Genomic DNA, 55651 nt, shown 5'->3' on the forward strand with positions numbered 1-55651 from the left:
TGCGGATCGACGTCGTTGAGCTTTGCCGTCATGATCAGCGTCACCATGAGGGCGGCCCGGTCGGCACCACGTTCGGAGCCGGCGAACAGCCAGGACTTGCGGCCGAGGGCAAAGCCGCGCAGCGCGCGCTCCGCCGCATTGCTTGTCAGGCAGATCCGTCCGTCATCGACGAAGCGAGCGAACCGGTCCCAGCGGCGCAGCATGTAAACCCGCACCCCGGCCGGCAACGGGATCATCGTGGCCGTCCATCGGTCAGCGCGGCCACGACTGCGCTCAGCGTCGCCGCGTCAACCGCGCCCGTGATCCGCATCCGAGCCCCGGCCGCGAACTCAATCTCGATCCCACCACAGCTTCCGGAGGGCGCCGTCAACGGTTGCCGGTCGGGCGCAATGGAGACTGCCGCAAAACCGACGTCGTCACCCCGCCGCGTCAGCGGCTCAGGCCCACAAGCGAGGACGCCTGCGCGGACCTGCCGGCGCCAAGCCGTAACCAGATTGCGGTGAACATCATGTCGTCGAGCAACCTCGACAACACTGGTCCCAGGCGCCAGACTCTCCTCCACGATCCGAAGCTTCTCGGCAGTCGTCCACCGCCGTCGCCTCTCTGGAGCGGATAGAACCGTAACCGTCGTCACGTTTGCTCATTTGCTTGCAAATCAATGAGCAAATCATCTCACGCTCGAACACGATCCGAGAAGACGGTCCCCACCGGAGGCTTACAGTGGCCTTTGGCTTTAGCAATTCACTGCGATCGATGCTGGCAGCTGCATGAGCGCATCCGCCCGTGTGCACTTCCCATTTCGTGTGCGCTACGTGTGCACTGAAAGATCAAGGCAGATACGAACGCCAGCAATTTCGGCTAATTTGGAGTGCTGTGTTGATGTTTCAATCCGCTAAGAAGATCCCGTAAATCCTTGAAATGGCGGGAGTCTTGCCTTTGTGTAGCTCCGATGATGGATTGGAGCGAGAGTTCAAGTTTTTCAATCGGTTAGAAGGCGGCGTGTGCACGACGTGTGCACCGGGAGATCGAGAAAGATCTTATGTCAACCAATGTGAGCAAGCCTTTTTGAAGTGGGACGGGAGCGCGCAGGTCCGATCAGGCAGGTCGCTTACGTGCTCGGCTTAGGGCAGAAAATCAGAAAATCCAAGCTGGGCCGCCTTCGGTCGTTCAATTCGATCCGCTAGCGCCGTGCGGGCGCACCAAATTGTCTGTCCAGGCGTCGGCAATGTGGGGCAGGGAGAGAGTTGGCCCTTGGTCGAGGAGGAGCTCGAGCACCCGCGGCGGAGTCAATGGCAGCTCGCGGGTCGGCTTTCCAATTGCGTTGGCGACGGCACATGCGACGGCGGCTGCGACATTCAGGATCGGAACTTCGCCGGCGCCCTTCGTCCCGAGTGGCCCGATCGAGGGCGCACCTTCGTACAGGTTGATCTCGACCGGAACGACATCGAGGGCCAGCGGGACGCGATAAGTTTCAAAGCCATTCTGGCAGACGCGGCCATTGCTGCCGATCGTGACTTCCTCGTGCAAGGCGTAACCCAATCCCTGAACCACGCCGCCCTGGATCTGACCGTGGACTGCGCGCGGATTGAGCGCGCGGCCGACGTCCTGAACAACCCGATAGTTCAACACTTCGACATGTCCGGTCTCCTCGTCGACGGCGACCTCGCAGTCATGGACGGCGAAGACGGGGATGTCGATCGCGTCTATGAAATGACCGGCAACGCATCCCGGCATCGCGGGCACGCCCGATCCCGTGAAAGCGCCGGTGCCGGACACCGGCCCAAACCGGGCCTGAGCTCGGGTCGCAACCTCGGAGATCGCACGTCCGGAGCCGGGGGCTCCGGCGATCTCGATGCGGCCGGAGCGCATGACGAGATCCTCGGGCGCGGCCTCGATCATCTCGGAGGCGACCTTCAGCAGTTTCGTGCGCACCTCTTGTGCCGCCGACAGGCTGGCCGAACCGAGAGAAACGGTGGTACGGCCACCTCCGACGCCGACATCGTAGCCGGCGGCATCTGTGTCGGCCGCGCGGACGATGACATCGTCGGGGTTAAGGCCAAGCGCACCGGCCACGATCTGGGGCAGAGCTTGCATCATGGAGCCTGACCCGATCTCGACTCCTGACGTCACCAGGGTAGCTGTGCCATCGGCATTCATGTTCACAGTCGCGGCCGAAGGACCGACAAAGACGAACCATGCGCCGACAACGGTCGCGCGTCCATAGAGCCGTCCGTCGGCACGCTCGGGCGGCGTTGCGGCGGCATCCCGCATTGTATCCATCCGGTCGAGCATCGGGCCAAGCACGTCGCCCTCGAAGGCCTGGCCGGTGGCGCCGAGATCGCTGTCGCCAAGCACGTTGCGGCGGCGGAAGGCGAGGGGATCCATGCCGATCCGCGCCGCGATTTCGTCGGTATGCCGCTCCAGCGCGAAAGTATTGTAGACGCCGTTGCAAGCGCGGAAAGCGCCGTTCGGGGCGGTGTTGGTGTAGACCGCGCGCGAGACAAGCCGCACCGCGCCGAGGGAATAGTTTCCGCCGAGCGTGTGAGCTGTCATCGTGGTCAGGAAGATCTGTTCGCCCCCGTACGCGCCACAATCCATCAGGACGACGGCTTCGCGTCCGACGATCTCGCCGTCGCGCGTCACCGCCGAGCGTATGCCGATTTCGGCGTTTTCGCGAAAGAGACAAGTGAGCATCTCCTCTTCGCGCGAATTGACAAGCCGGACCGGCCGTCCGCTCGCCCGAGCGAGCAGGGCCGCAAAGGGTTCGATCGCGAGATCGAATTTGAGGCCGAAGCCGCCGCCGACAGGCGGTACGGTGACCCGAACCTGAGAGGCTGGCACGCCCAGCAGCCGTGCTGTTGCGTTGCGGATGGTCCAGGGCACCTGGGTCGATGTCTCGATGTGAAAGCGCCCGTCTTCATAGATTGCGACCACCGCGCGCGGCTCGAAGGCGACATGGTTCTGGCGGCCGACCCGGAAGGAGCTGTCGATGATTTCGACATCGGGCCGGGCAAACGCGGCGTCGACGTCGCCGCGAACGACGGTCGCCTCCCAGGCGACGTTGCCGCCGCGGGCACCGCCTTCGAGCAGAACCTCGTAGTTTCGCCAGTCCGGATGGACCAGCGGAGCGTCTGGAGAAAGCGCATCCGCCATGGTGAGAACCATGGGCAGTGGTTCAATATCGACGTCAATTGCAGCCAGCGCGGCGTGAGCCTGCATCAGCGTGTCCGCCGCGATCGCGGCGATCGGCTCGCCGTCGTAGCGGATCACGTCGCGGGCAAAGAGCGGGTGGTCGGCGATGCCGATTCCGATCATGCCGGGCGCATCGGCTGCGGTCACGATGGCGCGTACGCCGGGCATACGTGCAGCCCTGGAGGTGTCGAGGCTGGCGATCCGGCCCGACGGCACACTGGCGCGCAATACGGCCGCGTGCAGCATGCCGGGCAGATAGCGATCGATCGTATAGCGCGTGCGGCCGCTCAGCTTGTCGGCCGCGTCGCGCCGCCGGAAGTTCATGGTTGCGGACGTGTCGGACACCTTTACGCCTCCCGTCATTTCGTCGCAAGCGCCAGCAGCGCGGCCTCGATGATGCGTTCGTATCCGGTGCAACGGCAGATGTTGCCCGTCAGCGCGGCACGAATGTCGTCGCGCGTTGCCTCGGGGCGGGTTGCTAGGAGGTGCGTCAGGCTCACCACCATGCCGGGAAAGCACATGCCGCATTGGACCGCGTCGCAGGCCTCGAGCGCGGCCTGCATCGGGTTCAACCCGCCATTTGCGGCAAGGCCCTCGACGGTGCAGATATCGTGGCCCTGGGCCAGCGCGACCGGCACTAGGCATGAGGGGGTGGGATTGCCGTTGACCAACACCATGCACGCGCCGCAAAAGCCCTCGCGACACACCGGCTTGGCGCCTGTCAGATAAAACTCCTCGCGCAGGACGTCGACGAGAGGCGTGATGGGATCGGCAGTGGAGGTGAGGTGATCGCCGTTGACGGTCAGGCTAAGGCCCATGTTCATCCCCAGGGTTCAAGAGCCAAGCGCGGCGATCGCACGGCGGACCAGGCCGGGTAGCACGCGCACCCGATACCAGCCGGGCACCTCGACACTATCGCGACCTGTAAATTCATCCGCCAGCCCGGCCGCTGCCTCCGCAGCCCACGCCGCGTTCAACGGATGTCCGACAAGTGTGGCCTCGAGACGTTCCCATCGGCGCGCAACCGGCTCGACTGATCCGACGGCGACACGTGCCGTCTGAACGTCCCCGACATCGTCAAGGCTCACGGCGAGACAGACGATGGCGGTCGGATAGTCACCGGCCTGTCGCAGCGGCAGGCGGGCGTGAACGGTTTTGCGCCCGCGCCGGGGCACGATGATCCGTTGAAGCAGCCGCCCGGGCGCAAGTGTCGATCTCATCGTCAGGAACTGCTCCAAGCCGGTTCGCTCCCGGCCGTTTCGGCTCGCGATCTCGACTTCGGCATCGAGGCAGAGCAGCGCGGGCACGCAGTCGGCCGCGGCGAACGCCGTCGTTGCGAGGTTGCCGCCGATGGTCGCCATCCCACGGATAGCCGGATTGGCGGAGCGGCTGGCCGCCGCAGTGAGCACGTCAAACTCCGGAAGCTCCGTCAGCGCGACGGCCAGCGCGGCGTGCGTGACCGCCGCACCGACCTCCACCACATCGGCTTCGACCTTGATCGCGTGGAGCTCCGGAATTTTCCCGATTGCGACGTAACGGGACTTGAGCGGCTCATGTCGGATGGGGGCGCGCATGATCCAGGTGCCGCCGGCGAAGGGCGCGGTTTCGGCGCCGCCTTCGTCGAGCGCATCGAGCGCCGCCATCAGCGACGGCGCGACGTAGACGGACCTCGAAGCAGGCGTATCCATGTCATCCGAGCTCCCGGTTCGATCGGTCAGCCTGTGCTCCACTTCGCCACCGAGCGCCGCTCGAATACCTCGCGAAACTGACTTGTGGATTTTGGAAGCAGGACGCCGGTGCCCCAGTCGAGGATCACGGCGTGCTGGCGGATCACGTCGAGCGCTCCGATCGCGCCGCTGCGGTAGCGTTCCGCCACAATGCTCGGATCGAGCCGGACGTCGGCAACGCGCCCGGCCTTGATGCTGGCGCGGAGCGCCTCTGTCGCGGACCTGTCGACCTCATATTCGCACAATTCAGCATCGATGGTGCGCACGACCACGCCATAGTCCTTGGCAGCGCGTTCGACCGAGACGTAGTCGTCTTTGATGTCCTCAATCACAAGATCTGGGTCGCGTTCGAGCGGATCGCCGAACCCGCCGCCGCCGGCTGTGGGGCGTGAGAAAATATCGCCTTCGCCGATCGGGACATCCGAGAAGATCGAGCCGAGCCGCTCTTCGCCGTTGCCGTCGGCGCGCGTCAACGTCAATCCGTGCGGCATGGACGGCAAGCCGCCTTCGGTGCCCCACACCACGGCACGTTCGCGGTCGCAAATGTAAGAAATCACAGTCTTCTCCGCCTGCAGCATGCGCGAGGTCTTGACCACCCCGGCGCCGCCGCGCCATTTGCCTGGACCGGCCGAGTCCTTAAGGATCTCGCATTCCGTAGTCAGGATCGGATTGGCGCGCTCCTGGCCTTCGACGGGCTGCGACATCAGACCGGTGCCGAAGCAAGCCGTTGTGACGTTGCTGCCGTCCTTGCCGTTGCGTCCGCCCCAGCCGCCTGGCAGCCAGTCGTAGAACATGAAGATGGGCTTGTCCGGGCTGCGGGCGTCGAGACCGCCCGTGAGCAAATATTCGAGATTGAAGGCGCAGGCGAGCGCCCGCTCCGGCATCAGCTTCGACCACATCTCATAGATCGAGTTCATGATCTTCTCGAACGGCATCAGGAAGCCGGTGACCGCGATCGGCCATTTGGCATCGACGATCGAGCCTTCCGGCGCGATGATTTCAAAGCAGCGGTAGAATCCGGAGTTGAGCGGGAGATCCGGGAAGAAGGTCTTCATACCGGCCGCGACGGCGGAGAAGGTCGTGCCGAAGGCCGAGTTGTAGATCGAGCTGATGGTTGGATGGCTGCCGGTGAAGTCATAAATCGCGCGGTCGCCCTGGATCGTCAGCTTGATGCGGATCGGGATCATGCCTTCGCCGCCGGCGGGATCGCGGTCGATGAAGTCGACTGTCTCCCATTCCCCGTCGGGCAGGGCCGCGATGCGTTGGCGGACCGAACGTTCGACATAGTCCTGCACGGCGGCAAGGCCGGTCTCGACCGTGTCGCGACCATATTTGTTGACGAGGCGGAGGATCTCGCGCTCGCAGACCTGCGTGGCCTGTGATTGCGCCTGGATGTCGCCGATGATCGAGACCGGGTCGCGGGTGTTCGAGGCGAGCAGATGCCCGACATCCTTGCAGAAGCGGCCCTTGTCGAACAGGCGGATCGGCGTGATGCGCAGCCCCTCGCGGAACATTTCGCGCGCGGCCACGTCGAACGATCCCGGCACGCTGCCGCCGACATCCGACCAATGGCCGTTCGACTGGCTGAAGGCGATGATCTTGCCGTCGGCGAAGATCGGGCGAATTAGGCGCACATCCGGGAAATGGGTGCCGCCGGCGTAGGGATCGTTGATGGCGAAGACGTCACCTTCATGCATATCCCCGTCGAAGAAGCGCATGACGTCCTTGCAGGTGAAATGCAGCGTGCCGACATGGACCGCGATGTCCTGATTGCCCTGTGCGGCGCATTCGCCGTGGGCGTCATGCAGGGCGCTGGAAAAATCGCGGTTGTAGATGACGAAGGAGTAGCAGGTCCGCAGCACCTGCTCGCCCATCTGGTCGACGCTGGTGATGAAGGAGTTCTTGAGGACCTCGAAGGTGACGGGATCGAGCGGGAGATCTCCGGCCATGGTTCACTCCTTCACGCGGATGATGATGTTGAGATATTTGTCGACCTCGGCGCTGGCGCCTGGCGGCACGACGGTCGTGGCGTCGACCTGCTCGACGATTGCGGGGCCTTGAAAGGAGAAGCCGCAGGGCAGGTCGTCGCGCTCGTAGACGGGCGTGTCCAACCCGTTGCCGTCGAACCACACCCTGCGGCGGCCAACCGGCTCAGGGATCACACCGGTCGGTTCATGGACGGCGAACTCCGCCTTGGGGACGACGCCCACCGCCTTGAGATTGAGACGGAAGAAACTAACCGGGGCGCTGTCGCGGCGGAAATTGTACTCACGCTTGTGCTCGGCGTGAAAGCTTTGGACGAGGTCCGCGATCGCGCCGATGGGGCTCGGCGCATGGACCGCGAGCGACCGCCATTGGCCGCGATACATCATGTCGATCGATCGCTGGAGCACGATATCCTGTGACGCGATGCCTTCGTGGGTGAGCCGGGCGAGTGCGTCCTTCTCCAGAGCGGCGAACTGTGCTTCGATGTCGGCGGCATCGGCCTCGTCGGCGCCGACCATGCAGCTCTGCGAGAAGTCGTGCTGCATGTCGACCAGGAGGCAGCCCAGCGCCGAGGTCACGCCGGGATTGGGCGGCACGATGACGACCGGGATCGCAAGCTCGCGGGCGACATCGACCCCATGCAGGGCGCCGGCGCCGCCGAAGGCAACCAGGGCGAAGTCGCGCGGATCGTAGCCGCGGCTGATCGAGATCAGCCGTACAGCATCCGACATGTTGGCGTTGGCGACCTTGACGATCGCGTCGGCTGCCTCGTGCAGGCCGAGGCCAAAGGGCTTTGCGACGCCATCCTCGACCGCCTGGCTTGCCAGCGTGGGGTCGAGCTTCACCTTGCCGCCGGCGAGATTTGTGCCGAGCCGGCCCAGCGTGACGTTGGCGTCGGTATTGGTCGGCTGTGTGTTGCCGTTGCTGTAGCAGGCAGGGCCCGGAAAGGCGCCGGCCGATTGCGGGCCGTTGCGCAGCGAGCCAGCCGAGTCGGTCCAGGCCAGCGATCCACCCCCGGCACCGATGGTGAGGACCTCGATGGACGCAAAGCGGATCGGATAGCCGAACTCGATATACCAGTCCTTGGTGATGCGCGATTGCCCTTCATAGGCCAGCGAAACGTCGGTCGAGGTGCCGCCCATGTCGAGGCCGATCGAATTTGGAAAGCCGCAGAGGCCGGCGATGTAGCGGCTGGCGATGGCGCCGGCAGCAATTCCGGAACCGGCAAGGCGTGCAGCGAAATCCTTGACGCTTGCCGGCGTCATGACGCCACCTCCGGTATGAAGCAACAGGAGATCGCGGGTATAGCCCTCATCGGCAAGACGCTCGCCGAGCCGGCTTGTGTAGCTGACCACGACCGGGCTGACGACGGCATTGGCGACCGTGGTCGAGAACCGCTCGTGCTCGAAGATTTCGGGAAGCACCTGCGAAGAGATCGAGACTGGAATGTCAGGCATTTCCTCGATGAGGATGTCGCGCATGGCGCGCTCATTCGTCCCGTTGAGATAGGCGTTCATGAAGCAGACCGCGATCGCGGCAACGCCGCGGCGCTTCAGAATGCGCGCGACGTTGCGTGCTGCCTCGACATCGAGGGGCTCGATCACGACGCCGCTCGCGTCGACCCGTTCCGGCACGGTCAGGCGGTCGCGTCGCGGGACGTAAGGCTTGACGACGTCCTTGTAGGTATCCCAGAGGTCTTCCTTGTTGGCGCGCCGGATCTCGATGACGTCGCGAAAACCCTTGGTCGTGACCACAGCGGTGCGGGGCAGGCGTCGCGTGATCAGCGCGTTGGTTGCAACGGTGGTGCCGTGGGAGAACAGCGCCACCTCGGAAAAATTGATGCCTGCCTTGGATACGCCGCCCATGATCCCCTCGATGGGATCGGGCGTCGACGACGTCTTTTCGATGCGGATGAGGCCGGTTGCTTCGTCCATGATGCAGATGTCGGTAAAGGTGCCGCCGACGTCGACGGCCACACGAAGGTTCTGCACCATGCGACTTCCTCATCGAATTCCGATCGCCGATCATATGCAGATCGGTGACGGCACTTCTTGACGCTGAGCGCAGGAAGATTTGTGCGAGAGAGCATCAACGACCGCCGCACCGGCGCCGGCTGCCTAAGGATCGGCCAGGCGCGCGAATGCGCCTTCAGGGAAGGGCGGTGCGCGCCGCGGCGCGGGCTTCGCTCGGGGTGCAGCCGAACCGGCTGCGGTAATTCCGGCTGAACTGCGCCTGGTCGCCGAAGCCCCATTGGTAGGCGATTTCCGAGATGCTCTTGCGGCAGCCGGGATCACGCAGCATCGCCTCGGACATTGACAGGCGCTGGTTCCTGATATGGGCGCAAACGGTGATGCCTTCGCCCTCGAAGATCTGATGCAGATATCGGAGCGAGATGCCACAGCCGTCCGCGACCATTTGCGGCGTAAGCCGCATGTCGTCGAGCCGCGTGCGAATGAACTGTTCGCAGCGATGGAGGTGTCCGTTGCGAACGGACGAGGAATGGCCCACTAGCACGCGATCGTCGGACTCGACCACCATCGCCAGGAGGTCGATCAGATGCTTGCCCATCACAGCGCGAGCCGCTTCGTCCATGTCCACGATGCGTTCGCCGGCAAGCCGCAGCGTGTCGACAAAGAGCGCGCCCACGCTGCGGCTGGCGTCGAATTGCAGGGTGGCAATGCGTTCGGGGCGGGATATCCGGGCACGCAGGACGGCGCTCGGCACCTTCAGCACCCACAGCGCCGCCGGATCATGGTGGCTGAATTCATATGGCAGATGGCTTCGCTCGATTACGAAGGTGCCCGGCCGGCAGCGCACGTCCTTGCCGTCCTGCTCGAAACGGATTTCGGCGAGTTCAGGAACCGTGATGAGGAAAGATTCCTCCCGCTCGTTCACGAGGTGCCGTTCGTGGCGCCTGTAGAGCAGGCCATTCGAGACATTGCGGGATACCGAGAGCAGGCCCATCGACCAGGCGCCCAGGCTCGCGTGGAAGTCGCGGCCGCCGGGAAAGACAAGATCAAGCGGGAAGTATGTCTTGGAGACAACGTCCTGCCAGAAATGCCGCCGATTTTGCGAGGGAACATTGCTGGTCGCATAAGTAGCCTGCATGCCGCACTCCGTCCCTGCCGCCGCTCGTCCGGGCCTTGTGCTCTTTCATCGCGCCGACCGCCGTGATCGCCCCAAGCTTGGCGAGGACGACCTGACGGCGTCAAATCGAATTAAACGGATGCCGATATCTCAGATTTCGATGGCCTCGTCCGATCGGTGTCGGTGGTCGATGCCGACCGGAGGACGTGCCGGACCAACGCCCGCCACGGCAAAGCGCATGAAGTCGCGATACGCCTTCGCGGCCTCGGAAAATTGGGTGTCGCGGCGCCAGGCCAGTCCGACGTCCATGCTGGGCACTTCGTTCTCGATGACGCGGGTCTCGATCCGTTGGCCCTCGAGCGACCAGGGCCGGTAGACGAGATCGGACAGGATGGTAATTCCCATTCCGCCCGCAACCATGGACCGGACGGCCTCGACGGAGGAGGTGCGGAAGATGGTTCTCGGTTCGAGCGACAAGGCGTTCCAGTAGCGCATCGACGTGTGCTTGGCCTCGTCGACGGTAAGCATGACGTAAGGGTAGGTCGCGATCTCAGCGAGATGGACCCGCTCGGCGCGCGTCAGCGGATGATCGGGAGCCAGCCACAGCCTGCGCGGCGACCGCAACAGCGTCTCGCTTGCAAGCATGGCGTTGTTGTGCAGGTTTGAGACCAGCATGACCGCGAGATCGAGTGCACCGTCCACGACGGCGCGTTCGAGCACGTCGCGCGGGGCCTCGTACAGCTCGACCGTGATCCCGGGAAAGCTTGCCTGGAAACGCATCTGATGGCGCGGGAGAAAATAGCCCGATACGGTATAGGTGACGCCAATGCGCACCGTTCCGAACAGCGGACCGGCCGATATATGCGTCCCGCGCACGGCTTCGGCGACTGAAGCAAGGATCTGGCGCCCCTGCGACAGGAACCGGCTGCCCTCCATGGTGACGGTCACGCCGGTCGGCGTGCGTTCCAGCAGGCGGGCGCAGACCGTCGCTTCGAGTTGCTGGATTGCGGCGGTAACCGCGGATTGTGAGACATTCAGGTCGATGGCTGCCTGGCTGATACGTCCAGTCTCGGCGGCGGCGACGAAATAGCGGATTTGTTTCAGAGAAACGGACATCGCGGTCGATCCGATATCTTGATTTTACCTAACTCACGAGCGGTTGAGCGCTGCTTCTCGGCGCAAGAGTTTTCCGTGCAACTCTCGTGCCCAACGGGCGCGCGGGTGACTGCGGGAACAAAATTAGTGGAACGGCGGGCGGTCAGAGCGACCAAGCGCCGTCGCATCGGCGCCTGGCAGCCGAGGTGCGGCCGGATACCGCACGGCCCTTTGCCGAAGCTGGCGGCTATGCCAAAGCGCTACGGAGCTTGCCCAACAACTCGGTCCGGCTCTTGCGCGCCGCAAGGGCCTCATCCATCGCGACCTTGACGAACTTCACCGGCGTATTGGGCTGGAGCTGGCCGATCAGATCCATGTCCGCTGCGATGACCGTGCCGACCATGAAATATCCGCCGCCTGAAACCGCGTCACGATGCAGCACGATTGGCTCGGTGCCGCCGGGCACCTGGATCGAACCGTAGGGGTAGCAGGCATCGGTGATGTTGGACGGATCGGAACCGGCTCCAAACGGCGGCTCGCGCGGCACGAACTCCAGCGGCTTGCCACCCTTGAAGCGGTAGCCGATCCGGTCAGCTTCCGGCGCGACCTTCCAGGTGTCGCCGAAAAACCCGATCCCGGCCGCCTCGGTGATGCGGTGCCAGTAAAGGCCAGGCATCACACGCAGTTCCATCGGCATCGCCGCCGGCAGGCCACGCAGATTCTTTGCGACGGTGCGGCCATCCTTGACTGCCGCGCTGGTTTTGCCGATGGGAAGTTCGTCACCGGCCTCGAGCTTGCGGCCCTTGAAGCCGCCGAGCGCGCCGAGCGCATAGGTGGAACGCGAGCCCAGGACAAGCGGCACGTCGATACCGCCAGCGATTGCAATATAGCCGCGCGCGCCCTGCTTGAGGAAATCGAAGGAGAGCTTTTGGCCGCGCTTCACCTTGAAGCTCGTCCAGGTCTCGCGCGGCTCGCCATCGAGCTTCGGCGGTAACTCGGCCCCGGTGATTGCGACCAAGGTGTCATCGGTGAATTCGAGCTCCGGTCCCATGAAGACGGCCTCGAGGACCGCAGCGCCTTCCTCGTTGCCCACGAGCAGGTTAGCAGCGGCAAGCGCGTGACGATCCATGCCGCCCGAAAGCGGGATGCCGATGTGATAGTAGCCGGGACGCCCAAGGTCCTGCACGGTGGTGGCAAGGCCGGGCTTCAAGACTTTAATGGCCATGGAGAACCCCCTCGAGCTTGCGATTATAGGCATCGATATCGTTGTTGAACTCGGTCAGCGAGAACGAGACATCGCGGATGATCGGCGCAAAACGGCCCGCATCGACATCGGCCACGGCAGCGTCATAGGCCGGTCGGTCGATCGGTTTCCATTTCACGATATCGCCCGGCTTGAACAGGCACATGAAGTCGCGCAAATAGCTGATCTTCTGGTTGGGATCGTAGATCGGCATCGGCGTGATGCCGAACATCTGATAGCCGCCGGCGCCGCGTACCGAGTAGATGCAGCTGAAGCATCCGCCGTGTCCGACGGTGAGCTTCGGCGTGTCCGTGCGTGGGCGCAGATATTTGGGAGCCTGGATCTGCCGCTGGCGCTCCACCATCTGGTAGAGGAACGGCAGGCCTGCGACGAAGCCGACCATCGAGACGAACCATGGCGCGCTGGAGTGCGCTTTGATGAAGGCGTCGACCCCATCGAGCCCGTTGATGCGCGCGGCGTATTCCAGATCGGTGCCGGTCGGATCCTGATGCCGCTCGCGGAAGCGCATCAGAGTCTCGTGGGTCCAGGGATCATTGTAAAGCACGGGAATTTCGATGATCCGTGTCTTGATGACCGGAGCGGATGTTTCAGATGCGGAATCCAGCTGTTTCAGCTCGGCAAGAAGGTCATCGGGCTTGATCTGATCCGGGTCGAACTTGACCTGATAGGATGCGTTGGCCGGGCAGATCTCTGTCACGCCCTTGATCCTGGCGTCACGCACCGCATTGGTGACAAAGAGGCCCTTGAAGAAGGCCTCCAGTGACATGGAATCAGCGACCTCGGCGAAGATGTGCTCGTCGCCGCCGTAGGAAAATCGGGTTTGCATGATTAGCGGCCTCCTGTTGCTGACGGGGCGGGGTCTCTCGCGGTCATTGCGCGACCTTGGTGGTCGGTGACGGCGCTGCGGTGCCGAGCGACGCCGCATGGGTTTCAAGCCATGGCTCGAGCCAGGCGGTATGAAAGCGCGCGGCCTGAACGTCGGGATCGCGTGCGAGCGCCTGATGCAGGGGCTTTGTCGTCGCCAGGCCCTCGACACGGAGCTCCGCAAGGGCACGCTCGAGCCGCCGGATCGCACTCCGTCTGTCGTCGTCATGCACGATCAGCTTGCCAAGCAGGCTGTCGTAGAACGGCGGTACCGTGTAGCCCTCATAGAGCATGCTGTCGAAGCGCACGCCTTCACCGTTGGGCACGCTGAGCGCGCTGATAGTGCCGGGGCTTGGGAAAAAGCCCTTCGCCGGATCCTCGGCATTGATGCGGACCTCGATCGAATGACCGCGGACGCGAACCTGATCCTGGCGGATGCGAAGCGGCTCACCGCCGGCAATCCGGATCATCTCGCACACGAGGTCGATGCCGGTGATCATCTCCGTCACGGGATGCTCGACCTGGATGCGCGTGTTCATCTCCAGGAAGTAGAATTCGTGGCTGCGGTCGTCGTAGAGGTATTCGAGCGTGCCGGCGCCGCGATAGTCGACGGCCTTGGCGAGCGCAACGGCAGATGAACACAGCTTGTCACGACCGGCCGGTGTCAGCGAAGGCGAGGGCGCCTCTTCCCAGACCTTCTGACGGCGTCGTTGCAGCGAGCACTCGCGCTCGAAACAATGGATGACGTCGCGCCCGTCGCCGAGGATCTGCACCTCGATGTGCCGCGCGCCTTCGATCAGCTTCTCGACATAGAGCCCGCCATCGCCGAAGGCAGCGAGTGCTTCCGCCTGCGCCTGTGGCATCAGATGATGGAATTCCTCGGCCGAACGCGCGATGCGGATGCCGCGTCCGCCACCGCCGGCCGCGGCCTTGATCATCACGGGAAAGCCGGTCTTCTCGACCAGCGCGAAGGCTGCGTCGGCAGACTCCAGCCGTCCGCGACTTCCTGGAACAGTCGGAACGCCGGCCGCGGCAGCAGCCTCGCGGGCCGCGACCTTGTCGCCCATCAGGCGGATCGATTGCGCCGTCGGGCCGACAAAGATCAGCCCCGCCGCCTCGACGGCGGCGGCGAATTCGGCGTTCTCGGCCAGGAATCCGTAGCCGGGATGGATGGCGTCGGCGCCGGTCGTCTTGGCGGCAGCGAGGATCGTCGCCTGATTGAGATATGACTTTGAAGCCTGCGGCGGGCCAATCTCGATCGACTCGTCGGCGAGCCGCACGGCAAGCGAGTCCTTGTCGGCCTTGCTGTAGACCTGGACGGTCGCAATGCCGAGTTCGCGCGCCGCACGAATGATGCGGACGGCGATCTCGCCGCGATTGGCTATGAGGAGCTTCCGGATCATCATGGACGCGCGAACCGTCTCAAACGTCAATCTCGGCAATCGGCTGGCCGGCCATAACTGCCTCTTCGTTCTCGGCCAGGAAACGCAAAATCTTGCCCGCCGCGCCGGCCTTCACTTCGTTGAATGATTTCATCACCTCGATGAGCCCGATCGTGTCGTTCTCCATGATCGTGTCTCCGTCGGACTTGTAGTCCGGCTTGTCGGGTGCGGGCTTGCGATAGAATATGCCCGGTAGCGGCGAGAATATCTGCTGAGTTGCCATGGGGTCCTCCTGGTGGATCGTCTCTTCCAGCCTTCCGCCTCACCGCGCGGTGAGATAGGGGCGGACTGCGTCGCGAACGGCGTGCGCGATCGCGACGGCATTGGGCGTGTCGGAGTGGATGCAGATCGAGTCGGCTCCGACCAGGACGTCGTTTCCGGCCACCGACCGGGTCTTGCCTTCATTCACGGCCCGCGTGCACCGCGTTGCCGCATCGGTCGGATCCTTGGCCTCGTGCTCGCGTGTGATGATCAGGCTGCCGTCGGCGTTGTAGTCGAGGTCGGCGTAGTATTCGGCGACGAAGGTGTGGCCTCGCCGCTCGTAGACCATCTGATGCAGCGTGCCCTTCATGCCGAGTAGTGGCACCTTGTAAACATCGGCGGCATCCGCGACGGCCTCCGCGATGTTCTCGTTGCGCGCGGCCATGCCATAGAGGGCGCCGTGCGGCTTGATGTGATTGAGCGGCAGGCCTTCGGCATCCAGGAAAGCCTTGAGCGCGCCGATCTGATAGAGCAGGCAGTTTGTCAGCTCTTCGCGGTCGATCTTCATCTCCCGCCGTCCGAAGCCCTGCAGGTCCGGCAGTGACGGATGGGCGCCGACCTTGACGCCGAATTGCTTGGCGAGCTGCACCGTCTTGCGCATGTGGTTGAAATCGGATGCATGGAAGCCGCAAGCCACGTTGGCGACATCGATGTGGGGCATCAGCCCCCTGTCGTCGCCCATTTTGTAGAGGCCATAGGCCTCGCCCATGTCGCAATTAATCACGACCATTCTCCTGTTTCCTCTCAACGGCTTGGGTTCGATCCAAGGGGGACGGCCGCCCGCGGGTGCAACAGGCACCGCGGGCGGCGCATTGCCGATTTACTTCGACACCAGATAGTCGACCGGGATCTTCTCCGAGATCGTCCACTGATCGACCATCTTCGGCTTGCCAACCTCGGTGTCGATGATCAGGTAGCGGCCCTGGTTCTGATGGTGGATGTCCTTGTTGAAGGTACGCGGCCCGAACAGCGTGGCCTCGTTGTTCATCTTTTCCAGCTCGGCGACGACGGGCGGGGCGTCGGTTGTCTTGGCGCGTTCGACCGCCTTGGCCCAGACTTCGATCAGGACATAGCCGGGATAGACGTACTGGCTGGACGGATCGCCGCCCGTCACGTCCTTGTACTTCTTGTTGAACTCGTTGACTTTCGGATTGGGATCGTCGCCGTAGATCGAGCCCTGCACCGGAACGTAGAAGTTCGATAGATCCGGAATGGCGTTCAGCCAGTAGCTGCCGTCCATGCTCGAGCCGTTGAGGATCATCGATTTGATGCCGGCGGCCCGGATCTGCTTGATGGCCGAAACCGCGCCCGGCATCATCGTGCAGACCATGATGGCGTCAGGCTCCTTTGGCAGGCTCTTGATACGCGTGATCTGGGATGCGATCGAAGCGTCATCATTCTTGAATGTGTCGCTTCCGGCCAGCTTCGCGTCCTTCAGCTTCGGCATCATCCAGTCGAAGCCGTCGCAGATACCCTTGTTATAGACGGTCCAGCTGTCGAGCAGCCGGTAGAAGGTGCGGGCATTCTTCTTGTTGTAGGCCCATTCCGCCATCGTCGCGCCCTGCACGGCCGCCAGAACGGAGCCGGAGAACGAGTAGGGACCGACGCCGGGGATGCCTGCCTTGATCGACTCGGCGCAGAGGAAGAACGAGACCTTGCCGGCCGCTTGCGCCTGAAGCGCCGCCGGCGCGCCGAAGTCGTAGTCGCAGGAGACGACCACAAGGTCGGCGCCCTGGTCGAGGACCGCGAGGCCGGCCTTGGCGCCTTCAGCCTGATCGGTCTTGGTGTCGGCGAAAACGGCCTTGATCTTCTTGCCAAGCAAGCCGCCCGCCTTGTTGATCTCGTCGATGCGGATCATTGCCGCATCTTGCGCCGGCTTATCATAGGCCTGCATAAAGCCTGAAGCTGCGGTCGCAAATCCGATGACGATCTCGTCGGCCGCTTTGGCCGGTGCGAACCAGAGTGCGGACACTCCAACCAGGACGCCCAGTATTCTCGCAAGACGCATAACCATTCCTCCAGTTGTGCAGTTGAATTCAGTTCAGTTCCTTCGCCGTCCGCACGGGGCGTGACCATCGTCGCAGCATCGGCCATCCGCGCCAGGAGAACTCCTGGTTGCGGGTGAGGCCGGTCGGCAGGTACATCAGGATGACGATGGTGATGATGCCGATCGCGATCTCCTGGACCCCGTTCGGCAGCGCGATCTTGAGTGCGCCAAGGCTGATGCCTTTTTCAAGGTTGCGGAACAATTCGATCAGCACCGAGATCGCGACGACCCCGGTGACCGCCCCGCTGAGGCTGTACATCCCGCCGACGACCAGCATCGACAGGGTGATGAAGGTCGTCCGCAGATAAAAGGCACCGGGGTTGACGATGCTCAGGAAGTGCGCGTAGAGCGCGCCGGCGATGCCGATGATGAAGGCGCTGACCACGAATGCGATCAGCCGTTCGCGGACAATGTCGATTCCGGAGGCGCTGGCGGCGACGGGCTCGTCGCGGGTCGCGCGAAGCGCGAGCCCGGATCGGGAAATCGCGTAAAGATAGGCGATCACGATTGCAACCGCCGCACCCAGCCAGCCAATCCATACATTCATGGTCGGCGGTATGCCGACGATCGAACCTTGACCGCCCGTGACCGAATCCCAGTTTGAATAGACGTTGTTAACGACGCCGAGCAGTCCGAAGGTCGCGATCGAGGCGGCAATCCCCGACAGGCGCATGATGACGCGCCCGACGGCGAGCGCGAACAAGGCCGCGAACACGCCCGAAATCGGCGTGGCCACCCACATCGGCAGCTGCGTGTGCAGCAGCCATGCCGGCAGTCCCTTGAGCGTAATCGATTTCATCACGGGCGGTATCGCGAGCCAGGCGGTCATATAGGCGCCGAGGCACATGAAGCTGATGTGCCCGAACGACAGCAGGCCGGAATTGCCGACAAAGACGTAGAGGCCGACGACAACCATGATGTTGATGAACATCTCGACCGCAGTTCGGTTGAACGCGCGGCTGCCGAATTGATAGCTCAGCGTGGCCATGACGAGCAGCACGACGATCAGGACGATCGGTGTCAGCATCGTTTGCCGGACGACAGACGCCCGCTGCGACATCGATCAGACCCTCTGCTTGGCGGATTTCGGGGCAAACAGGCCTTGCGGCCGCACCAGCAGGACAACGATCACCGCGCCATAGACGAAGGCATCGCGGAAGACGCGCGCGTCGTGCGGCAATGTTGCCTGGAAGATGACGCTGGCCGCGCCAATAATGAAGCCGCCGGCCACAGCGCCGGGCACGCTGCCGAGACCGCCAATCACGGTGGCGATGAAGGCGATCAGCATGACGTTGGCGCCCATGTTGATATCGGCGGTGCCGGAGATGGTGGCCAGGATCAATCCGATCGCCGCGGCCAGCATGCCGCTGATGGCAAAGGCCAGCAGGATGACGCCGTTGGCGCGGACTCCGAGCATGCGCGCCATGGTGAAGTTTTCGGCGGCAGCGCGCATCTCGAGACCATAGCGCGTGCGCTTGAGGAACAGCACGAGCACGGCGAGCGTGACCAGCGTGATGACGATGGTCACGACTTGCAGCATCGGAATGTGGGCGCCGAGAAAATCGACCGGCAGGCCGAGGCTCGGCCACAGCGTGATCGATTTCGGGCGACTGGAATAGAACATCAGCAGGATGTGGCGGATGACGAATCCGAGGGCGAAGGACGCGATCATCATCGTCGCCGGATTGGTGTTGCGGAAACGACGGAATACGATGATCTCCGATAGGATCGACAGTGCCGCGCCGATGATCAGCAACAGCGGAATCAGGAGATAGAACGGCAGCATGCCGGCGAAGACGACCGCTGTTGCATCGATCGACGGCCACAGCATCGCGAACACGCAGAAGGCTATGAAGTCGCCATGGGCGAAGTTGACGAGGCGCATGACGCCGAAGATCAGCGCGATGCCGAGCGCGCCCAGGGCATAGAGACTGCCGAGGCTCAGTGCGTCGAAGATGATCTGCAGAACCGCCGTCATTCTCAGTGGTCTCCGAAGCCGAAATAGGCCTGCTTCAGACGCTCGTCCTCGATCATGTCGGCGGCCGCGCCCTCGAGGACGATGCGTCCGCCGCGGATCAAAATCATGCGTCCGCCGGTCATCATGGCTCGCGTCGAGCTCTGCTCGACGATCAGCAGCGTCAGCTTGCGCTGCGCCCGTAGCCGCACAAGGATTTCGTAGACCTGATCGATGATCTTGGGTGCAAGTCCCAGCGAAGGCTCGTCGATGGCCATGATGCGTGGAGCCGTCATCAACGCACGGCCGATGACGAGCATCTGCTGCTGGCCGCCGGAGAGCATGCCGGCCGCAGTGTGGCGGCGATCGGCCAGCATCGGGAATTCGGCGTAGACGGATTCCAGGTCGCCGGCGATCTTGTGCCTGTCGGCCCGCATACCCGTGCCGACCTTCAGATTTTCCTCGATGCTCAGTGCGCCGAAGACGTTGCGACCCTCCGGCACCAGCGAAAATCCCCGCCGGGCGATGTCCTCCGGCGAGGCACCCGTCACTTTCGCACCGTCCATGGTGATGGAGCCCGAGCCCGCCGGCACGACGCCGGCGATCGCGTTCAGAAGGGTCGACTTGCCTGCGCCGTTGGGGCCTGTCACGAACAGAACCTCACCCTCGGCGATCTTCAGCGTGACGCCGCGCAAGGCCGTGAGGCGCCCGTAGCTTACGGTGATGTCGTCGACGGCGAGCAACGTCATGATGCGGCGCCCATCTCAGCCGCGATCGCCGGAATCACTTCGTCGCGCTGCGTGCCCATATAGGCGTGCCGGACCGCGTCGCTGTTGCGGATCTGCGCAGGAGCCCCGACTTCGATGATCTCGCCGGAATCGAGCACGAAGATTCGCTTGCAGAGTTCTAGCACGAGGCCGATGTTGTGCTCGATCAGCAGCACGCCGACGCCGAGCTCGGCGGCGATCCGCCTGATGATGACGGCCAGATCGTGGCTTTCATGCTCGGACATGCCGGCCGCGGGCTCGTCCAGGAGCAGATAGCGCGGCGTGCACATGATGGCGCGGCCGATGGCGACACGGCGTTCGTCGGTGTAGGGCAGGGCGCCTGCGATCGTGCTGCCGAGGTGCGATATGCCGAGCCAGGTCATCACGCGCTCGGCCTCCGTGATCGCCTCGCGCCGCGCCTGACCGAGACCCACGCCGGTGACTTCGAGATTGTCCACGACCGGGAGGTCGCGGAAAAGTCGGCCAGACTGAAACGTGCGCGCGACGCCCTTGCGTCGAAGCTTGTGGGCCACGACGCCGTTGAGCACTTCGCCTTCCAGCGAAACGGTCCCTGTGCCGATCGGCTGGAACCCCGTCAGCACGTTGATAAGTGTCGTCTTTCCGGCGCCGTTGGGGCCGATCAGTCCGGTGATGCGTCCCCGCGGAACCGAGAGCGTAACTTTCGACAGCGCTTTCAAGCCTTCGAATTGGACGCTGACGTCGTGAGCGCCCAACTCCAAGCCACCGGAAGTCATCTCAACGCCTTCTCACTCGCCGCCAATCACAGGCGGAGTTTTGCGTTGCGGGAGACGCTTGTAAAATTCGAAATATCGTTCGCCGATATCGGAAATTATGATGAAGCTGACGTTCCGGGGATTCTTCCCGGCTGGACAGCACCGGTCGTGGCGCTCTGGAGCCGCGGAACAGCAAGACTGGCGCGAGGGCAAGACTGGAACGTAGGAGAGACTGGAACGAAATGAAAACAAGCGACGACTCTGTCTCGTCACGGGCGACCATCAAAGCGCTTGCAGGAATCGCTCCCCCATCGCGGCGGTTCCATCGGTGTAGTCCGTTCCCAGCCGTCGTGCGGTCTCGGTGTCCGAATGCGACGCGATCCATGCAGTCAGCAACATGCGCCGGAGCATCACGGCAAAGTCGTAGAAGAACCAGGAGAAGCCCGCAATCGTCGAAGTCGATCACGCCGAGACGCGCGCCGTCGACGAGAAGATTGGCCAGTCGCAGATTGGCGTGAACGAGGCCGAACCGGTCGTTTGTGTTTCCGTAGGTATCGAGACGCTGCCTGAGTGTGTCGGCGACCCTCTGCAGCAATTTTCGACCATCTTCGCGAAGACCGAGGCCGGCGTGCCAATCGCCCCACAACGGTCGAGTCCCCAACATTGCATCAAAATCCCAGACCTTGCGCTGAAAGTCCGGCGGCTGCTTCCATCGGCGGCTATGCGCGTGAAGCCTGGCGCTGATCGCGCCGAGTTTTCCGAACCAGGCGATGAGATGGTCCGATGGATCGGGCTCCTTGCCGCTGAGATACTCGAGTGCCGCAATCTGTCGCGGCGAGCCATTCAGGACGATCGGACATAGCGACCGGCCCTCACCGTCGGTTGACCGGGCGAGGCGTGACGACAATATCCTCCGTTATCAGCGCATCGATCCAGGCGAGCGCGGACCTGATCTCGGCGGACGTATGGTAGCCGACCCGCTGCACGCGCAGCACCAGCCTCCGTCCAGACGCCGGGTCCTGCGCCAGAAACGTTGTGTTCTCGGAATGGCTGAGGCAGGAGACCGTCGATTGTGACGAAAGATCCCAGAGCGGCAAGGCTGCGCCGAGCTCGGTCTGCATGCTCTCGATCAACGTCGGAGTCATCATGAGAGCGGGCCGGCCCTCTTGGAAGCGGCATCGAGGAGATCGAGAAGGCTCGACACGACACGATCAGGGACGACCCCCGTGGCCGCATTGAACGGGACGTCGCTGGCGAGCAGGATGGAGCGTAGGCCGGCGGCGTTGCCGGCCGCGATATCGGTCGCGAGCTGGTCGCCGAACATGATCGTTTCGCGCTTTGCGGTAACGAGATGCTCGAGCGCCTGTTCGATCAGGAAGGGATGCGGCTTGCCGACGACGATCGGCATCACACTCGGTACCGCGGCGACCACCGCCGCGGTCATCACGCCGACGCAAGGGTCATATCCATCGTGCACCGGCGTGAGGACATCGGGATTGGTCGCAATGATCGCCGCTTCCGCCAGGGCGGCCCGTATCGCCGTCCGCAGCTTGGGCGTAGTCGAGTGTCGAATCGAATCCGAGCACCACGACCTCCGGGTCCTCGGAGGCCAGATCGTATCCGGCTGCCTCAATGGCTGCGAGCAGCGGCTGTTCGCCGATCGCAAAGACCGGCGTGCCTTGCAGCCAGCACCTTGCGAGCAGGGCCGTCGTGCGGTGTCGTGCCGCTCGTTCCAAAGCCGCCACTATCATTTGTAATTCAAGGTTTCCCGGCGGCGAGACGAAAGTGGACGCGAAGAGACGGGGTCACCGAGCAATTCCGAGAGCAGGCTTGTCAAAGTTGCAGCATCTGATGCGCCCAGCCTGTCCAGGATGTCCCGCTCGATGGACGAGATCAGGGGAGCAATGTCATCGAAATGTGCTGCTCCTATGCGCGAGACGAAGATCAGAACCCTGCGTCGGTCGTTCGGATCAGGGCCACGATAGACCTCGGCCGATTCAACCATCCTGTCGATAATCTTTGTGAGTGTCGGGCCATCGACAAAGAGGCGAATGGCCAGATCCGACACTCAACATCGAGGCGGCGGACGAACTCGAGCGACGTTTCCCCGGTGTCCGAGCTCATTCTGCTCGAAAGCGGCGGCGACAATCTCGCCTCGACCTTTTCGCGTGATCTGACGGATTTCTGGATGTTCGTCATTGATGTCGCTGGTGGCGACGATATCCCGCGTAAGCGAGGCCCAGGCGTCATTCGTGCCGACCTTCTTGTCATCAACAAGGGTGATCTGGCAATAGGTCAGGCTCGATCAGCGACTCTTGATTAAATTTCACCCATCGAAATCGTCGCCGACCTGCCCAGAGTTGGCGAGAACCAGGACCATTTGGAAGCCAGCGTTCAGTGCGAGATCAAGCATCCGATCTCGATGTTCGGGGAGGAGAGCGGCCTGCGCGCTGCGTCGCACATGCCGCAATATCTGCTGACAAAGACGGGATTGCTGACTTCCACGGTCGTCGAGTCCGGCGGCTTCGTCGACGCCGCCGGGGAGGAAGGACGAGAAGGCGACATGCGAGACAAAACGGTCCACTTGTTTTGTCGCTATGCGGTCCTGAGGTTGGGTTGATGGTGAACCTGATCGATCGGTGGTCGCGCGCACCACTCTGTGCGGGCAATTTTTGACCCGCCGCCGTGCCGGCCGCCTTGGTAGGCCCGTTCCGCGGGCATGAACCACCTTGCACAGTTTTGCTACAGGCCGGCACGAATTGCGGCAACTTCCGCTGCAACAACGCGCTTGACATAATATCCGATCTCAACGACCGTAGCCTGCAAGCGTTGGGCAAGACGGCCCATCAACGCGGCGAGTTCAACCATTTCCAACGCCACGCTTTCATCGCGTGTTCGGTTGGCGGCGAGGGCGCCCTCGGCTTCACAGCCGGCGGGCGTTTTTTTTGTTTTGGATCGAGTGATGACGCAGAAGCGGTATCGAATTGGCGTGATGTTCTCGACAACGGGCTCCTACAGCGTCGTCGCGCGCTCGATCCTCAATGGCGCATTGCTGGCCTTCCAGGAGATCAATGCGAGTGGCGGCGACATCGTGTTGGAGCCGGTCGTGGTCAATCCGTCCGGCGACCTCGCGCGCTATCGTTCGCTCAGCCTCGAGCTGCTCGGTTCCGGCATCCACCAGGTAGTCGGTTGCTACACCTCGTCGAGCCGCAAGGAGGTGATCCCGTGCTTCGAGAAGTTCGACGGGCTGTTGTGGTACCCCTCGCATTACGAGGGGTTCGAGAGCTCCGATAACGTCATCTACACCGGCGCCGCGCCCAACCAGCACGTGCTGCCGCTGGTCGACTATCTGGCCTCCCGGGTCGGCACGCGCGCCTTCTGCATCGGCTCCAACTACATCTGGGCCTGGGAGAACAACCGCATTTTCCGCGAGGCGTTGATTGCACGCGGCGGCACCGTGCTCGCCGAACGTTATCTTTCGGTCGGCGATACCGAGGTCGACCAGGTCATTGCCGCGATCATCGACCAGCGCCCGGACTTCGTCTTCAACAATCTGATCGGCACCAGCGCCTATGCCTTCTTCCGCGCATTCCGGGCCGCTTGCCGCGCGCGTGGCATCGATCAGGCTGCGGAAATTCCCGTCGCCAGCTGCACGCTGTCCGAACCGGAGCTGCCGGAGATCGGGCCCGATGCGATCGACGGACATCTATCGTCGAGCGTCTATTTCTCGTCGCTGAATTCACCGGAGAATGCCGCCTTCATCGATGTCTATACGAAGTCCTTTCCGGACGGACCGGTCTCGTCGGCCGATGCAGAGTCGTCCTACATCGCCGTCAAGCTGCTCGCAGCGGCATTGTCGCAGGCCGGCACCGACGACGCGCGCACGGTGCGCGCCGCCGTGGCGGATCAACGGCTGCGTGCGCCGCAAGGCGAGGTCCGTATCGACCGGCAGACCTTTCACGCCTGGCTCACGCCGCGGATCGGCCGCTCGGCCGCGAACGGGCAATTCGAGGTGCTGCTGGAATCCCGCGAGCCGATCGCGCCCGATCCCTATCTCGTCCAGTCGTCGCCGCGCTTTGCCAGCGCGATGCGCTCTCCGCTGTTGAAGGTGGTGTAATCATGAGCTCTCGACTGCTACAAAATTTCAAGGGTGGCCGCGCCATCGTCGTGACACGGCGAGGCGGATGGGAGAGCACGCTCGAAACGACGCTCGCCAAGCTCGGTGTTTCCACCGAATATCCTGAAATCATCGACGGCCGTGCGCAGATCGACGTTGCGAGCCTCCAGGCCGACCGCGACATCCTTTTCGTCGACGGCGATCTCGAAGGCGCTGTCGCCATCGAGGTCGATCCCGCGTCGCGGCTGCCGCCGGTGCCGGTGATCGGCCTCGTCGGCGTCGAGGCGCCGAGCCGTCTGAAGGCGCTCGTCAATCTCGGTGCGACCTCGTTCCTGCGCAAGCCGGTGCATGGCGGTGCGGTCTACACATCTCTGTTCATGGGCATCAACCAGTTTCTGCTGCGCGCCGAAATGAGTGAGCGCTTGCGGGATCTCGAAGAGCGCCGCCGCGGCCGGCGGGCGGTGATCCGGGCCGTGATCCTGCTGATGCAGCAAGGCGGCCTCGATGAGGAGGGTGCCTATTCCCAGCTCCGTCGCGAAAGCATGCGCGCGCGGCAGAACATGGAACTCTACTGCGAGGAGTTTCTGAGCAAGCGGGCGAAGCCGCCCGACACGACCGGCCGCACGACCGGCATCATGCTGCAAGGCGGCAACAAGCAAGCCATCTAGGAGAAGCAAAATGAGCACGTCTGTATTGCGGGGGCTGCGCGCCGCAGCCCTCACGGGGACGCTTGTCCTCGCGTCAAACCTGGCGCTCGCCGCGGAAAACCCGATCAAGCTCGGCGTGCTGGAGGATCAGTCCGGCGACTTCGCCGCCGCCACCATCGGCAAGGTCCACGCCATCCAGCTCGCCGCGGATGAGATCAACAAGGCCGGCGGCATCATGGGCCGGCCGCTCGAGCTCGCGCCCTACGACACCCAGTCCGACAACACCCGCTATCAGGAATTCATGCGGCGCGTGCTTCAGCGTGACAAGGTCGATGTGGTGTTTGCGGGCTTTTCTTCGGCCTCGCGCGAGGCCTACCGGCCGATCGTCGATCAGTTCAACGGCTTCGCCTTCTACAACAACCAGTATGAAGGCGGCGTCTGCGACGGCCACATGATCGTGACCGGCGCAGTGCCGGAGCAGCAGTTCTCCACGCTCATTCCCTACATGATGGAGAAGTACGGCAAGAACGTCTACACGCTCGCCGCCGACTACAATTTCGGCCAGATCTCGGCGGAATGGGTGCGCAAGATCGTCAAGGAGAACGGCGGCAAGATGGCCGGCGAGGAATTCATCCCGCTTGGCGTCTCGCAATTCTCGCAGAGCATCCAGAACATCCAGAAGGCCAAGCCCGACTTCGTGGTCACGCTGCTGGTCGGCACCGCGCAGGCGTCCTACTACGAGCAGGCCGCATCCGCCAACGTCAACCTGCCGATGGCGTCCTCGGTCAATGTCGGGCAGGGCTACGAGCACAAGCGCTTCAAGCCGCCGAGCCTGAAGGACATGTACGTCACCACCAACTACATCGAGGAGATCGACTCACCGAAGAGCAAGGAATTCTACGCCAAGTTCAAGGCGAAATTCCCGAGCGAGCCCTACGTGAACCAGGAGGCGGAGAACTCCTATCTCGCCGTCTACCTCTATAAGCAGATGGTGGAGCGGGCGAAGTCGACCAAGCGCGATGAGATCCGCAAGGTGATCGCGATGGGCGACGTCTGCATGGACGCGCCTGAGGGCAAGGTCTGCATCGACCCGAAAAGCCAGCACATGTCGCACACGATCTATCTCGCCAAGGTCGGCGCCGATCACTCGATCTCCTTCCCGAAGATCTGGGAGGACATCAAGCCGTACTGGCTGGGTGAGGCCGGCTGCGATCTCACCAAGAAAGATCCGATGGCCCAGTACACGCCATCGAATCCCCCGCCGAAACCCTGACCGGCGGCGGATCGCTCCGGCCTCGCGGCGGGCCGGGGCGATCACGGACACCTGCAGCGGCAACGCCGCGTCTTCTCATAGTCTGGTTGGTTCATGGATATCGCGACCCACGTCTTCTCGGCGCTCTATCAATTCGGCGACGCTTTTGCGTTCCTGGTGCTCTCGGCCTGCGGGCTCGCGGTGATCTTCGGCATGATGGGGGTGATCAATCTCGCCCATGGCGAGTTCATCATGTGCGGTGCCTATGTCACCGCGGCGACCGTGCATGCCGGCCTGCCGTTGCCGCTGGGAATCCTGGCGGGTACAGTCGTGTCGGCGCTGGTCGGCGTGCTGGTGGAGCTCGCGGTGATCCGCCATCTCTACGACCGGCCGCTCGACACCATCGTCGCCACCTGGGGGCTCAGCCTGATCGCCACGCAGGGCACGCTGATCATGGTCGGATCGACCATGGCGGGGGTCGGCACGCCGTTCGGCAGCTTCCAGGTCGGTGACTACTCCTATTCGATCTATCGCATCGTGCTGTTCTGCTCCGCGCTCGGCGTGCTCGCCGCACTCTATGCGCTGTTCAACTGGACCCGCTTCGGCGTGCTGGTGCGCGCCACCATCCAGGTGCCGCACATGGCGGCGGCGCTCGGGGTCGATACGCGCCTGATCTACAGCCTCACCTTCGCCTGCGGCGCAGGGCTTGCCGGACTTGCCGGCGGGCTCTACGCGCCGACCATGACGCTGGTGCCGACCATGGGCGCGACCTTCATCATGGAGGCCTTCGTCACCGTGGTGATCGGCGGCGCCGACGTCTTTCTCGGCACGGCGCCGGCGGGTGGCGTGCTCGCGGTGGTGAAATCGGTGATGACGTCGTGGCAGGGGCAGTTGTTCGGCCAGATCGGCCTGCTGGTCGCCGTCATCATCGTGGTCCGGGTCCTGCCGAAGGGCATCTCCGGCTTCGTGCTGCGCGAGCGCACCTGACGGAGTGATGGGTCGTGACAGGGTTGGTTTCATTCTTTCGTCGCCTCGAAGGCCCGCAGACCGTCGGCCGGGGGCCGGCCTTCTGGAGTCTCTTTGCCGTCGTGCTCGCGGCCGCGCTCGCGTATCCGCTGTTCAGTGACGGTTACACGGTCGGCAACACCGTCTATTTCTTCGTCTGGGTCTTCATCGCGCTCAGCCTTTGCGTGATCTGGGGCTATGGCGGCTCGCTGTCCTTTGGCCAGACGGCGTTCTTCGGGATCGCGGGTTACGGCTATGGCGTCCTCACCCTCAATTTCGGCTCGGCTTACGGCTTCACGCTGGTCGCGCTGGTGGCTGCGGTCGCGATAGCCGCGCTGTTCGCGGTCCTGCTCGGCTATTTCATGTTCTTCGGCCGCATCGCCGGCGTCTTTCTCGGCATCGTCACGCTCGCCGTGACGCTGATGCTGGAACGCTTCATGGCGCAGACAGCGGGACCGGAATGGCACATCGGCAGCGCGCGGCTCAACGGCTTCAACGGCATGAGTGCGATGCCTCCCCTGACCATCCCGTGGCCGGGCGAGCCGATCGTGCTGTTCGCCGATGTCGGGCTCTATTACCTCGTGCTCGGCCTGCTGGTCCTCGTCTATCTGGCGCTTCGCATTCTGATGAACTCGTCGTTTGGCAACGTCATCGTCGCGATCCGCGAAAATCCGGAGCGGGCGGAGATGCTCGGCTACGACATCCGCAAATACCAGCTCATCACCTTCGTCATCGGCGCCGCGCTCGCCGGGCTCTCCGGCGTGCTCTATACGGTGTGGGGGCAGTACATCACGCCGTCAAGCATGAGCATGACGGCGGCGGCGCTGCCGCTGATCTGGGTTGCGGTCGGCGGCCGTAGCGACCTGACCTCGACAGTGATCGGCACGCTGGTGGTGCTCGCCGCGTTCCAGGCACTTACGATCTACGGCAGCCAGTATGCGCTCGTCTTCATGGGCGTGTTGCTGGTGCTCACGGTGCTGATCGCGCCGAACGGCCTCGTGCTCGGGGTGATGAATTGGCTCGGCCGCCTCGCCACCCGCTTCACGCAGAAGGCCGGCTGATGTCGCTGCTCGAGCTGCGCGAACTGAACAAGCATTTTGGCGGGCTGCACGTCACCAACGGCGTGAACCTCACCCTCGAGCCTGGCGAAATTCATTGCCTGATCGGCCCGAACGGTGCCGGCAAGAGCACGCTGTTCCGCTTGATCCTGGGTGAGCATCATCCCGGCAGCGGCGACATTCTGTTCGCTGGTGAGAACATCACCGCGCTGAAGTCCTTTGCGCGAATTCACCGCGGCCTGTCGGTCAAGTTCCAGGTGCCCGGCGTTTTCAAGGGCTTGTCCGTGCGGCAGAACCTCGAGATTGCACTCCAGAGCCGACATCGCGGTGCCGGGCTTGAAGCCGAGATCGGCCGGCTGCTAACCTTCCTCGGGCTGGAGTCCGAACAGACGCAGACGGCCGGCAATCTCAGTCATGGCCAGAAGCAGTGGCTGGAGATCGGCATGGCGATCAGCCTGAAGCCGCGCCTCCTGCTGCTGGACGAGCCGACCGCCGGCATGTCGCCCGAAGAAACCCACATGACCGGCGAAATGGTCCAGCGGCTCAACGCCGACGGCATGACCGTGCTGGCGATCGAGCACGACATGGCGTTCGTGCGCCAGGTTGCCCGGCGCGTCACCGTGCTGCATCTCGGCCAGGTCTTCGCGCAAGGCTCGATCGAGGAGATCGTGGCCAATGAGCGCGTCGCGGCGATCTATCTGGGGCAGGCCCATGCTTGATGTGCCGCGCAAGGAAGTGATCCTCTCGACGCTGGCTCTGCGCGCCGGTTATGGCGGCAAGCCGGTGCTCCAGGGCCTCGAGATCGAGGTGCGGGAAGGCGAGATCGTCGCCGTCATCGGACGCAACGGCGTCGGCAAGTCAACGCTGATGAAGAGCCTGATCGGGCTCGTGCCGGCGATGAGCGGCTCGATCGTCTATCGCGGCGAAGCGGTGGAAACACTGCCGGCGCACAAGCGGGCGCGTCTCGGCATGGGTTACGTGCCGCAGGGGCGGGACGTGTTTCCGCGCCTGACCGTCGGCGAGAACGTCGCGGTCGGCGCTGCGATCAAGCGCGGCGGCATTCCCGAGGCGGGCCGGCGCAGGATCGTCGAAGCGTTTCCGATCCTCGAAGAGCGCTGGAATCAGCGCGCCGGCACGATGTCCGGAGGACAGCAGCAGCAGCTCGCGATCGGACGCGTCCTGATCGCCGATCCCAATCTGATCCTGCTCGACGAACCCTCGGAGGGCATTCAGCCCAACATCGTCCAGGACATCGCGCGCAACATGGTCGAGCTCAACCGCAGGACCGGCGTGACCATCATCCTGGTCGAGCAGAATCTCGACATGATCCGCGCCATGGCGCAGCGCTGCTACGTCATGGTCAAGGGCCGCATCGTCGCAAGTCTCGACCGCTCCGCGCTCGACGACGTGGCGGAGATGCGCCGCCATCTGGCAGTTTGAAAAAAAGCGACGCCCAACCAAGGAGAATATCAATGGCCTGGCAAAGCGATTCCATCATGGCACGCAAAGGCGTCGCCAAGGGCGAGCGTGGCAAGCAGCACACGATCACGGAGAGCGAGCAGGGCAAGTATCACTATGTCTACGGCCCTTACGTAGGGCCGGTTCTGACCGTCGATCCCGGTGCGGTCGTCTCCGCCGAGACGCACGACGCGTTCGAAGGCGCGATCAAGCACGAGACCGACAGCCCGTCGAAGATCCTCAACTTTCCGTTCCTCAATCCGCAGAATGGGCCCGTCCACGTCAACGGCGCAGAGAAGGGCGACGTGCTCGCGATCTACATCGAGAGCATCGTGCCGCGCGGGCCGCAGCCGTGCGGCACCACCGTGGTCATGCCGGATTTCGGCGGCCTGGTCTCGACCGGCCAGACCGCGCTGCTCAATCCGGCGCTGCCCGAGCGCGTGAAGAAGCTCGTGATCGACGCCAAGACCGGGACCAAGTGGAACGACAAGATCACGCTGCCCTATGAACCCTTCATCGGCACCATCGGCACCTCGCCGGAGATCGAGGCGATCTCCTCGCTGGTCCCGGACTATTACGGCGGCAACATGGACCTGCCGGATGTCGGCGTCGGCGCCGTCATCTACCTGCCGGTCAACACCAAGGGTGCGTTGCTCTATCTCGGCGACTGTCATGCCGCGCAGGGCGACGGCGAGCTCTGCGGCGTCGCCATCGAGCATCCGACCGTGACCACGGTGCAGATCGACCTGATCAAGAACTGGACCATTGCCTGGCCGCGGCTCGAGACCAAGGACTTCATCATGACCATCGGGTCGGCGCGGCCGATGGAGGATGCAGCCCGCATCGCCTATCGCGAGCTCTGCCGCTGGATGGCAGCCGATTACGGCTTCGACGAGATCGACGCCTACATGCTCCTGACCCAGGCCGGACGCGTCCGCGTCGGCAACATGGTCGATCCCAAATATACGCTCGGCGCCTCCATCAAGAAATCCTACCTCGTTTGAAGCTGGCCGGATCATGTCCACCATCCACAAGGTCGCCGCCGTCCAGTTCGAGCCGACCATGTTCGAGAAGGAGCGCAACATCGCGCGCCTGCTCGAACTCTGCGAGCAGGCGGCGGCGGCCGGTGCCAAGCTCATCGTCACGCCGGAAATGGGAACGACCGGCTATTGCTGGTTCGACCGCGCCGAGGTCGCCCCTTTCGTCGAGACGATCCCGGGCCCGACCACGAATCGCTTTGCGGCGCTGGCGCGCAGGCACGGCTGCTACATCGTGGTCGGCATGCCGGAGGTCGACGAGGACGGCATCTACTTCAACTCGGCGGTACTGATCGGGCCCGACGGCATCGTCGGCCGTCACCGCAAGACGCATCCGTATATCTCGGAGCCGAAATGGGCGGCGGCGGGCGACCTGCACAATCAGGTGTTCGAGACGCCGATCGGGCGAATCGCGCTGCTGATCTGCATGGACATCCATTTCGTGGAAACCGCACGGCTGATGGCGCTGGGCGGCGCGGACGTTATCTGCCACATCTCGAACTGGCTGGCAGAGCGCACGCCGGCGCCGTACTGGATCAGCCGGGCCTTCGAGAACGGCTGCTACGTCATCGAGAGCAATCGATGGGGGCTGGAACGCACGGTGCAGTTCAGCGGCGGCAGCTGCGTGATCGCACCGGACGGGCAGATCACGGCCGTGCTCGACAAGGGCGATGGGGTGCTGTTGTCGGAGATCGATCTCGATGCCGCACGCGCGCGCCGCGTGCTCGGCGAGACCGTGTTCGCGCAGCGACGGCCGGAACTCTATCCGGAACTGCTCACCGACACCTTCAGCTGGAATCCGCGCGACTTCTTCGGCCTCTACGGCCACGAGCCGTGGCCGGCCGGAAAAACGTCTTGGGTCAGCGTTGCGCAATTTGCACCTGGTGATGACGCCGCTCAAAATTTGAAGGAGATCGAGGCGTACGCGCGCGCGGCAAAAGCAGAGGGGGCGGAGCTTGTCGTCTTTCCGGAGCTGGCTGTGACAGGCCTGACCGATCCCGCGAAGTCGGCACAGCCGATACCGGGGCCGGCGACTGCTAGCCTCGGCGAGCTTGCGGGGGAGCTTGGCGTCTATCTCGTCTGCGGCCTCGCCGAGCGCAACGACGATCTGGTCTACAACAGCGCTTGCCTGGTCGCGCCCGATGGAAGCATCTTCGTCTATCGCAAGACGCATCTGGCGGCCGACGAGCGAAGCTGGGCCACCGCCGGTGACGGCTGGACCGTCGTCGACACGCCGATCGGCCGTATTGGGCTGTTGATCGGTCACGATGCGTCTTTCCCAGAAGCGGGCCGGGTGCTGGCGCTGCGCGGCTGCGATCTCATCGCGTGTGCCGCCGCGATCAAGGGACGCTTCAGTTCGTCGCATGCCGGAACTGAGGTGTTGCAGTCAAAGCCGATTCCGACCGGCCCGGATCCGCATCACTGGCATCATTTCCGCGTTCGCGCCGGCGAAAACAACCTGTTCTTCGCCTTCGCCAATATCGTCGATCCCGAGCGTGGCTATCCCGGGCTGAGCGGCGTGTTCGGTCCTGACACGTTCTCCTTTCCGCGCCGGGAGGCGATCGCGGCCAGCGGCACGGGCCTTGCAACCGCGCTGGTCGACACCACCAATCTCGACAGCATCTATCCGACCAACGTGGTGCGGCGAAAGGATCTGGTGTCGATGCGCATGCCGCACAGCTATCGTGGATTGGTCAAGGCGGCTGCGACCAACTACTGAGCCAAGAAAAGGAATTTGGCCATGGATCTGGGACTCAAGGGAGCCAAGGTACTCGTCACGGGAAGCACCAAGGGAATCGGCCGCGCGATCGCCGAGACATTCGCCACTGAAGGTGCCGATGTCGGGGTATGCTCCCGCAATCTGGCTGAGGTCGAGAGCACGGTCGCCGCACTCAAGACCAAGGGCGTCGCGGCCTATGGCGGCGCCGTCGACGTTGCTGACGCGGCCGTGTTGAAGGCCTGGATCGGGGATATGGCGGCAAAGCTCGGCGGCATCGATATCGTCGTCGCCAATGTCAGCGCGCTTGCCATCGGGCAGGACGACGAAAGCTGGGAGAAGGAATTTTCGACCGACATGATGGGTACGGTTCGGCTAGTGAATGCGGCCATGCCCTATCTAGAGAAGAGTGCCGCCGGCGCGATTGTCACCATTTCTAGCGTCTCAGGGCGCGAGGTCGATTTCGCAGCGGGTCCCTACGGCACCTTCAAAGCGGCGATCATCCACTACACGCAGGGACTAGCCAATCAGCTCGCGGGAAAAGGCATTCGCGCCAACTCGGTCTCCCCAGGCAATACCTATTTCGACGGCGGGGTCTGGAACATGATCAAGGACAACAATCCCGAGCTCTATAAGACGGCGCTGGCGCTCAATCCGACGGGGCGGATGGGAACGCCGCAGGAAATGGCCAACGCCGTGGTGTTTCTCGCCAGCCGCGCGGCCAGCTTCATCACGGGCACAAATCTCGTCGTCGACGGCGCACTTACACGTGGGGTGCAGTTGTAGGAACGTATCGGCGTTTGCCTCGCGTTGAACCTCGCTAGCTCAAATTTGCCCATGATGGATTGGAGCGAGAGGTTAAGTTTTTTAGTTGGTTAGATGCCGGCGTGTGCACGACCTGTGCACCGGAAGATCAAGAAAAATCCTATGACAACCAACATTGGAATCCGCTCTGGGACGAGCTGAACATCGAGCTTGAGATGAGACGATGAGCGGTCCCCTTCCGGTGCAGAAGGCCGCCGCGATCACGCGTACCAACGCTGAGTACTGCCGAAATCGACCGTCAGTCGATCGCGATCAGAGCGCGTCGGATGGCGGAAAAGATCGCTTCGATCTGGTCTTCCGTGATGATCAAGGGCGGAGAGATCAGCAGCGTGTCGCCGCTGCTGCGGATCAGGATGTCGTCATCATAGCAGCGGTTGGCGCATTCCGCACCGCGCGCGCCCGTCGCCCCGTCGCGCGACTTCAGGTCGATTGCGGCCAGCAGACCGATGTTGCGGATGTCCGCGACATGGGGCGCGCCCTTGAGTGCATGTGCGGCGTCTTCCCAGAGCGGCGCGATGCGACGCGCACGTTCGAACAAGCCGAGATCCTGGTACACGTCGAGCGCAGCAAGGCCTGCCGCGCAAGCGAGCGGATGGGCCGAATAGGTGTAGCCGTGGAACAGCTCGATCGTATTGTCCGGCCCCTGCATCAGCGCGTCATAGACCTTGCCGCTGACGATGACGCCGCCCATCGGCACGGCAGCGTTGGTCATGCCTTTAGCGCAGGTAATGAGGTCGGGCGTAACACCGAAGGCGTTCGCACCAAAGGCCGCGCCGAGGCGTCCGAAGCCCGTGATCACTTCGTCGAAGATCAGGAGGATGCCGTGCTGGTCGCAGATCTGGCGCAGCCGCTCGAGATAGCCGATCGGGGGTGGCAACACGCCGCCGGAGCCGGTCACGGGCTCGACGATGACGGCGGCAATCGTCGAGGGATCGTGCACCTGCAGCAGCTTTGCAAGCTCGTCGGCGAGATGCGCGCCCCATTGCGGTTGCCCGCGGGAGAACGCCGCGTGCTCCGGATCATGCGTATGCGGGAGGTGATCGACCTCCGGGAGCAGCGGACCGAAATCCCTGCGATGGCGGACAATGCCGCTGACCGACAGGCCGCCCCAGCCCATGCCGTGATAGGCCTTCGCGCGGGAGATGAAGCGGATGCGGCTGGCCTCGCCGCGGGCGCGGTGATAGCCGCGCGCGATCTTCAGCGCGGTGTCGACCGATTCCGAGCCGGAGTTGGTGAAGAAGACGTGGTCGAGGCCATCGGGCGCGATCTCGGTGATGCGGCGGGCGAGCTCGAACGCGGCCGGATGGCTCATCTGGAACGATGAGACGAAGTCGAGCTTCGCCGCCTGCGTCTGGATCGCCTCGACGATGCGCCGCTGCGCGTGTCCCGCGTTCACGCACCACAGCCCCGCCATTCCGTCGAGAATGCGCCTGTTGTCATCGGTTATGTAATGCATGCCTTCGGCGCCGACGAAGATGCGCGGCTTCGACTTGAATTGCCGGTTCGGCGTCATCGGCAGCCAGAAGGGCTCCATGGCCTCGGCGGTAAGGGGGCGGTTGGTCGAGGCGAACGCATTCATGGTCATGGCAACTCTTGCAAATCGTCAGGTGGTCTTCGATGAGGCGTTGGAATTGGCCGGGTTGCGCTTGAGCCTGGAGGCGCCTTCGAGATGCCGGCGCAGCAGCGCAGCAGCAGCCTCGTTCTGGCCGGCTTCGAGCTGGTCGAGGATGGCGAGATGCTCGCGGCAGTTCACGATCACGCGCTCATGGCCGAAGGTCCAGTCGTAGTTGCCGAAGCGCCGCAGGCGGTTCTGCTGCTGAACCGCGACCAGCAGATAGCGGTTGCCTGATGCGGCTGCGAGGCCTTCGTGAAAGGCCGCGTTCATCTCGTAGAGGGCGATGCTGGCCGTGTCGCTCCACGGCATCGCCAGCATCTCCTGGTGACGGCGGCGCATCTCCGCGGCCCATGCCGGATCGAGCTGGAAGCCGGGCTCTAGCAGGCCGGCCGGCTCGATCAGCAGGCGGTAGCGATAGCTTTCGTCGCGCGCCTGCGTATCAGCGAGCGTCGGCTGGAAGCGCCAACCGTGCCCCGGCTTGCGCTGGACCGCGGCAACTTCGGCAAGCTTGGTGAGGACGCGCTGCACGATTGGGCGCGTCGCATCGTAGCGCTGCATCAGGTCGCGCTCGGACACCTCGTCGGGCAGCCGGCCGGCGCGGCGATCGCGCGCGATCGCGAGGAACAGCCGGTCGGTATCGTCTGGGCTCGGCTTTGATGGCGCCTTGTGCAGGGCAGGAGCGATGTCGGTGACGAAATAGCCGCGGCTTGCGCCGGCGTGCACGAGCTTGCGCCGCGCCAAAAGCTTCAGCGCGGCGCGTACCGGCGTGCGCGACACCTGAAGGCGCTCGGCGAGCGCGACTTCGGCAAGACGGGTTCCGGGCGCAAGCCCCTCGCTCCGGATCAGGTCGATGATCCCGGCGGACAATTCGCGCTGAAGCCGGCTTGGGGGCGTCTTTTCCAAGGCAGACTTTGAGGCTGAAGATTTTTGTTTCATGTCATCACAAAGTACATTAGGCTCCCTGGGAAAGCAAAAGGAACTTTGCGTCCCATGGTCGAACCCTTTCCCCTGATCGAGATCTCCGGTCCGCCGCGCGAGCGTGGACGTCAATATGGGCAGAAGGCTGTGAGCCGCATCAAGAAGGGGACATCGCACTACTTCGAGCAGCTGCGGGAGCTCTCGCTCGATGCGAAGGGTGTGGCTGAACTGGTGCGGGACTATCTGCCCGTCATCGAGTCGTTCGATCCGACCTACATCGAGGAGATGCGCGGCATCGCCGAGGGCGCCGATGTCCCGTTCGAGGATGTCGTCCTGATCAACGCCCGCACCGAGATCATCAAGCTTGCCAACCCGGCGATCCGCGCGCGGCGGAAGACGCCGGAGGACCCGGATGGCTGCACCGGCGTCGTCGTGCTGCCGCAGGCGGCCGGCAGCGGTCGCCTGATCCATGCCCAGAACTGGGACTGGAAGCGCGAATGCGCGGAGACGGCTGTGGTGCTGAAGGTGCGGCGCGACGACGGCCCTGACGTCATGACCTTCACCGAGGCGGGTGCGCTCGGCCGCTGCGGCTTCAATTCCGTGGGCATCGCTATCACGGCCAACTATCTCGAGAGCGATCGGGACTATCGCCAGGTCGGCGTGCCGCTCGCGTTGATCCGCCGCAAGGTTCTGGAGAACGAGCACCTTGCGCTCGCGATGCGCGCGGTCTATTGCACCAAGAAGTCGGCGGCCAACAACATGATCGTCAGCCATCGCGAGGGCGTCGCGATTGACTTCGAGTGTGCCCCCGACGAGACCTTCCAGGTGCACCCGCAGAACGGTCTGCTGGTTCACGCCAATCATTTCGTCAGCCCCGTCGCGCTCGGCAAGCTCAAGGACAGCGGCATCTTCAATACGCCGGACAGCCTTTACCGCGACATCCGCGTTCGCGATCTGCTCCAGCCGCACATCGGCAGCATCACCTTCGACACGGTCAAGAGCGCACTGTTCGACGAGTTCGCCTATCCCTGGTCGGTGTGTCGCCCGCCGCGCCGTAATCTCAGCAACAATCTCAGCGCCACCGTCGCGATGATCCTGATGGAGCCGGCGAGCGGACTGATGCAGGTGGCGCCGCTGCCGGCGCTCAATCGCGAGTTCACGACCTACCGGCTCGAGATCGACGAGATCGGACGTGCCGCGTTCGAGCGGTCGGCTGCGGCGGGGGCGGCGTGATGCGCCGGCGTCGGCCATCGGCGGCATGGGCGCTTGGTCTGGCCGCATTGGCCCTGCTGGCGATGCTGGAGAAGGCCGGCGCCGAGACCTTATTGCGGACACGGCTCAACGCCGACATCCGCTCGACCGATCCCGGCACCAATCGCGACGCCAACACGGATGCGGTGGTTGCCCATATCGTCGAAGGGCTGGTCGCCTTCCGCGAAGATACCTCGATTGGCCCGATGCTGGCCGAGAGCTGGGCGGTTTCGAACGAAGGCAAAACCTACACGTTCCACCTGAGGCAAGGCGTCAAGTTCCACAACGGTGCCACCATGACCGCGGATGACGTGGTTTGGTCGCTGAAGCGCTGGCTCGACCCGGCGGCGCAATGGCGCTGCCTCTCCGAATTCAGCGCCACCGGTATTGCGCGCATCGAGAAGATCGAGGCGCCTGATGCGCAGACCGTCGCAATTACGCTCGACCAGCCGTCCGCCTTGTTTCTCCCGACGCTGGCGCGGCCCGATTGCGGCCAGACCGCAATCATTCACCGCGATTCCGTCGGCCCTGACGGCAAGTGGATCGCCCCGATCGGCACCGGCCCATTCAAGCTCGGCGAGTGGAAGCGGGGACAGTATGTGGATATCGTCCGCTTCGACGGCTATGTCTCCCGCAGCGAGCTGCGTACCGGTTACACCGGCGCCAAGGACGTCAAGGTCGATCGCGTGCGCTTCAACGTGATCCCGGACAGCTCGGCTGCGAAGGCGGGGCTGCTCAGCGGTTCGCTCGACGTCATCATGAGCCTGTCGATTCCGGATCTCGAAGAGCTCAAGTCGCGCCCCGAGGTGCAGCTCAGTATCACGCCTGCGCTCGGTCTCACCGGCATCCTGTTCCAGACAAAAGACCCGCTGCTGAAGGATGTGCGGATCCGCCGCGCCATTGCGCTGTCCATCGATACCGCGCAGATCGTCGATGCCGTGATGATGGGCACGGCGCGGGCGAACAATTCCGCGTTGCCGCTCGGCAGCCCCTTCTACAGCGAGGCGCAGTCGCACGGCTACGTGCAGAACATCGCGGAGGCCAAGAAGCTGCTGCTGGAGGCCGGCTATCGCGGCCAGCCGATCAAGATGATCACCAACAAGCGTTACAGCTTCGTGTTCGATTCCTCCGTGCTGGTGCAGGCCATGGCGCAGACCGTCGGGATCAATATCGAGCTCGAGGTGATGGACTGGGCGGCGCAGCTCGACCGCTACAACCGCGGTGACTACCAGTCGATGGCCTTCGTCTATTCGGCGCGGCTCGATCCCTCCCTCAGTTTCGAGATGCTGACCGGGCCGAAGGCGACGCAGCCGCGCAAGGTCTGGGACAATCCGGACGGGCAGGAGATGCTGCGCCAGTCGATGACGATCGGCGATGCCGCGAAGCGGCAGGCGCTGTTCGACGAGATGCACAAGCGCTTCATCGCCGACGTGCCGATGATCGCGCTGTTCAACGGCGCCGAGCTGACGGCGCTGCGCAAGAGCATCAAGGGCTATGCCGGCTGGCTTTATCCAGAGCCGCGGTTCTGGGGCGTCACGGTTCAGTAGGCAAGGGCGCGCCATGTTGGGTTACCTCGCAAGACGGCTGGCCATGACGGTCCCGACCTTGCTGCTGGTCGCGATCGGGGTGTTTGCGCTGGTCCGGCTCATCCCCGGAGATCCCGTGCAGGTGATGCTGGGCGATGCCGCCGATCCCGCGCAGGCGGCGCAGCTCCGCGCCCAGCTTGGCCTCGACCAGCCGATCCCCGTCCAGTTCATGCACTGGATCGCAAAGCTTGCGACCGGCGATTTCGGGCACTCCATCACCAATAATCTCGCGGTGTTGCCGCTGATCATCGACCGCTTTCAGGTCAGCGCCGTCATCGTGCTGGTGGCGGTTGCTGCGGCCGCCTCGATCGCCGTCCCGGCTGGCCTCGTCGCGGCCTGGAGACAGAACAGCCTGCTCGATCTCTCCGTCGTCGGCGGCGCCACGCTGCTGTTGTCGATCCCGAGCTTCTGGCTCGGGCTCCTGCTGTTGCTGCTGTTCGGGCTCAAGCTGAAATGGCTGCCGGTGATCGGCTATGTGCCCTTTACGGAAAATTTCTGGCAGGCGGCAACCTTCATCGTGCTGCCGATCGTGACGCTGACGATGGTCGAGATCGGCGTGCTCACGCGCATGGCACGTGCCGCCTCGATCGAGGTGCTCAGGCTCGAATATGTCACGCATGCGCGCGCCAAGGGCGTGCCGGAATGGCGCGTGCTCGCCCGGCACGTCCTGCCCAACGCATTCGCGCCGACCTGGACGCTGATCGGCCTCGTGCTCGGCCATCTCCTCGGCGGCATCGCCGTGATCGAGACCGTGTTCACGCTGCCCGGCCTCGGCCGCCTTCTGGTCGATTCCATCTTTGCGCGTGACTATCCGGTGGTGCAGGGCTGTCTGTTGTTTACGGCCGTCATCTATGTCGTGGTGAACTTGATCGTCGACCTCTGCTATCCGCTATTCGATCCCAGGGTGACGGTGGCATGAGGATACGCGCCAACACCGCGATCGGCGGCGCCTTGATGGCGCTCTTGCTCGGCGCGGCCCTCACCGGAGCCTTCTGGACGCCGTTCGATCCGCTCCGCATCAATCTGCGCGCCCGCCTTCAGGCGCCGTCATCTCTGCATTGGCTCGGCACGGATGAATTCGGCCGCGACGTGCTGAGCCGCATCATGGTGGGCGCAGGCGCCAGCGTGGTCATCGCTTTGGTTACGGTGCTTCTGGCCGTTGCGGCGGGCATGGTGGTCGGCTGCACGGCCGGTTACATCCGCGGCTGGGCCGACCGCATCATCATGGCGGTCAACGATGCGCTGCTCGCTTTCCCCGGCATCCTGCTGGCGCTGGCCGTGATGATCGTGGTCGGCACCAACAAGGTTGGGCTCATTCTGGCACTCGGTCTCGCCTACATCCCGTCGGTCGTCCGCGTGGTGCGCGGCACCGTGCTGTCGATCCGCGAGAAGGAGTATGTCGAGGCCTCGCGTGTCATCGGCAACTCCGAAGCCTATTCGATGATCCGCCACGTGATGCCGAATGCGATCGCGCCGGTCGCGGTGCTCGCGACCAGCATGTTCGGCTGGGTGCTGCTGGCCGAGAGCGCGCTGAGCTTCCTCGGCCTCGGCGTGCCGCCGCCGGCGCCGACCTGGGGCAACATGCTGGCGGCGAGCCGGCCGTTCATGGAGACGGCGGCGTGGCTCTCGATCGCGCCGGGCCTCTGCATTGCGCTGACGCTGCTCGGCATCAATCTGCTCGGCGATTCCTTGCGCGATCGCCTCGACCCCAGGATGGCGCACGGATGACGCTGCTGTCGGTCGAAAATCTGCGTATCGAAGCGTCCGCCAGCAAGGCCGTGGTTGTGGAGGACATCTCCTTCGCCGTCGATCGCGGCGAGTTCCTCGCCGTCGTCGGCGAATCCGGCAGCGGCAAGACGGCGGCTGCGCGCGCCGTGCTCGGCCTGCTGCCGCCGGGGCTGCGCAAGGCCGGCGGGCGCATCGTGCTCGATGGCGTCGATCTCGCAAATGTCTCTGCGCGCCAGATGCGGGCGCTGCGCGGGCCTGTTGTCGGCATGGTGTTCCAGGAGCCGATGGTCTCGCTCAATCCCGCCATCAGCGTCGGTGCCCAGATGGCGGAGGGGCTCGGCCTGCACGAGCGGCTTGGCAAGCGTGAGATCAAGCGCCGCTGCCTCGACATGCTCGCGCGGGTGCAGATCCGCGATCCCGAGCGGACCTTTGACGCCTATCCGCATGAATTCTCCGGCGGCATGCGCCAGCGCATCATGCTGGCGTCGGTGATGCTGCTGAAGCCGAAGTTGCTGATCGCGGACGAGCCGACGACGGCGTTGGATACGCTGACCCAGCGCGAGGTGCTTGATTTGATGGTCGGGCTCGCCCGCGACCACGGCACATCGGTGATGCTGATCACCCACAATCTTGGCTTGGTGTCGCGCTATGCACAGCGCGCGCTGGTGCTGCGCCAGGGCAAGATGGTCGAGACCGGCACGAGCCAGCAAATCCTGTTCTCGCCGCGCGAGGCCTATACCAAACGTCTGGTCGAGGCCTTGCCGCGCCGCGGCGCCACGACCAAGGCGCGACAGGGCGGCGAGCCTCTCGTCAGCGTGCGCGGCCTCAAGGTCGGCTTCGCCGGGCGGCAGCGATTATTTCGCCGAGATACCGGCGTCTCCGCCGTCAACGGTGTCGATCTCGAGATCGCCGCGGGCGAAACGGTGGCTGTGGTCGGCGGCTCTGGCTCGGGCAAGACCACGCTTGGCCGCGCCATGCTGCGGCTGATCCCGACGTCGGGCGGTGAGATCAGATTCCGGGGCAGGGACGTGACGGCGACCTTCGATCGCGACTTCCGTCTTGCCTCGCAACTCGTCTTCCAGGATCCTTACTCCTCGCTCGACCCGCGCATGCGCGTCGGCGAGATCGTCGCCGAGCCGCTGCGTCATGTGACGAACTTAGCGACCAGCGAGCGTGACAGGCGGGTGGAGGCGATGCTCGACGAGGTCGGGCTTGCCGGTCTCGGCAAGCGCTGGCCGCACGAATTGTCCGGCGGTCAGCGTCAGCGAATCGCGATCGCGCGTGCCATCGTGCGCCAGCCGGCCTTCGTCGTCGCCGACGAGCCGGTTTCTGCGCTCGACATGACCATCCAGGCGCAGGTGCTTAAACTGTTGGAACGGCTCCAGGCACAATACGGCTTTGCCTGCCTGTTCATCAGCCACGACCTTGCCGCCGTCGAGCAGGTCGCCGACCGCGTCGTGGTGATGCAGGACGGCAAAATCGTCGAGCGGGGCTTGCGTGACGACGTCTTCGATCACCCCCAGCATGAATACACCAAGGCGCTGCTCGCGGCCGCGCCTGCGCTGGACTTCGCGGGTGCCGCGGCGGAGCGTGCCTCGGGCTGAACAGGATTTGCGTATGAATCGGTTTGCCGTTGCGTTGTGTCTGATGCTTGTGTCGCCATTCGCGGCTCGCGCCGAGAGCGTACTGCGCAGCATGGTCACGACCGACATTCGCGGCCTGATGCCGGGCAACAGTCCTGACGACAACACCGGTCTCGTGCTTCAGCAGATCTACGAAGGCCTCGTCGCCTGGCGCAGCGACGGCACCGTTGCCCCGATGCTGGCGAAGGCGATCGAGACCTCGGCGGATGGGCGCACCTACACCTTCACGCTGCGCGAGGACGTGACCTTCCACAACGGCGCGCCGTTGACCTCGCGCGAGGTGGCGTGGACCTGGGAGCGCTTCCTCGATCCGAAATCCGGCTGGCCGTGCCGGACCAATTTCGACGGCACCCGCAAAATCAGGATCATCGAGATCACGGCACCGTCTCCGGCGCAGGTCGTCTTCCGGCTGGCCGAGCCGAGCGGCGCCTTCCTCAGCACGATGGCGCGGGCCGATTGCGATGGCATCGGCATCGCGCATCCGGATTCGGTGGGCGCCGACGGTACCTGGCAGAAGGCGATCGGCACGGGTCCGTTCAAGCTCGCCGAATGGCGGCGTGGCCAGTTCATCGAGCTGGCCCGCAACGAGGCCTATGCCGCGCGTAGCGAGCCGACGGATGGGCTCGCCGGAGCCAAGCTTGCCAAGATTGACCGTGTCAGGCTGTCGATCGTGCCAGATCCGGCGGCGGCGAAGGCTGCGATCCAATCCGGCAACCTCGATCTCTGGCCCTCGGCCGATCCGAAATTCGCGGGCGAACTGAAATCGGCCGGGCTCGTGATCGCGTCGGCACCGGTCGCCTCGCTCAATGCGATCGTGATGCAGACCAATGATCCGCTGCTGAAGGACAAGCGCATCCGCGCGGCGATTGCGGCCTCGCTCGATTATGCCAGCATGAGCGACAGCCTGACGGACGGATATGCCAAGCCCAGCACCTCGCTGGTTCCGCTTTCGAGCCGCTACTACGGCGCGACCGAGCAGGGGGGTTACAGTCTCGACATCACGCGTGCGAAAAAGCTGCTGACTGAAGCCGGCTACAAGGGCGAGCCGATCAGGATCACCACCAATTCGCGCTTTCCCGTCATGAACGACGTCGCCGTGCTGGCACAGGCGATGGCGCAGCAGGCCGGCCTCAATCTCACCGTGGAGGTCGTCGAGTTCGCGACCCAGCTCAGCCGCTACAACAAGGGCGACTATCAGCTGATGGTATGGAACTACACACCCTATCTAGACCCCGCCTTCGGCCTCGATCGCTTCATCGGCGACAAGACCGCGCAGCCGGATCGCGTCTGGGGCAACGCTGATGCAATCGAGCTGCTCGGGAAGCTGATGGAAACGTCCACGCCCGAGGTGCGTCAGCCGCTGTTCGACGCGCTCCACAAGCTGTTCGTCGATGACGCGCCGATGATCGTGTGGAGCTCCAGCGTCAACGTTTCCGCGGTCTCGCCCGCGGTGCGCGGCTATGCGCCATGGGCCGGCCGGAAACCCCGCTTCTGGAATGTCGAGGTTGTCAGATGATCTCTCTTGCCCAGCGCAGGCAACACGCCTGGCCGGACGGTGCGCGCTGCGTCGTCGGTCTCACGCTCGATTTCGACGGCACCTCGCTGGAGCGTGGCCGCGGGCAATTACCGCTCGGCGCCCGCTCGCATGGCCGCTACTCCGCCAAATGCGGCATCCCGCGCTTCGTCGACATGTTTACGCGACACAACGTGCCCTGGACGTTCTATGTCTCCGGCTACGACGCCGAGGAGAGCCCCGATCTCGTCCGCGACATCTCGCGTTCCGGCATCGAGATCGGCTCGCACGGCTATTTTCACGAGGGTGTGGATCCCGGCGATGCCGAGCCGGAGCTGCTGGAGCGGACGCACCGTCTGCTGACGAAGATCACCGGCGTCGCGCCGAGAGGATGGCGCTCGCCGTCCGGGCACAAGACCGCGCGGACGCTGCGCAAGCTCCGCGAGCTCGGCTATGTCTACGATTCCAGCGACAAGGATTTCGACCTGCCGTATCTCGCGCGCTATGACGGTGAGAAGCGGAGCGACTATGTTTGCCTGCCCAACAACACCTCGAGCCTCGACGACTTTCCGTTCTACCGCGTCAGCTATACGCCGCCGTCGGAAGTTCTGACACACTGGAAGCAGGAGTTCGACGCCATCTACGCCGAGGGCGGTTATTACAACCTGACCTTCCATCCGCGCGTCGGCTATGGCTCCGGTTCGCCCGCGCGCGTCGCGGCGGTCGAAGGGCTCATCAACTACGCCAAGCGCCACGAAGGCGTGCGCTTCGTCGGCATGCTGGAGTTGGCGGAATGGTGCCTGAAGCATCCGTCCGACTGGCGACGGGACTGGAGCGGACAATGAGCAAGCCGATGATTCCAGTTGTCGTGACCGTCAACCTTCAGGGCAAGACAGTCGAGCTAACCCAGCTCGGCGAGGACGCCTTGTTCGGCCGCGCCTCCTACGGGAAATACGCCTATGCGGTCGGCTGCGAGCGGCTGTTCGGATTGCTCGATCGCCACGGTATCAAGTCCACGGTGTTCGTTCCCGGCGCGGAAGCGGAGGCCAATCCCGCCTATGTCGCTGCGCTCGCCGGCCGTGGGCATGAGATCGCCGCGCACGGCTGGGCGATGGAGGAGATGGACGCGGCAGGCATCGACGAGCGGGCGCTGCTGGAGCGCACGCATGCGACGCTGGCGCGGATCGTGGGACGAGCGCCGCGCGGTTTTCGGGCGCCGCACGGCCGTCTTTCGGAACGCACGCTCAGTCATCTCGTGGACCTCAGCTATCGCTATGATTCGAGCTTCCAGGACGACGATCATCCCTACCGGCTCGATGCCGATGGCGGCCGCGGCATGGTCGAGGTGCCGCATGCGGAGATCCTGATCGACGCGACTCTCTACGGCCAGCGCCAGACGCATGACCGCGTCATGAAGATGTGGCGCGAGGAGATCGAGGCGATGCATCGCGAGCGCTGCCTGATCACGCTGACGCTGCATCCGCGCAGCGACTACGGCAGCGCGCGGGCGAGCCGCATCGCGGCCTTGGACGGGCTGCTATCATGGCTGCGCGATCTTGACGGTGTCTCGTTCCTGACCTGCGAAGAGGTCGGGGACCAATTCGGCTGTTGAGTGCCGCTCTTGGCGCCAAGTGGACAATTCTCGATCGTGCTGCCTCTCGCTAGCTGCAGCTAGCTCAAATTGGTCCATGATGGATTGGAGCGAGAGCTTAAGCATTTCAATTGGCTAGAAGGCGGCGTGTGCACGACGTGTGCACCGGGAGATCAAGAAAAACTTGCGTCGGCTAATCTAAGCAGACCGGAATTGGGGCCGCATCCGATCCGCGAATGCACGGAGAAGTTAAGGACACGCGACGGCGGCGAGCAGACGCCTCTTTTTTCTGTGCCAAGGCTTGCATCCGCGGCGCTAGACGTGCGCGGAAAGTGGGACCACGCCGCGATGCAGCTTCACGCGGCAGTTTCTCCGGTTGCCGGTCGCTTCAATCTCTGCTGTGAGGTAGCGGTCCCGCCCGAGCCTTAAAGCATCGGCTCGAACTGGCAGTGCACCAGCATCTCGGAGACCGATGCGTTGTTCGGCAGCATGAGGGCGGTCTCCGCCAACCGCGCGATGTCGCCCGGCTGGCTCATCTCATGGCGAGGAATCTCGTCGTCATTCAGCGTCATGTCGGTGGCAACATAGCCCGGGCAGATCACTGTCGCCCGAATCCCCGCCCAACCGGGATCGCCTATCGCCTTAACCTGGAAAAATTAGGGATGAGCACCGCATCGTCTGCCATCCATTTGTGCTATCCATGCCCATGTGATTGTCGTTGATCGACGTGCGTTTCCGCAGCTGCGAATAGTCCCATTCTGGTCATTGAATGCTTTGCGGATTGGGTTCGGTTATGGACGTTACATCGGAGCGGAATTCGGCAGAAGAGCCTGAGGTGCCTGGGGGAGCCGGTCACGAGCCGGCATTCTCCAGCCAGGTTCGGACCATCAACCTGGCTCTCCAGGGGGGCGGAGCGCATGGTGCCTTTACCTGGGGTGTACTCGACCGACGCCTAGAGGAGAAAGACCTCGCGGCACTGGACGAAGCACTCAACGGCGGCTGAACGGACGCACACGACAGGTCAGCCGCCCGCTTGGTTCGGGGGGCCTTGCAGCCGGCGCGAGCGCTGCGGCGAGATGCAATTCAACAACAGGTCGCTGGTCAAAACTCCAGCGTTTAGGAGACAGAGATGACCTCAGATTCCCACAAAACCGAAACAGGCTCCCACGGTCACATCGATATCGAAGAGCGCGGGGCAGTCCTCGTCGCACGCATCGACGGAGGCCCGCATGCCCTGTTCGATGCTGCGCTTACCAAGCAACTAAAAAGTCTCTCGGGGCGATCAAGCGATCCATCTACTTTGGCAGTTCGCTCCCGCTCGAAGAGGGCTTGCAGCTCGAGCACGCCGAGTTTCTCGTGCGAGACCAGTCAAAGGAAGCGCAGCAACTCATGCTCAAGTACATCGCCGCCACTAAAGCTACCGGCGAGCTGCCGCTTCTGAACCGGAAGACCTATGCCCGCGCGCTGAGTGCGGGGCGTCTGGGCGATTGATCAAACGAATGGATCGGACGGCTCAAGCACCCGGTCGCGGCCGACGAGGCAATCCCCAAAGTGAGGTGCACAAGGCAACACACCAGCTGGGCTAACTAGTTGACTGTTGATCAAGCCCTGCATTGATCCAGGCGCGCGTCTCCTCCAGGACCTCATCGGAGAGCGCGGGATCGTCGATGGCCCGGGCCAGCATGAGCGCGGTCTCCGCCAGCCGCGCGATGTCTCCCGGCTGGCTCATCTCATGGCGAGGAATCTCGTCGTCATTCAGCGTCATGTCGGTGGCAACATAGCCCGGGCAGATCACTGTCGCCCGAATACCTGCCGCGCGTCCTTCCCGGCGAATACCGTGGGTGAGGGCGACCACGGCGAACTTGGTCATGGCGTAGCCGACATTGCCTCCCACGCGTTTTCCGGCGAGCGATCCCAGATTGATGACCCGCCCATGACTATAGTGAAGGAGGGGAGCTCGGGGCATCGGGGCTTTCCGCTCGACAAATATTTCGTCGGAGCATGACGGGCTCGGTGCTCGTATTTCTAGTTTAGCGATTCAAAGCGATAAATCGAGCACCTTGCCTCCGAACAGGCGGTCGTACGAGCCCTTGATGTGGCGGCGCATGGCGTCGCGGGCGTCTTCCTTCTTGCGGTCGCGAATGGCTGCGAAGATCGCGTCATGCTCGTCCAACACGCCGACCAACCCACCGGCCGGGCCGAGCAACGATAGCCCATGCAGCTTCATGCCCACGTTGATATGGTCCTTGAGTGCGTGCATCGACGATAGAAAGAAATAATTATTCGCGGCTTCCGCAATCGCAATGTGGAAGGCGTAGTCGGCATCCTCGCGATGGCCGTGGGCCCGCGTCGTGTCCCGCATAAGTTCCAGGGCTCTTTCGATCGCCCGCAGTGCTGCTTCGTTGCGCCGCATGGCCGCGTAGAAGGCGTTCGCCGGCTCGACCTCGAGGCGGAACTCATAGCAGCGCTGCACATCGGCGATCGTGCCGGCCGGGGCGAAAGCAAGTGTCTTGCCCTGTTCCGTCTCAACGCCTCGCACGAAGGTGCCCGCGCCCTGTCGCGAGAACACCAGCCCGTCATCGCGTAAGCGCCGCAGCGCCTCGCGGATGACTGGCCGGGAGGCGCCATAAAGCGCCGAAAGATCGTGCTCGCCGGGCAAGCGCGTGTTCGCAGCGTATTCGCCCGAAGCGATCCTAGCGCGCAGCTGATGATGAACGCGCTGCACGAGCGGCGATGGCGGCGACGCGGCGCGGTTCTGGGAGTTTGCGAACTGGTCCACCATGTGATGTTTACAACTTATAACAACTCAGTCAAGCGCTTCCGACCAAGGATGCGGGGAGATTCGGGCATCATAATTACAACATGTTGACATGTTCGCAAGAATGCGCTTGAACATCGCACAAGGCCCACAGAGGTCGGCGAAAGGAAACGCGCCAACCCGAGTCGCATTGGCGGCCGCACGAGCTGATGAAACCGCGCCGCGCCCAAGCATCCTGGAGATAGGTGGACGATGCCAGAAGTCAGCACGAACCGTTTCAAGCGCGATCTCGGCAAACGTCAGATGCTAGGACTATTTTCGACAATGGCCAGTCCGGCGCTGACCGAGATGTTCGCGCAGCTCGGCTTCGACTGGATCTTGATCGACACCGAACACAGCCCCAACGAGCCGGGCGACGTCGTCGCGCAGCTCCAGGTCATGGAGTCGCTTGCGGCCGAACCGATCGTGCGACCCGCGTGGAACGACATGATTTTGGTCAAGCGCCTGCTGGATTTCGGCGCACAGACGCTGCTCTTTCCCTATGTCCAGAATGCCAATGACGCCCAGCGCGCCGTCAGCTTCACGCGCTATCCGCCCCATGGCGTGCGCGGCGTCTCCGGTTCGTCGCGCGCTGCGGCCTATGGGCTGATCCCGGACTATTTCGCCAAGATCCAAAAGGAAATCTGCGTCATCGTCCAGATCGAGACGACTGAGGCGCTGGCGGATATCGAAAGGATCGCGGCGGTCGATGGCGTCGATGCCGTCTTCATTGGCCCGGCCGATCTTGCTGCATCGATGGGCCAGCTCGGCAACGCGCAGCATCCCCAGGTGCAGGAGGCGATCGATGACGGTTTCCGCCGCCTCAAGGCGATCGGGAAGCCGGCTGGCTACCTTACCAACAATGAGGGCGAGGCGGTCCGCCGCGTAGCTCAGGGCATCGACTTCGTCGGCATCGCGAATGACACCACCCTGATAACGCGTGGTGCACGCTCGTTGCTTTCCGTGGTCAAGGGCGCCTGAAGTGCCCGCGCGCGGGACGCCTCTGCGCCTGCTCGCCGACGACCTGACCGGGGCGCTCGACAGCGCCGCTGCGTTCGGCTCCGTCGATGAGCCGGTGGCAGTGTGTTGGCGCGGCGCCGTGCCGGCGCGAGGAGCCATTGCGCTCGACAGCCGCACGCGCGAGGCCACGCCCGATGAAGCGGCGGCGGCGGTCGCGGCGGTGGCGCCGAAGCTATGGGCGGCCGGAACAGGTCTCGCCTTCAAGAAGATCGACAGCCTGCTGCGTGGACACGAGGCGGTGGAGCTTGCTGCCATCCTTGATGTACTTCGTCCGGCGCATTGCATCATTGCCCCGGCCTTCCCGGCGCAGCGGCGCATCACGCGAGGCGGACATCAGTATGCCTGGTCGGAAGGCGGCTTTAGGCCGGTTCCTGTGGATCTCGCGGCAGCGCTGGCCGTCAGCGGCCACCCGGCCATCCCGGTCGCCGCAGGCGACGCGCTTCCCACGGGCATCAGCCTCTGGGATGCCGCGACGGACGCCGATCTCGACGCGATCCTCGCTGCCGGATCCGCCCTGCCAGACGTGCTCTGGGTCGGCAGCGCCGGGCTCGCCTCGGCGCTGGCCCGAGCGGCCGGCTTGCTGCCGGGCCGGCCTGCTCCGGCGCCGCTGCAGCAACCCATCCTTGGGCTGATCGGCTCCGAGCATGCCGCGATCCGCGCACAGTTGGCCCGGCTCGACACGCTACACTACTCGTTGAGCGAGACTGGCCGCGATGACGACACGGTCGCAGGCCATCTCGAAGACCAAGGCGTCGTGTTCGCCAGCATCGACATCTCGCCTGGTACCTCCCGGCGAGCTGCCGCCGCTGTGATCGAACGGCGTTTCGCCGGGCTCCTGTCGCGGCTGCCGCGGCCCGGGACGCTCATCGCGGCAGGAGGGGAGACCCTGCGCGGTCTTTGCGAAGCGCTCGAAGCCGACCGGCTCGACGTCGTCGGCGAGATCATGCCCGGCGTGCCGCGTTCGGTCATGCGCGGCGGACGCTGGGATGGCGTCGCAATCGTCTCCAAATCGGGCGCCTTCGGCGAATCCGATCTTCTTCAGCAACTCGTGGCGACCTCGGTCGCAACCACGGCCGGAGCGGCAACATGAAACCTCACCTCGCCATCACCATGGGCGACCCCGCCGGCGTCGGCCCGGAGATCATCGTCAAGGCCTGCCTGGCGCTGAAGGAGCGGCTCGCGAGCGGCGATCTGCGACTGCTGGTCATCGGCAGCAACCCGGCGCTGTTCGAGGCGCGTCGCATGCTTGGCGTCAACATCGTGATACCGGAGGTCTCCGAGACCGAGGCCTGGCCGCATCTCGCCTGCCTGCAGGCCGGGCCCGAAGGTGAGCCGATCCGTCCCGGCATACTCTGCGCCGATGGCGGACGCTTCGCCTATCTCGCCGTCGAGAAGGGCGTGGCATTGTCCCAGGACGGCCGCATCGGCGGCATCGTGACGGCTCCCCTCAACAAGGAGGCGCTGAACAAGGCGGGATACAAATTCGCTGGCCATACCGACATGCTGGCGACGCTGACCGGCGCCAAGGGCTCGGTGATGATGCTCGCCCATGGCGGCATGCGTGTCAGCCACGTCACCACCCATGTCGCCCTCAAGGACGTGCCGGGTAAGCTGACGCCGCAGCGACTGCGTTACGTGATCGACCGCACGGACGAGACGTTGCGCGCACTCGATCTCGGCCGCCGCAGGATCGCGATTGCCGCGCTCAATCCCCATGCCGGTGAAGGCGGACTCTTCGGCCGCGAGGATGACGAAGTCTCGGCTCCGACCATCGCCAAGGCGGTCGCCGACGGGCTCGACGTGGTCGGGCCCGTGCCGGGCGACACTGTCTTCGTCAAGCTTCGCGCCGGCCAGTATGACGCCGTCGTCGCCATGTATCACGATCAGGGGCACATCCCGGTCAAGCTGCTTGGATTCAACGTCAATCCACAGACCGGAGCCTGGGATTCGCTGTCGGGAGTCAACATCACGCTTGGCCTGCCGATCGTGCGCACCTCCGTCGATCATGGCACCGCCTTCGACATCGCAGGCAAGGGCATCGCCAACGAGCTGAGCCTGATCGAAGCAATCGAATACGCCGAGAGACTGGCTGCGGCGCGCGGCACAGCCGCCAAATCCTCAGCCTGAAGGAGGCAAGCCATGAACATACATGCACCAAGCCCGCTCGCTGCCGCAAGCCTGGCGACGCCGATCACCATCCAACGGCCGCGGATCATCGAGTTCGGCGCGGGCACGGCCTCGATCGCCGGTCGTTGGGCGGCCGAGCAGAAGCTTACCCGCATTCTCGTTGTGGCGGACGCCTTCAACGCGGACCGCGTCGCGGTTCTGGAGCTGAACGGTGAGGTCACGGTGTTCGGCGAGGTCCGCCCCGAACCGGACGTACCCAATCTGGAGGCGGCGCTGGCACTCGCCAGCCAAGTGAAGCCTGATCTCGTCATCGGCTTCGGCGGCGGTAGCGCCATGGACCTCGCCAAGCTCGTCGCGGTGCTGCCGGGCTCGGGCCAGACGTTGCACGACGTCGTCGGCGCGGAGAAGGTCAGGGCCAAGGGCGCCGTGCTCATGCAGGTGCCGACCACCTCGGGCACCGGCAGCGAGGCCGGCACCCGTGCGCTCATCACCGACCCGGCGACGCAGAACAAGCGCGCGGTGCAGAGCCTGCATGCGCTCGCCGACATCGCGATCATCGATCCGGCGCTGACGCTGACCCTGCCGCCGGCGGTGACCGCCGCGACAGGCGTCGATGCCATGGCGCATTGCGTCGAGGCCTTCACCAGCAGGAAGGCGCATCCGCTGATCGACATGTATGCGCTGGAAGGCGTCAGGCTGGTCGGCCGCTTCCTCGGCCGCGCCATCGCCGACGGCTCCGATATCGAGGCGAGGGCCGGCCTGTCGCTCGCCTCCCTTTATGGCGGTTTCTGTCTCGGTCCGGTGAACACCGCAGCGGGCCACGCCGTGGCCTATCCGCTCGGCACCCGCCATCACATCGCCCATGGCGCTGCCAACGCCCTGATCTTTCCGCACACGCTCGCCTTCAACACGCCTGCCGTGCCGGAGAAGACCGCTGCGATCCTTACAGCGCTCGGCCTTCAAGCCTCGTCACGAGAGGCCGAGGTCTTCGCAGCCGCGTATCGCTACTGCGCCGATCTCGGCTGCGAGATGAAGCTCTCGGCGCTCAACGTCCCGCATGACGGCCTGCCGGCCATGGCGAGCGAGGCCCATGCCATCCGCCGCCTGCTCGACAACAACCCGCGCGACATCAGCCGCGAGGAAATCCTCGCGCTCTATAAGGAGGCTTATTGATGGGCGCCCACCCAACCACCATCGAGCCTGCCGGGCTGTCCGAGCGCACCGGCATCCTTCACCCGCGGCAGGGCGATCCGGCCCGGAGCGAAGCCTATCTGCCCTCGCCTTGCGTGCAGAATCATGCCGCCAACATTGCCATGCTCGGCAATGGCGACCTCGCGACCGTCTGGTTCGGTGGCACGCAGGAGGGGATTCCCGACATTTCGGTGTATTTTTCCCGGCTCGCGCAGGGGGCGGAGCGCTGGACGGCGCCGATCAAGCTATCCGACGATCCGACCCGGTCCGAGCAGAACCCGGTACTGTTCACAACGCCGACCGACGGGCTCTGGCTGATCTGGACGGCGCAGGTCTCCGGCAACCAGGACACCTCGCTCATACGCAAGCGCGTCTCACATGACCATGGCCAGACATGGGGTCCGATCGAGACGTTGTTCGAGGCGCCGCAGGGTTACGGTCTGTTCGTGCGCCAGCCGCCCGTCGTGCTCGATGACGGCGCCTGGCTGATCCCGGTGGTTCACTGCGTCAGTGTTCCGGGCGCCAAATGGGTCGGCGATCGCGACATCAGCGCGGTGCGGATCTCGACTGATCAGGGCCGAAGCTGGAGCGAACATGTCGTGCCCGGTTCGCTCGGCTGCGTGCATATGAACGTGCTCAAGCTCAAGGACGGGTTGCTGGCGCTCTATCGCAGCCGCTGGGCCGATTTCATTCATGCCAGCCGCTCGGCGGATGGCCGCGCTTGGTCGGCGCCCGAGCCTACCGCGCTGCCCAACAACAACTCTTCGATCCAGGCGACCGTGCTCGTCGACGGACGCATCGCGCTGGTCTTCAACCATTCCAGCGCAGCCGACGCTTCGGGTCGGCGCACTGGCCTCTACGACGACATCGAGGATGAGGGCGAGGCGCGCGACAAAGCCGGGCCTGCTTCCGTCGCGACGGGTCGCACAGCCTTCTGGGGTGCGCCACGGGCGCCGATGACGCTCGCGATCTCCGCGGATGGCGGCCGATCCTGGCCGGTCATGCGCGATCTCGAAACCGGCGACGGCTTCTGCATGACCAACAACTCGAAGGACCAGCTCAACCGCGAGTTCTCCTATCCATCGATCACGCAGACGCCCGACGGGCTGCTGCAGATCGCCTTCACCTACTACCGCCGCGCCATCAAGCATGTCCGCGTCCCGCCAGATTGGGCGAGCGGCGCCTGATCGCCCGCCACGAAAACTCCAGAAGGACAACCCGGAGACGCCAATGGCCGCCCTCGCTCAGAACCACCCGCTCGATGCCGCGCCGCCGACCCGCGACCTCATCGCGATCCGCGGGCTCGACAAGACCTATGCCGGCGGCAGTGTGCATGCACTGTCCAACATCGATCTCGACATCAAGGATGGCGAATTCGTCTGCGTCGTGGGTCCGTCCGGCTGCGGCAAGTCGACCTTGCTGCGCATCCTCGCCGGGCTCGACGACTATGACAGCGGCGATGCGGCGCTGGACGGCAAGACCATCACCGGCCCCTCGCGGGATGTCGGCGTCGTCTTCCAGGCGGCCAATCTCCTGCCGTGGCTGACGGTGCGTGAGAACGTCGCCCTGCCGTTGCGCGTCGGCGGCAAGCAGGTCGGCCAGGCGGAGGACATCGATCGCCTGCTCGACGTCACGGGCCTCAAGGATTTCGGCCACCGCTATCCTTACGAACTCTCGGGCGGCATGCAGCAGCGTGCCGGCATTTGCCGGGCGCTGGTCCGCTCACCCCGCGTGCTGCTGATGGACGAGCCGTTCGGCGCGCTCGACGCGCTGACCCGCGAGCGGATGAACCTCGAGCTGCAGCGCATCTGGCAGGCGAGCCGCAAGACCGTGCTGCTGATCACCCATTCGATCTCGGAAGCGATCTTCCTCGGCGACCGCGTCGTGGTGATGTCGGCAAGGCCTGGCCGAGTCATTCGCGAGCTCGAGGTGCCGATCTCGCGCCCTCGCTCGAATGACACCATCATCAGCCATCCGGCCTATCCTGCGCTTGCCAAGGAGATCCGCGGACTTCTCAACGCCTCGGGAGACGAGTGATGAGCCGGGCACAGACCACTATCGTCGCCGATCCCGTAACGATCGAGCGCGCCGCACCCAAGCCGAAGACGGCGGCTGGTAAGCACAAGGACGCGAGGGGCGTCAACGGCACCGCGATCACGCTCGTCGGCCTCGTGCTGCTCTTCATCGGTTGGTCGCTGGCGGTGAAGTATCTGGACATCCCGTCCTACATCCTTCCCACGCCGCTCGCCGTCTGGAAGGCGCTCTGGTCCGGCATCGCGGTCAGCCCGACGAGCCCGCTTGGCTATTACCTGCCGCTCTGGGGTACGCTGAAGAACGCGGCGCTCGGTCTTGCCATCGGTTCCGGCCTCGGCCTGGTACTCGGCTCGTTGATGGCCGAAAGCCGGCTGATCGAGAAGCTGATCATGCCTTATGCCTTCGCGCTGCAGAGCTTGCCGAAGGTCGCCATCGCCCCGCTGATCGTGATCTGGTTTGGCTTCGGCGACGGCTCGAAGATCGCGATTTCCTCGCTCCTCGCGTTCTTCCCGATGCTGATCAACAGTTTCACCGGCCTTCGCGCCGTCGAGCCCGAGCGCATCGACCTGATGCGTTCGCTCTCGGCCTCGCGTTTCGAGACCTATCGCATCGTGAAGCTGCCGAACGCCGCGCCATACATCTTCGCCGGGCTCGACATGGCGGTTGTCTATGCCCTGCTGGGCACCATCGTCGCCGAGTTCCTTGGCGCGCAGCAGGGCATGGGCGTCGTTATCACGCAGGCCCAGGCCGTCACGGACGTGGCGGGCGTATTCGCCGCGCTGGTGATCCTGGGTGCCATGGGAATCCTTCTGCACAGCATCGTCCGCGGACTGGAAACGAAAATCGTTCATTGGGGCGATCGCGGTCGAAAGTGACCAAACCAAATGGGGAAGGGAGGAAAGACAATGATCACACGTCGAGCCTGGCTTGCCGCGAGTGCCGCCTTCGCGGCTGCGGCCGCGATCGGCCCGCGAACGGCGTCGGCGCAATCCGCAAGGACGTTGAAAGTCGCGATCGGTCAGAAGACGATCGCCCCCAATCTCGTGAACCTGCTGATCGGCGAAGGGCTTGGCTACAACGCGGCGGAGGGCTTCAAGGCGC

Annotated in this window: 57 protein-coding genes and 2 pseudogenes (1 of these 59 cut by a window edge); 30 read left to right on the plus strand and 29 right to left on the minus strand. The window is 64.1% G+C overall.

Annotation, left to right across the window (positions count from 1 at the left end):
• The 19 genes and pseudogenes from GWG65_RS09235 to GWG65_RS09325 form a co-directional block, all read right to left on the minus strand.
• Positions 1-206 (minus strand): annotated as a pseudogene (locus GWG65_RS09235) (transposase); the annotation flags it as partial.
• 26 nt (positions 207-232) lie between these two features.
• The gene (locus GWG65_RS09240) at positions 233-634 is read right to left on the minus strand and encodes a transposase (protein WP_275195151.1); all 402 of its coding nucleotides are present in this window, start codon (positions 632-634) and stop codon (positions 233-235) included.
• Between the two features lie 533 nt (positions 635-1167).
• Entirely contained in the window at positions 1168-3537 is a 2370-nt protein-coding gene (locus GWG65_RS09245) for a xanthine dehydrogenase family protein molybdopterin-binding subunit (RefSeq protein WP_275195153.1), read from the minus strand.
• 14 nt (positions 3538-3551) lie between these two features.
• Positions 3552-4016 carry a (2Fe-2S)-binding protein gene (locus tag GWG65_RS09250; RefSeq protein ID WP_275195155.1) on the minus strand — a complete coding sequence of 155 codons (465 nt, stop codon included), beginning with the start codon at positions 4014-4016 and terminating at the stop codon, positions 3552-3554.
• 9 nt (positions 4017-4025) lie between these two features.
• Complete coding sequence (locus GWG65_RS09255) at positions 4026-4880, minus strand: FAD binding domain-containing protein (protein ID WP_275195157.1); 855 nt, start codon at positions 4878-4880, stop codon at positions 4026-4028.
• Positions 4881-4906: 26 nt separating this feature from the next.
• A complete protein-coding gene (locus GWG65_RS09260) occupies positions 4907-6868 on the minus strand; it encodes a hydantoinase B/oxoprolinase family protein (protein ID WP_275195159.1) in 1962 nt (653 codons plus the stop codon).
• 3 nt (positions 6869-6871) lie between these two features.
• Positions 6872-8896: a hydantoinase/oxoprolinase family protein gene (locus GWG65_RS09265; protein WP_342760639.1), complete on the minus strand. Its 2025-nt coding sequence runs from the start codon at positions 8894-8896 to the stop codon at positions 6872-6874.
• A gap of 157 nt (positions 8897-9053) precedes the next feature.
• Positions 9054-10013, minus strand: coding sequence for a helix-turn-helix domain-containing protein (locus GWG65_RS09270; protein WP_275195163.1), 960 nt, complete (start codon positions 10011-10013; stop codon positions 9054-9056).
• A gap of 129 nt (positions 10014-10142) precedes the next feature.
• Positions 10143-11108 carry a LysR family transcriptional regulator gene (locus GWG65_RS09275; RefSeq protein WP_275195165.1) on the minus strand — a complete coding sequence of 322 codons (966 nt, stop codon included), beginning with the start codon at positions 11106-11108 and terminating at the stop codon, positions 10143-10145.
• 226 nt (positions 11109-11334) lie between these two features.
• Positions 11335-12312, minus strand: a complete 978-nt coding sequence (locus GWG65_RS09280; protein ID WP_275195167.1) for a biotin-dependent carboxyltransferase family protein — start codon at positions 12310-12312, stop codon at positions 11335-11337.
• Positions 12302-13177, minus strand: coding sequence for an allophanate hydrolase subunit 1 (locus tag GWG65_RS09285; RefSeq protein WP_275195168.1), 876 nt, complete (start codon positions 13175-13177; stop codon positions 12302-12304). The genes GWG65_RS09280 and GWG65_RS09285 overlap by 11 nt, the downstream gene beginning before the upstream one ends.
• A gap of 43 nt (positions 13178-13220) precedes the next feature.
• Positions 13221-14621, minus strand: coding sequence for an acetyl-CoA carboxylase biotin carboxylase subunit (locus GWG65_RS09290; protein WP_275195169.1), 1401 nt, complete (start codon positions 14619-14621; stop codon positions 13221-13223).
• A 16-nt stretch (positions 14622-14637) separates the two neighbouring features.
• Positions 14638-14880, minus strand: coding sequence for an acetyl-CoA carboxylase (locus GWG65_RS09295; protein WP_275195170.1), 243 nt, complete (start codon positions 14878-14880; stop codon positions 14638-14640).
• A 39-nt stretch (positions 14881-14919) separates the two neighbouring features.
• The gene (locus GWG65_RS09300) at positions 14920-15648 is read right to left on the minus strand and encodes a LamB/YcsF family protein (protein WP_275195171.1); all 729 of its coding nucleotides are present in this window, start codon (positions 15646-15648) and stop codon (positions 14920-14922) included.
• A 90-nt stretch (positions 15649-15738) separates the two neighbouring features.
• A complete protein-coding gene (locus tag GWG65_RS09305) occupies positions 15739-16926 on the minus strand; it encodes an ABC transporter substrate-binding protein (RefSeq protein ID WP_275195172.1) in 1188 nt (395 codons plus the stop codon).
• Between the two features lie 28 nt (positions 16927-16954).
• The gene (locus tag GWG65_RS09310) at positions 16955-17992 is read right to left on the minus strand and encodes a branched-chain amino acid ABC transporter permease (protein ID WP_275195174.1); all 1038 of its coding nucleotides are present in this window, start codon (positions 17990-17992) and stop codon (positions 16955-16957) included.
• Positions 17993-18028: 36 nt separating this feature from the next.
• Positions 18029-18943 carry a branched-chain amino acid ABC transporter permease gene (locus GWG65_RS09315; protein WP_275195176.1) on the minus strand — a complete coding sequence of 305 codons (915 nt, stop codon included), beginning with the start codon at positions 18941-18943 and terminating at the stop codon, positions 18029-18031.
• A 2-nt stretch (positions 18944-18945) separates the two neighbouring features.
• Positions 18946-19668, minus strand: a complete 723-nt coding sequence (locus GWG65_RS09320; RefSeq protein WP_275195178.1) for an ABC transporter ATP-binding protein — start codon at positions 19666-19668, stop codon at positions 18946-18948.
• Positions 19665-20441 (minus strand): ATP-binding cassette domain-containing protein, encoded by a 777-nt coding sequence (locus GWG65_RS09325; RefSeq protein ID WP_275195180.1) that lies wholly within the window; start codon positions 20439-20441, stop codon positions 19665-19667. Before GWG65_RS09325 ends, GWG65_RS09320 begins: the two co-directional genes overlap by 4 nt.
• Positions 20442-20934: 493 nt before the next feature.
• Between GWG65_RS09325 and GWG65_RS09330 the strand changes: the two genes are divergently transcribed.
• Positions 20935-21282: a hypothetical protein gene (locus GWG65_RS09330; protein WP_275195181.1), complete on the plus strand. Its 348-nt coding sequence runs from the start codon at positions 20935-20937 to the stop codon at positions 21280-21282.
• A 10-nt stretch (positions 21283-21292) separates the two neighbouring features.
• Here GWG65_RS09330 and GWG65_RS09335 read toward each other — a convergent pair whose 3' ends face one another.
• The 3 genes from GWG65_RS09335 to GWG65_RS09345 all read right to left on the minus strand — a co-directional run bounded on the left by GWG65_RS09335 (position 21293) and on the right by GWG65_RS09345 (position 22488).
• Positions 21293-21568, minus strand: a complete 276-nt coding sequence (locus tag GWG65_RS09335; protein WP_275195183.1) for a hypothetical protein — start codon at positions 21566-21568, stop codon at positions 21293-21295.
• Positions 21565-22086, minus strand: coding sequence for an HAD hydrolase-like protein (locus GWG65_RS40425; RefSeq protein ID WP_342760634.1), 522 nt, complete (start codon positions 22084-22086; stop codon positions 21565-21567). The genes GWG65_RS09335 and GWG65_RS40425 overlap by 4 nt, the downstream gene beginning before the upstream one ends.
• 81 nt (positions 22087-22167) lie before the next feature.
• A complete protein-coding gene (locus tag GWG65_RS09345) occupies positions 22168-22488 on the minus strand; it encodes a MarR family transcriptional regulator (RefSeq protein WP_275195535.1) in 321 nt (106 codons plus the stop codon).
• Between GWG65_RS09345 and GWG65_RS09350 the strand changes: the two genes are divergently transcribed.
• The gene (locus GWG65_RS09350; RefSeq protein WP_275195519.1) at positions 22480-22743 is read left to right on the plus strand and encodes a GTP-binding protein; all 264 of its coding nucleotides are present in this window, start codon (positions 22480-22482) and stop codon (positions 22741-22743) included. The genes GWG65_RS09345 and GWG65_RS09350 overlap by 9 nt on opposite strands.
• A 3-nt stretch (positions 22744-22746) precedes the next feature.
• Here the strand turns inward: GWG65_RS09350 and GWG65_RS09355 are convergent, their stop codons facing one another.
• Together GWG65_RS09355 and GWG65_RS09360 are read right to left on the minus strand one after the other, a co-directional pair.
• Positions 22747-23004 carry a hypothetical protein gene (locus tag GWG65_RS09355; protein ID WP_275195186.1) on the minus strand — a complete coding sequence of 86 codons (258 nt, stop codon included), beginning with the start codon at positions 23002-23004 and terminating at the stop codon, positions 22747-22749.
• Between the two features lie 158 nt (positions 23005-23162).
• Positions 23163-23288 (minus strand): hypothetical protein, encoded by a 126-nt coding sequence (locus tag GWG65_RS09360; RefSeq protein ID WP_275195188.1) that lies wholly within the window; start codon positions 23286-23288, stop codon positions 23163-23165.
• Positions 23289-23382: 94 nt separating this feature from the next.
• On the opposite strand from GWG65_RS09360, the gene GWG65_RS09365 reads away from it, so the two are divergent.
• From GWG65_RS09365 to GWG65_RS09410, 10 genes are all read left to right on the plus strand, one after another.
• Positions 23383-24537, plus strand: coding sequence for a transporter substrate-binding domain-containing protein (locus GWG65_RS09365; RefSeq protein WP_275195189.1), 1155 nt, complete (start codon positions 23383-23385; stop codon positions 24535-24537).
• Positions 24538-24539: 2 nt separating this feature from the next.
• On the plus strand, positions 24540-25205 hold the full coding sequence (locus GWG65_RS09370; RefSeq protein WP_275195191.1) for an ANTAR domain-containing protein: 666 nt from the start codon (positions 24540-24542) through the stop codon (positions 25203-25205).
• 10 nt (positions 25206-25215) lie between these two features.
• On the plus strand, positions 25216-26457 hold the full coding sequence (locus GWG65_RS09375; RefSeq protein ID WP_275195192.1) for an urea ABC transporter substrate-binding protein: 1242 nt from the start codon (positions 25216-25218) through the stop codon (positions 26455-26457).
• Between the two features lie 93 nt (positions 26458-26550).
• Positions 26551-27423, plus strand: a complete 873-nt coding sequence (locus GWG65_RS09380; protein WP_275195193.1) for a branched-chain amino acid ABC transporter permease — start codon at positions 26551-26553, stop codon at positions 27421-27423.
• A gap of 14 nt (positions 27424-27437) precedes the next feature.
• Positions 27438-28502, plus strand: coding sequence for a branched-chain amino acid ABC transporter permease (locus tag GWG65_RS09385; RefSeq protein ID WP_275195194.1), 1065 nt, complete (start codon positions 27438-27440; stop codon positions 28500-28502).
• A complete protein-coding gene (locus tag GWG65_RS09390) occupies positions 28502-29218 on the plus strand; it encodes an ABC transporter ATP-binding protein (RefSeq protein WP_275195196.1) in 717 nt (238 codons plus the stop codon). The genes GWG65_RS09385 and GWG65_RS09390 overlap by 1 nt, the downstream gene beginning before the upstream one ends.
• Positions 29211-29939 carry an ABC transporter ATP-binding protein gene (locus GWG65_RS09395; protein ID WP_275195197.1) on the plus strand — a complete coding sequence of 243 codons (729 nt, stop codon included), beginning with the start codon at positions 29211-29213 and terminating at the stop codon, positions 29937-29939. The genes GWG65_RS09390 and GWG65_RS09395 overlap by 8 nt, the downstream gene beginning before the upstream one ends.
• Before the next feature lie 32 nt (positions 29940-29971).
• A complete protein-coding gene (locus tag GWG65_RS09400) occupies positions 29972-30961 on the plus strand; it encodes an acetamidase/formamidase family protein (RefSeq protein WP_275195199.1) in 990 nt (329 codons plus the stop codon).
• A 13-nt stretch (positions 30962-30974) separates the two neighbouring features.
• Positions 30975-32714: a nitrilase-related carbon-nitrogen hydrolase gene (locus tag GWG65_RS09405; RefSeq protein WP_275195200.1), complete on the plus strand. Its 1740-nt coding sequence runs from the start codon at positions 30975-30977 to the stop codon at positions 32712-32714.
• A gap of 21 nt (positions 32715-32735) precedes the next feature.
• Positions 32736-33497, plus strand: coding sequence for an SDR family NAD(P)-dependent oxidoreductase (locus GWG65_RS09410; RefSeq protein ID WP_275195201.1), 762 nt, complete (start codon positions 32736-32738; stop codon positions 33495-33497).
• A 277-nt stretch (positions 33498-33774) separates the two neighbouring features.
• Here GWG65_RS09410 and GWG65_RS09415 read toward each other — a convergent pair whose 3' ends face one another.
• Positions 33775-35121, minus strand: a complete 1347-nt coding sequence (locus GWG65_RS09415) for an aspartate aminotransferase family protein (RefSeq protein WP_275195202.1) — start codon at positions 35119-35121, stop codon at positions 33775-33777.
• Between the two features lie 18 nt (positions 35122-35139).
• The gene (locus GWG65_RS09420; protein ID WP_275195204.1) at positions 35140-36054 is read right to left on the minus strand and encodes a GntR family transcriptional regulator; all 915 of its coding nucleotides are present in this window, start codon (positions 36052-36054) and stop codon (positions 35140-35142) included.
• An 87-nt stretch (positions 36055-36141) separates the two neighbouring features.
• Between GWG65_RS09420 and GWG65_RS09425 the strand changes: the two genes are divergently transcribed.
• Genes GWG65_RS09425 through GWG65_RS09460 form a run of 8 tightly spaced genes read left to right on the plus strand, consistent with a single transcriptional unit; the run spans position 36142 to position 45402 of the window.
• Positions 36142-37302, plus strand: a complete 1161-nt coding sequence (locus GWG65_RS09425) for a C45 family peptidase (RefSeq protein ID WP_275195205.1) — start codon at positions 36142-36144, stop codon at positions 37300-37302.
• Positions 37302-38867, plus strand: a complete 1566-nt coding sequence (locus GWG65_RS09430) for an ABC transporter substrate-binding protein (RefSeq protein WP_275195206.1) — start codon at positions 37302-37304, stop codon at positions 38865-38867. Before GWG65_RS09425 ends, GWG65_RS09430 begins: the two co-directional genes overlap by 1 nt.
• Before the next feature lie 13 nt (positions 38868-38880).
• Positions 38881-39825 (plus strand): ABC transporter permease, encoded by a 945-nt coding sequence (locus GWG65_RS09435; protein WP_275195208.1) that lies wholly within the window; start codon positions 38881-38883, stop codon positions 39823-39825.
• The gene (locus GWG65_RS09440; protein WP_275195210.1) at positions 39822-40634 is read left to right on the plus strand and encodes an ABC transporter permease; all 813 of its coding nucleotides are present in this window, start codon (positions 39822-39824) and stop codon (positions 40632-40634) included. The genes GWG65_RS09435 and GWG65_RS09440 overlap by 4 nt, the downstream gene beginning before the upstream one ends.
• Positions 40631-42238 carry an ABC transporter ATP-binding protein gene (locus GWG65_RS09445; RefSeq protein ID WP_275195212.1) on the plus strand — a complete coding sequence of 536 codons (1608 nt, stop codon included), beginning with the start codon at positions 40631-40633 and terminating at the stop codon, positions 42236-42238. The genes GWG65_RS09440 and GWG65_RS09445 overlap by 4 nt, the downstream gene beginning before the upstream one ends.
• A 13-nt stretch (positions 42239-42251) precedes the next feature.
• Positions 42252-43793, plus strand: coding sequence for an ABC transporter substrate-binding protein (locus tag GWG65_RS09450; RefSeq protein WP_275195213.1), 1542 nt, complete (start codon positions 42252-42254; stop codon positions 43791-43793).
• Complete coding sequence (locus tag GWG65_RS09455) at positions 43790-44635, plus strand: polysaccharide deacetylase family protein (RefSeq protein WP_275195214.1); 846 nt, start codon at positions 43790-43792, stop codon at positions 44633-44635. Before GWG65_RS09450 ends, GWG65_RS09455 begins: the two co-directional genes overlap by 4 nt.
• Positions 44632-45402, plus strand: a complete 771-nt coding sequence (locus GWG65_RS09460; RefSeq protein WP_275195216.1) for a polysaccharide deacetylase family protein — start codon at positions 44632-44634, stop codon at positions 45400-45402. Before GWG65_RS09455 ends, GWG65_RS09460 begins: the two co-directional genes overlap by 4 nt.
• 404 nt (positions 45403-45806) lie before the next feature.
• On the opposite strand, the gene GWG65_RS09465 is transcribed toward GWG65_RS09460, so the two are convergent.
• Complete coding sequence (locus tag GWG65_RS09465) at positions 45807-45983, minus strand: hypothetical protein (RefSeq protein ID WP_275195217.1); 177 nt, start codon at positions 45981-45983, stop codon at positions 45807-45809.
• Between the two features lie 233 nt (positions 45984-46216).
• Between GWG65_RS09465 and GWG65_RS09470 the strand changes: the two are divergent.
• Positions 46217-46351 (plus strand): annotated as a pseudogene (locus GWG65_RS09470) (patatin-like phospholipase family protein); the annotation flags it as partial.
• 359 nt (positions 46352-46710) lie between these two features.
• Positions 46711-46872: a hypothetical protein gene (locus GWG65_RS09475; protein WP_275195218.1), complete on the plus strand. Its 162-nt coding sequence runs from the start codon at positions 46711-46713 to the stop codon at positions 46870-46872.
• Positions 46873-46963: 91 nt separating this feature from the next.
• Here the strand turns inward: GWG65_RS09475 and GWG65_RS09480 are convergent, their stop codons facing one another.
• Complete coding sequence (locus GWG65_RS09480; RefSeq protein WP_275195220.1) at positions 46964-47347, minus strand: SDR family NAD(P)-dependent oxidoreductase; 384 nt, start codon at positions 47345-47347, stop codon at positions 46964-46966.
• A gap of 72 nt (positions 47348-47419) precedes the next feature.
• On the minus strand, positions 47420-48163 hold the full coding sequence (locus tag GWG65_RS09485; protein ID WP_275195222.1) for a FadR/GntR family transcriptional regulator: 744 nt from the start codon (positions 48161-48163) through the stop codon (positions 47420-47422).
• A 228-nt stretch (positions 48164-48391) separates the two neighbouring features.
• Between GWG65_RS09485 and GWG65_RS09490 the strand changes: the two genes are divergently transcribed.
• The 8 genes in view from GWG65_RS09490 to GWG65_RS09525 are tightly spaced (at most 43 nt apart) and all read left to right on the plus strand, a layout consistent with a single transcriptional unit that may run on beyond the window.
• Complete coding sequence (locus GWG65_RS09490) at positions 48392-49159, plus strand: HpcH/HpaI aldolase/citrate lyase family protein (RefSeq protein WP_275195224.1); 768 nt, start codon at positions 48392-48394, stop codon at positions 49157-49159.
• A 1-nt stretch (position 49160) separates the two neighbouring features.
• Positions 49161-50288, plus strand: a complete 1128-nt coding sequence (locus tag GWG65_RS09495) for a four-carbon acid sugar kinase family protein (protein WP_275195226.1) — start codon at positions 49161-49163, stop codon at positions 50286-50288.
• Entirely contained in the window at positions 50285-51325 is a 1041-nt protein-coding gene (gene pdxA, locus GWG65_RS09500) for a 4-hydroxythreonine-4-phosphate dehydrogenase PdxA (RefSeq protein WP_275195227.1), read from the plus strand. The genes GWG65_RS09495 and pdxA overlap by 4 nt, the downstream gene beginning before the upstream one ends.
• Before the next feature lie 12 nt (positions 51326-51337).
• Complete coding sequence (locus GWG65_RS09505) at positions 51338-52498, plus strand: iron-containing alcohol dehydrogenase (RefSeq protein ID WP_275195228.1); 1161 nt, start codon at positions 51338-51340, stop codon at positions 52496-52498.
• Positions 52498-53703: an exo-alpha-sialidase gene (locus tag GWG65_RS09510; RefSeq protein ID WP_275195230.1), complete on the plus strand. Its 1206-nt coding sequence runs from the start codon at positions 52498-52500 to the stop codon at positions 53701-53703. Before GWG65_RS09505 ends, GWG65_RS09510 begins: the two co-directional genes overlap by 1 nt.
• Positions 53704-53746: 43 nt before the next feature.
• Positions 53747-54553, plus strand: coding sequence for an ABC transporter ATP-binding protein (locus GWG65_RS09515; protein ID WP_275195231.1), 807 nt, complete (start codon positions 53747-53749; stop codon positions 54551-54553).
• On the plus strand, positions 54553-55425 hold the full coding sequence (locus tag GWG65_RS09520; RefSeq protein WP_275195232.1) for an ABC transporter permease: 873 nt from the start codon (positions 54553-54555) through the stop codon (positions 55423-55425). The genes GWG65_RS09515 and GWG65_RS09520 overlap by 1 nt, the downstream gene beginning before the upstream one ends.
• A 30-nt stretch (positions 55426-55455) precedes the next feature.
• Positions 55456-55651, plus strand: partial view of an ABC transporter substrate-binding protein gene (locus GWG65_RS09525; protein ID WP_275195233.1) — the start only. Its footprint extends 872 nt past the window's final position; the window shows 196 of its 1068 coding nt (coding positions 1-196); the start codon lies at positions 55456-55458; its stop codon lies beyond the right edge, outside the window.

The sequence above is a fragment of the Bradyrhizobium sp. CSA207 genome, from assembly GCF_029051685.1.
Lineage (GTDB): Bacteria > Pseudomonadota > Alphaproteobacteria > Rhizobiales > Xanthobacteraceae > Bradyrhizobium.

Bases quoted from the DNA above. Each gene is read 5' to 3' on its own strand.
- GWG65_RS09485 (WP_275195222.1), bottom strand. From the start codon at position 48,163: ATGGTGGACCAGTTCGCAAACTCCCAGAACCGCGCCGCGTCGCCGCCA.
- GWG65_RS09460 (WP_275195216.1), top strand. From the start codon at position 44,632: ATGAGCAAGCCGATGATTCCAGTTGTCGTGACCGTCAACCTTCAGGGC.
- GWG65_RS09405 (WP_275195200.1), top strand. From the start codon at position 30,975: ATGTCCACCATCCACAAGGTCGCCGCCGTCCAGTTCGAGCCGACCATG.
- GWG65_RS09250 (WP_275195155.1), bottom strand. From the start codon at position 4,016: ATGAACATGGGCCTTAGCCTGACCGTCAACGGCGATCACCTCACCTCC.
- GWG65_RS09415 (WP_275195202.1), bottom strand. From the start codon at position 35,121: ATGACCATGAATGCGTTCGCCTCGACCAACCGCCCCCTTACCGCCGAG.
- GWG65_RS09370 (WP_275195191.1), top strand. From the start codon at position 24,540: ATGAGCTCTCGACTGCTACAAAATTTCAAGGGTGGCCGCGCCATCGTC.
- GWG65_RS09390 (WP_275195196.1), top strand. From the start codon at position 28,502: ATGTCGCTGCTCGAGCTGCGCGAACTGAACAAGCATTTTGGCGGGCTG.
- GWG65_RS09430 (WP_275195206.1), top strand. From the start codon at position 37,302: ATGCGCCGGCGTCGGCCATCGGCGGCATGGGCGCTTGGTCTGGCCGCA.
- GWG65_RS09515 (WP_275195231.1), top strand. From the start codon at position 53,747: ATGGCCGCCCTCGCTCAGAACCACCCGCTCGATGCCGCGCCGCCGACC.
- GWG65_RS09290 (WP_275195169.1), bottom strand. From the start codon at position 14,621: ATGATGATCCGGAAGCTCCTCATAGCCAATCGCGGCGAGATCGCCGTC.
- GWG65_RS09365 (WP_275195189.1), top strand. From the start codon at position 23,383: ATGACGCAGAAGCGGTATCGAATTGGCGTGATGTTCTCGACAACGGGC.
- GWG65_RS09295 (WP_275195170.1), bottom strand. From the start codon at position 14,880: ATGGCAACTCAGCAGATATTCTCGCCGCTACCGGGCATATTCTATCGC.
- GWG65_RS09255 (WP_275195157.1), bottom strand. From the start codon at position 4,880: ATGGATACGCCTGCTTCGAGGTCCGTCTACGTCGCGCCGTCGCTGATG.
- GWG65_RS09310 (WP_275195174.1), bottom strand. From the start codon at position 17,992: ATGCTGACACCGATCGTCCTGATCGTCGTGCTGCTCGTCATGGCCACG.
- GWG65_RS09450 (WP_275195213.1), top strand. From the start codon at position 42,252: ATGAATCGGTTTGCCGTTGCGTTGTGTCTGATGCTTGTGTCGCCATTC.
- GWG65_RS09505 (WP_275195228.1), top strand. From the start codon at position 51,338: ATGAACATACATGCACCAAGCCCGCTCGCTGCCGCAAGCCTGGCGACG.
- GWG65_RS09455 (WP_275195214.1), top strand. From the start codon at position 43,790: ATGATCTCTCTTGCCCAGCGCAGGCAACACGCCTGGCCGGACGGTGCG.
- GWG65_RS09280 (WP_275195167.1), bottom strand. From the start codon at position 12,312: ATGGCCATTAAAGTCTTGAAGCCCGGCCTTGCCACCACCGTGCAGGAC.
- GWG65_RS09490 (WP_275195224.1), top strand. From the start codon at position 48,392: ATGCCAGAAGTCAGCACGAACCGTTTCAAGCGCGATCTCGGCAAACGT.
- GWG65_RS09285 (WP_275195168.1), bottom strand. From the start codon at position 13,177: ATGCAAACCCGATTTTCCTACGGCGGCGACGAGCACATCTTCGCCGAG.
- GWG65_RS09440 (WP_275195210.1), top strand. From the start codon at position 39,822: ATGAGGATACGCGCCAACACCGCGATCGGCGGCGCCTTGATGGCGCTC.
- GWG65_RS09435 (WP_275195208.1), top strand. From the start codon at position 38,881: ATGTTGGGTTACCTCGCAAGACGGCTGGCCATGACGGTCCCGACCTTG.
- GWG65_RS09395 (WP_275195197.1), top strand. From the start codon at position 29,211: ATGCTTGATGTGCCGCGCAAGGAAGTGATCCTCTCGACGCTGGCTCTG.
- GWG65_RS09445 (WP_275195212.1), top strand. From the start codon at position 40,631: ATGACGCTGCTGTCGGTCGAAAATCTGCGTATCGAAGCGTCCGCCAGC.
- GWG65_RS09410 (WP_275195201.1), top strand. From the start codon at position 32,736: ATGGATCTGGGACTCAAGGGAGCCAAGGTACTCGTCACGGGAAGCACC.
- GWG65_RS09270 (WP_275195163.1), bottom strand. From the start codon at position 10,013: ATGCAGGCTACTTATGCGACCAGCAATGTTCCCTCGCAAAATCGGCGG.
- GWG65_RS09320 (WP_275195178.1), bottom strand. From the start codon at position 19,668: ATGACGTTGCTCGCCGTCGACGACATCACCGTAAGCTACGGGCGCCTC.
- GWG65_RS09300 (WP_275195171.1), bottom strand. From the start codon at position 15,648: ATGGTCGTGATTAATTGCGACATGGGCGAGGCCTATGGCCTCTACAAA.
- GWG65_RS09360 (WP_275195188.1), bottom strand. From the start codon at position 23,288: ATGGTTGAACTCGCCGCGTTGATGGGCCGTCTTGCCCAACGCTTGCAG.
- GWG65_RS09425 (WP_275195205.1), top strand. From the start codon at position 36,142: ATGGTCGAACCCTTTCCCCTGATCGAGATCTCCGGTCCGCCGCGCGAG.
- pdxA (WP_275195227.1), top strand. From the start codon at position 50,285: ATGAAACCTCACCTCGCCATCACCATGGGCGACCCCGCCGGCGTCGGC.
- GWG65_RS09510 (WP_275195230.1), top strand. From the start codon at position 52,498: ATGGGCGCCCACCCAACCACCATCGAGCCTGCCGGGCTGTCCGAGCGC.
- GWG65_RS09275 (WP_275195165.1), bottom strand. From the start codon at position 11,108: ATGTCCGTTTCTCTGAAACAAATCCGCTATTTCGTCGCCGCCGCCGAG.
- GWG65_RS09260 (WP_275195159.1), bottom strand. From the start codon at position 6,868: ATGGCCGGAGATCTCCCGCTCGATCCCGTCACCTTCGAGGTCCTCAAG.
- GWG65_RS09375 (WP_275195192.1), top strand. From the start codon at position 25,216: ATGAGCACGTCTGTATTGCGGGGGCTGCGCGCCGCAGCCCTCACGGGG.
- GWG65_RS09520 (WP_275195232.1), top strand. From the start codon at position 54,553: ATGAGCCGGGCACAGACCACTATCGTCGCCGATCCCGTAACGATCGAG.
- GWG65_RS09480 (WP_275195220.1), bottom strand. From the start codon at position 47,347: ATGCCCCGAGCTCCCCTCCTTCACTATAGTCATGGGCGGGTCATCAAT.
- GWG65_RS09325 (WP_275195180.1), bottom strand. From the start codon at position 20,441: ATGACTTCCGGTGGCTTGGAGTTGGGCGCTCACGACGTCAGCGTCCAA.
- GWG65_RS09400 (WP_275195199.1), top strand. From the start codon at position 29,972: ATGGCCTGGCAAAGCGATTCCATCATGGCACGCAAAGGCGTCGCCAAG.
- GWG65_RS09335 (WP_275195183.1), bottom strand. From the start codon at position 21,568: ATGATGACTCCGACGTTGATCGAGAGCATGCAGACCGAGCTCGGCGCA.
- GWG65_RS09305 (WP_275195172.1), bottom strand. From the start codon at position 16,926: ATGCGTCTTGCGAGAATACTGGGCGTCCTGGTTGGAGTGTCCGCACTC.
- GWG65_RS09315 (WP_275195176.1), bottom strand. From the start codon at position 18,943: ATGACGGCGGTTCTGCAGATCATCTTCGACGCACTGAGCCTCGGCAGT.
- GWG65_RS09380 (WP_275195193.1), top strand. From the start codon at position 26,551: ATGGATATCGCGACCCACGTCTTCTCGGCGCTCTATCAATTCGGCGAC.